51 protein-coding genes (2 of these 51 cut by a window edge) are annotated in these 57,671 nt (G+C 58.6%); 24 read left to right on the top strand and 27 right to left on the bottom strand.

The genetic code is table 11. From position 1 onward, the window contains the following. The 3 genes in view from WCX49_RS07025 to gatC are tightly spaced (each overlapping or abutting the next) and all read right to left on the bottom strand, a layout consistent with a single transcriptional unit that may run on beyond the window. On the bottom strand, positions 1-316 hold the beginning of the coding sequence (locus WCX49_RS07025; protein ID WP_345984385.1) for a type IV pilus twitching motility protein PilT. 761 nt of this gene lie to the left of the window's left edge; the window shows 316 of its 1,077 coding nt (coding positions 1-316); its start codon is at positions 314-316; its stop codon lies off the left edge, out of view. After that, the gene (locus WCX49_RS07020; protein ID WP_345984384.1) at positions 313-660 is read right to left on the bottom strand and encodes a Spx/MgsR family RNA polymerase-binding regulatory protein; all 348 of its coding nucleotides are present in this window, start codon (positions 658-660) and stop codon (positions 313-315) included. The genes WCX49_RS07025 and WCX49_RS07020 overlap by 4 nt, the downstream gene beginning before the upstream one ends. Further along, positions 657-947: an Asp-tRNA(Asn)/Glu-tRNA(Gln) amidotransferase subunit GatC gene (gene gatC / locus WCX49_RS07015; RefSeq protein ID WP_345984383.1), complete on the bottom strand. Its 291-nt coding sequence runs from the start codon at positions 945-947 to the stop codon at positions 657-659. The genes WCX49_RS07020 and gatC overlap by 4 nt, the downstream gene beginning before the upstream one ends. Before the next feature lie 181 nt (positions 948-1,128). Between gatC and WCX49_RS07010 the strand changes: the two genes are divergently transcribed. From WCX49_RS07010 to WCX49_RS06965, 10 genes are all read left to right on the top strand, one after another. Further along, positions 1,129-1,410, top strand: a complete 282-nt coding sequence (locus WCX49_RS07010) for a hypothetical protein (RefSeq protein ID WP_345984382.1) — start codon at positions 1,129-1,131, stop codon at positions 1,408-1,410. Positions 1,411-1,500: 90 nt separating this feature from the next. Further along, on the top strand, positions 1,501-4,008 hold the full coding sequence (locus WCX49_RS07005) for a sugar phosphate nucleotidyltransferase (RefSeq protein WP_345984381.1): 2,508 nt from the start codon (positions 1,501-1,503) through the stop codon (positions 4,006-4,008). After that, the gene (locus tag WCX49_RS07000; protein ID WP_345984380.1) at positions 3,993-6,041 is read left to right on the top strand and encodes a glycoside hydrolase family 57 protein; all 2,049 of its coding nucleotides are present in this window, start codon (positions 3,993-3,995) and stop codon (positions 6,039-6,041) included. Before WCX49_RS07005 ends, WCX49_RS07000 begins: the two co-directional genes overlap by 16 nt. 44 nt (positions 6,042-6,085) lie before the next feature. After that, positions 6,086-7,111 carry a UTP--glucose-1-phosphate uridylyltransferase gene (locus WCX49_RS06995; protein WP_345984379.1) on the top strand — a complete coding sequence of 342 codons (1,026 nt, stop codon included), beginning with the start codon at positions 6,086-6,088 and terminating at the stop codon, positions 7,109-7,111. Next, the gene (locus WCX49_RS06990) at positions 7,104-8,537 is read left to right on the top strand and encodes a glycogen/starch synthase (RefSeq protein ID WP_345984378.1); all 1,434 of its coding nucleotides are present in this window, start codon (positions 7,104-7,106) and stop codon (positions 8,535-8,537) included. Before WCX49_RS06995 ends, WCX49_RS06990 begins: the two co-directional genes overlap by 8 nt. Positions 8,538-8,586: 49 nt before the next feature. Continuing rightward, the gene (glgA, locus tag WCX49_RS06985) at positions 8,587-10,074 is read left to right on the top strand and encodes a glycogen synthase GlgA (protein ID WP_345984377.1); all 1,488 of its coding nucleotides are present in this window, start codon (positions 8,587-8,589) and stop codon (positions 10,072-10,074) included. Between the two features lie 11 nt (positions 10,075-10,085). After that, on the top strand, positions 10,086-12,008 hold the full coding sequence (gene glgB, locus WCX49_RS06980) for a 1,4-alpha-glucan branching protein GlgB (protein WP_345984376.1): 1,923 nt from the start codon (positions 10,086-10,088) through the stop codon (positions 12,006-12,008). Positions 12,009-12,080: 72 nt separating this feature from the next. Next, positions 12,081-13,346 carry a glucose-6-phosphate isomerase gene (locus tag WCX49_RS06975; protein ID WP_345984375.1) on the top strand — a complete coding sequence of 422 codons (1,266 nt, stop codon included), beginning with the start codon at positions 12,081-12,083 and terminating at the stop codon, positions 13,344-13,346. A gap of 5 nt (positions 13,347-13,351) precedes the next feature. Then, complete coding sequence (gene glgP / locus WCX49_RS06970; RefSeq protein WP_345984374.1) at positions 13,352-14,989, top strand: alpha-glucan family phosphorylase; 1,638 nt, start codon at positions 13,352-13,354, stop codon at positions 14,987-14,989. 6 nt (positions 14,990-14,995) lie between these two features. Then, positions 14,996-15,376 (top strand): YbgC/FadM family acyl-CoA thioesterase, encoded by a 381-nt coding sequence (locus WCX49_RS06965; RefSeq protein ID WP_345984373.1) that lies wholly within the window; start codon positions 14,996-14,998, stop codon positions 15,374-15,376. Here WCX49_RS06965 and WCX49_RS06960 read toward each other — a convergent pair. The 5 genes from WCX49_RS06960 to WCX49_RS06940 all read right to left on the bottom strand — a co-directional run bounded on the left by WCX49_RS06960 (position 15,365) and on the right by WCX49_RS06940 (position 19,788). Continuing rightward, entirely contained in the window at positions 15,365-16,642 is a 1,278-nt protein-coding gene (locus WCX49_RS06960) for a hypothetical protein (protein ID WP_345984372.1), read from the bottom strand. The genes WCX49_RS06965 and WCX49_RS06960 overlap by 12 nt on opposite strands. Then, a complete protein-coding gene (locus tag WCX49_RS06955) occupies positions 16,639-17,301 on the bottom strand; it encodes a uracil-DNA glycosylase (RefSeq protein ID WP_345984371.1) in 663 nt (220 codons plus the stop codon). The genes WCX49_RS06960 and WCX49_RS06955 overlap by 4 nt, the downstream gene beginning before the upstream one ends. A gap of 77 nt (positions 17,302-17,378) precedes the next feature. Continuing rightward, a complete protein-coding gene (locus WCX49_RS06950; RefSeq protein WP_345984370.1) occupies positions 17,379-17,768 on the bottom strand; it encodes a class II SORL domain-containing protein in 390 nt (129 codons plus the stop codon). Positions 17,769-17,886: 118 nt separating this feature from the next. Continuing rightward, on the bottom strand, positions 17,887-19,275 hold the full coding sequence (locus WCX49_RS06945; protein WP_345984369.1) for a phospholipase D-like domain-containing protein: 1,389 nt from the start codon (positions 19,273-19,275) through the stop codon (positions 17,887-17,889). A 36-nt stretch (positions 19,276-19,311) separates the two neighbouring features. Then, positions 19,312-19,788, bottom strand: coding sequence for a pyridoxamine 5'-phosphate oxidase family protein (locus tag WCX49_RS06940; RefSeq protein ID WP_345984368.1), 477 nt, complete (start codon positions 19,786-19,788; stop codon positions 19,312-19,314). A gap of 174 nt (positions 19,789-19,962) precedes the next feature. Here WCX49_RS06940 and glyS point away from each other — a divergent pair, with 174 nt between their 5' ends. Next, positions 19,963-22,011, top strand: coding sequence for a glycine--tRNA ligase subunit beta (gene glyS / locus WCX49_RS06935; RefSeq protein ID WP_345984367.1), 2,049 nt, complete (start codon positions 19,963-19,965; stop codon positions 22,009-22,011). Here glyS and WCX49_RS06930 read toward each other — a convergent pair. The 10 genes from WCX49_RS06930 to WCX49_RS06885 all read right to left on the bottom strand — a co-directional run bounded on the left by WCX49_RS06930 (position 22,008) and on the right by WCX49_RS06885 (position 32,080). Further along, positions 22,008-22,487 (bottom strand): DUF4188 domain-containing protein, encoded by a 480-nt coding sequence (locus WCX49_RS06930; protein ID WP_345984366.1) that lies wholly within the window; start codon positions 22,485-22,487, stop codon positions 22,008-22,010. The genes glyS and WCX49_RS06930 overlap by 4 nt on opposite strands. An 88-nt stretch (positions 22,488-22,575) precedes the next feature. Continuing rightward, a complete protein-coding gene (locus tag WCX49_RS06925; RefSeq protein ID WP_345984365.1) occupies positions 22,576-23,292 on the bottom strand; it encodes a hypothetical protein in 717 nt (238 codons plus the stop codon). 152 nt (positions 23,293-23,444) lie between these two features. Next, a complete protein-coding gene (locus tag WCX49_RS06920; RefSeq protein WP_345984364.1) occupies positions 23,445-23,825 on the bottom strand; it encodes a hypothetical protein in 381 nt (126 codons plus the stop codon). Positions 23,826-24,012: 187 nt separating this feature from the next. Next, positions 24,013-25,533 (bottom strand): sensor domain-containing diguanylate cyclase, encoded by a 1,521-nt coding sequence (locus WCX49_RS06915; RefSeq protein WP_345984363.1) that lies wholly within the window; start codon positions 25,531-25,533, stop codon positions 24,013-24,015. A 364-nt stretch (positions 25,534-25,897) separates the two neighbouring features. Beyond that, positions 25,898-26,428: a J domain-containing protein gene (locus WCX49_RS06910; RefSeq protein ID WP_345984362.1), complete on the bottom strand. Its 531-nt coding sequence runs from the start codon at positions 26,426-26,428 to the stop codon at positions 25,898-25,900. 69 nt (positions 26,429-26,497) lie between these two features. Then, the gene (locus tag WCX49_RS06905) at positions 26,498-26,953 is read right to left on the bottom strand and encodes a GNAT family N-acetyltransferase (protein WP_345984361.1); all 456 of its coding nucleotides are present in this window, start codon (positions 26,951-26,953) and stop codon (positions 26,498-26,500) included. 105 nt (positions 26,954-27,058) lie between these two features. Further along, positions 27,059-27,520: a hypothetical protein gene (locus tag WCX49_RS06900; protein ID WP_345984360.1), complete on the bottom strand. Its 462-nt coding sequence runs from the start codon at positions 27,518-27,520 to the stop codon at positions 27,059-27,061. A gap of 97 nt (positions 27,521-27,617) precedes the next feature. Further along, entirely contained in the window at positions 27,618-28,847 is a 1,230-nt protein-coding gene (locus WCX49_RS06895) for a multidrug effflux MFS transporter (RefSeq protein ID WP_345984359.1), read from the bottom strand. Positions 28,848-28,915: 68 nt separating this feature from the next. Further along, positions 28,916-29,584, bottom strand: a complete 669-nt coding sequence (locus tag WCX49_RS06890) for a nitroreductase (protein ID WP_345984358.1) — start codon at positions 29,582-29,584, stop codon at positions 28,916-28,918. Between the two features lie 102 nt (positions 29,585-29,686). Further along, positions 29,687-32,080, bottom strand: coding sequence for a hemopexin repeat-containing protein (locus WCX49_RS06885; protein ID WP_345984357.1), 2,394 nt, complete (start codon positions 32,078-32,080; stop codon positions 29,687-29,689). Between the two features lie 192 nt (positions 32,081-32,272). On the opposite strand from WCX49_RS06885, the gene WCX49_RS06880 reads away from it, so the two are divergent. The 4 genes from WCX49_RS06880 to hemH are packed head-to-tail and all read left to right on the top strand — an operon-like array spanning position 32,273 to position 36,172. Next, positions 32,273-33,397 carry an FAD-dependent oxidoreductase gene (locus WCX49_RS06880; RefSeq protein ID WP_345984356.1) on the top strand — a complete coding sequence of 375 codons (1,125 nt, stop codon included), beginning with the start codon at positions 32,273-32,275 and terminating at the stop codon, positions 33,395-33,397. A 17-nt stretch (positions 33,398-33,414) separates the two neighbouring features. Beyond that, on the top strand, positions 33,415-34,452 hold the full coding sequence (locus tag WCX49_RS06875; protein WP_345984355.1) for a hypothetical protein: 1,038 nt from the start codon (positions 33,415-33,417) through the stop codon (positions 34,450-34,452). After that, a complete protein-coding gene (locus WCX49_RS06870; RefSeq protein ID WP_345984354.1) occupies positions 34,449-35,219 on the top strand; it encodes an alpha/beta fold hydrolase in 771 nt (256 codons plus the stop codon). The genes WCX49_RS06875 and WCX49_RS06870 overlap by 4 nt, the downstream gene beginning before the upstream one ends. Beyond that, positions 35,219-36,172, top strand: a complete 954-nt coding sequence (gene hemH / locus WCX49_RS06865; protein ID WP_345984353.1) for a ferrochelatase — start codon at positions 35,219-35,221, stop codon at positions 36,170-36,172. Before WCX49_RS06870 ends, hemH begins: the two co-directional genes overlap by 1 nt. A 66-nt stretch (positions 36,173-36,238) precedes the next feature. On the opposite strand, the gene WCX49_RS06860 is transcribed toward hemH, so the two are convergent. The 4 genes from WCX49_RS06860 to WCX49_RS06845 all read right to left on the bottom strand — a co-directional run bounded on the left by WCX49_RS06860 (position 36,239) and on the right by WCX49_RS06845 (position 42,031). Continuing rightward, positions 36,239-38,056: a response regulator gene (locus tag WCX49_RS06860; RefSeq protein WP_345984352.1), complete on the bottom strand. Its 1,818-nt coding sequence runs from the start codon at positions 38,054-38,056 to the stop codon at positions 36,239-36,241. Positions 38,057-38,126: 70 nt separating this feature from the next. Then, positions 38,127-40,634 carry an MMPL family transporter gene (locus WCX49_RS06855; RefSeq protein WP_345984351.1) on the bottom strand — a complete coding sequence of 836 codons (2,508 nt, stop codon included), beginning with the start codon at positions 40,632-40,634 and terminating at the stop codon, positions 38,127-38,129. Beyond that, entirely contained in the window at positions 40,627-41,211 is a 585-nt protein-coding gene (locus WCX49_RS06850) for an ABC transporter substrate-binding protein (protein WP_345984350.1), read from the bottom strand. Before WCX49_RS06850 ends, WCX49_RS06855 begins: the two co-directional genes overlap by 8 nt. A 4-nt stretch (positions 41,212-41,215) precedes the next feature. Further along, the gene (locus WCX49_RS06845; protein ID WP_345984349.1) at positions 41,216-42,031 is read right to left on the bottom strand and encodes a VacJ family lipoprotein; all 816 of its coding nucleotides are present in this window, start codon (positions 42,029-42,031) and stop codon (positions 41,216-41,218) included. A 126-nt stretch (positions 42,032-42,157) separates the two neighbouring features. On the opposite strand from WCX49_RS06845, the gene WCX49_RS06840 reads away from it, so the two are divergent. The 3 genes from WCX49_RS06840 to WCX49_RS06830 are packed head-to-tail and all read left to right on the top strand — an operon-like array spanning position 42,158 to position 44,208. After that, positions 42,158-42,784: an HAD family hydrolase gene (locus tag WCX49_RS06840; RefSeq protein WP_345984348.1), complete on the top strand. Its 627-nt coding sequence runs from the start codon at positions 42,158-42,160 to the stop codon at positions 42,782-42,784. A 1-nt stretch (position 42,785) separates the two neighbouring features. Further along, entirely contained in the window at positions 42,786-43,721 is a 936-nt protein-coding gene (locus WCX49_RS06835; protein ID WP_345984347.1) for an FAD:protein FMN transferase, read from the top strand. Next, the gene (locus tag WCX49_RS06830) at positions 43,708-44,208 is read left to right on the top strand and encodes a hypothetical protein (RefSeq protein WP_345984346.1); all 501 of its coding nucleotides are present in this window, start codon (positions 43,708-43,710) and stop codon (positions 44,206-44,208) included. The genes WCX49_RS06835 and WCX49_RS06830 overlap by 14 nt, the downstream gene beginning before the upstream one ends. On the opposite strand, the gene WCX49_RS06825 is transcribed toward WCX49_RS06830, so the two are convergent. The 5 genes from WCX49_RS06825 to WCX49_RS06805 all read right to left on the bottom strand — a co-directional run bounded on the left by WCX49_RS06825 (position 44,144) and on the right by WCX49_RS06805 (position 50,408). Beyond that, positions 44,144-44,611 (bottom strand): hypothetical protein, encoded by a 468-nt coding sequence (locus WCX49_RS06825; RefSeq protein WP_345984345.1) that lies wholly within the window; start codon positions 44,609-44,611, stop codon positions 44,144-44,146. The genes WCX49_RS06830 and WCX49_RS06825 overlap by 65 nt on opposite strands. After that, positions 44,611-45,093 carry a hypothetical protein gene (locus WCX49_RS06820; RefSeq protein WP_345984344.1) on the bottom strand — a complete coding sequence of 161 codons (483 nt, stop codon included), beginning with the start codon at positions 45,091-45,093 and terminating at the stop codon, positions 44,611-44,613. The genes WCX49_RS06825 and WCX49_RS06820 overlap by 1 nt, the downstream gene beginning before the upstream one ends. Next, entirely contained in the window at positions 45,093-45,602 is a 510-nt protein-coding gene (locus tag WCX49_RS06815) for an FMN-binding protein (RefSeq protein ID WP_345984343.1), read from the bottom strand. Before WCX49_RS06815 ends, WCX49_RS06820 begins: the two co-directional genes overlap by 1 nt. A 168-nt stretch (positions 45,603-45,770) precedes the next feature. Further along, complete coding sequence (locus WCX49_RS06810) at positions 45,771-47,015, bottom strand: porin (RefSeq protein ID WP_345984342.1); 1,245 nt, start codon at positions 47,013-47,015, stop codon at positions 45,771-45,773. Between the two features lie 174 nt (positions 47,016-47,189). Then, positions 47,190-50,408, bottom strand: coding sequence for an AsmA-like C-terminal domain-containing protein (locus tag WCX49_RS06805; RefSeq protein WP_345984341.1), 3,219 nt, complete (start codon positions 50,406-50,408; stop codon positions 47,190-47,192). Here WCX49_RS06805 and mltG point away from each other — a divergent pair. The 6 genes from mltG to sucD form a co-directional block, all read left to right on the top strand. Further along, positions 50,368-51,324, top strand: a complete 957-nt coding sequence (mltG, locus tag WCX49_RS06800; RefSeq protein WP_345984340.1) for an endolytic transglycosylase MltG — start codon at positions 50,368-50,370, stop codon at positions 51,322-51,324. The genes WCX49_RS06805 and mltG overlap by 41 nt on opposite strands. Before the next feature lie 145 nt (positions 51,325-51,469). Beyond that, positions 51,470-53,644, top strand: a complete 2,175-nt coding sequence (locus tag WCX49_RS06795; RefSeq protein ID WP_345984339.1) for an NADP-dependent isocitrate dehydrogenase — start codon at positions 51,470-51,472, stop codon at positions 53,642-53,644. 207 nt (positions 53,645-53,851) lie between these two features. Continuing rightward, entirely contained in the window at positions 53,852-54,808 is a 957-nt protein-coding gene (gene mdh, locus WCX49_RS06790) for a malate dehydrogenase (RefSeq protein WP_345984338.1), read from the top strand. 1 nt (position 54,809) lies between these two features. Next, positions 54,810-56,201: a class II fumarate hydratase gene (gene fumC / locus WCX49_RS06785; RefSeq protein ID WP_345984337.1), complete on the top strand. Its 1,392-nt coding sequence runs from the start codon at positions 54,810-54,812 to the stop codon at positions 56,199-56,201. Between the two features lie 24 nt (positions 56,202-56,225). Then, positions 56,226-57,395, top strand: a complete 1,170-nt coding sequence (gene sucC / locus WCX49_RS06780; RefSeq protein ID WP_345984336.1) for an ADP-forming succinate--CoA ligase subunit beta — start codon at positions 56,226-56,228, stop codon at positions 57,393-57,395. Positions 57,396-57,398: 3 nt separating this feature from the next. Further along, positions 57,399-57,671: the beginning of a succinate--CoA ligase subunit alpha gene (gene sucD / locus WCX49_RS06775; protein ID WP_345984335.1), read on the top strand. Its footprint extends 600 nt past the window's final position; 273 of the gene's 873 nt are visible here — the first part of the coding sequence; the start codon lies at positions 57,399-57,401; its stop codon lies off the right edge, out of view.

The raw sequence follows: 57,671 nt of genomic DNA, 5'->3' as shown, positions 1-57,671 counted from the left end.
CGATCGGAATGATACGGAAGGCGCAGGCGATGTCGCCCATCGTCTTATAGTAGTTCGCACGGAAACGGCCGACTTCGGGGAGCAGGATCGCGAAGTCGAGTTCGTTATGCTCCTCGAACTCTTTTTTCTGTTTCTCGGTCAGCAGGGAGTAGGACATATCCTCGATCGTTTTGCCGTCGAGGACGGGAAGGTTCAGCGCCACCAGACGGCCGTCGATACGGATCTGCGGTTCGGAACGGGAAACGAGGTGAAGGTCCGACGCATTGTAGGCGACGACGCTTTTTAACAGTTTACGGATATCCAGGGTCTGACTCATGAGAGAAGTTCTCCTTCATAGAGGGGTTCATTGAAACCGATTATAACATGATTTCCGGTTTCCACAACAGGGCGTTTTATTAACAGGTTTTCCTTGGCAAGCCAGGTCCGTTTACCGCCGTCATCGAGGTTGAGTTCTTTGAGTTTGAGGGTACGGTAGGTCGTTCCCCGCGTATTGAAAAGCTGTTGCATCTCGGCACCCATTGCAAGCCAGCGGTCGACTTCCGCTTCGCCGACGGGATCCGTTTTGAAATCCACGAAGGTGTAGGCGATGTCGTGCTTTTTGAAAAAAGCGAGGGCTTTTTTCACGCTGTCGCAGTTTTTGATGCCGTAGACAGTGATCATTCGATAATCTTCGGGACGATAAAGAAATGCTCGTCGCTGTGAGGAGCATGTTCAAGGATGTCGTCGTTGACGGCGGTGTTGCAGTTGGGAACATCTTCGCGCAATTGCGTCGCATTTGCGGTCATGGCAAAGGTGTCGGGGACATCGGTTGTATCCAGTGCGCTAAGATTGTCGACAAAGGCGACGATCTCGCTGAGCTGACCGATCACCTCTTCGCGGTGGGCGTCGTCAATCTTGAGCATTGAGAGTTTTTCCAGACGGCTTAGCAGGGCGTCATCGATTTGCATAAAATACCTTTACGTTGGCGTAATCGTATTAATTGTAGCAAAAAGATACTTAGAGGCAGAGTGCCCGTATCGGCCGCCTGCAGGAGTATATTGATTAATTTGCAATCAACTCGTAATCTGTTTTGCATACTATTTTGTAGTAGAATCCTAAAAGCACATTTCAAAACATAAGAGGTGGGTAATGATCAGAAAAAAACAGAACGGGAAAAAAGTCTGGGTAACGTTTACGGTTCTCCCCGAAACCGGAATGGAAGACGTCGTCTTGTGCGGTGCCTGGAACGACTGGTCGGATGAACCGATGAAGCAGAAAAAGAACGGCGAGTTTTATCTGACGAAGGTATTGCCCGCCGGCAGTACGTTTGAATTCGGCTACAAAAGCGGCGACGGTGCCTGGATGGCGGAGGGGGACTGTGCAACGGTCCCTTCGCCGTTCGGCAGCCACAACGCTCTGCTGGAGCTGTGAATGCCGTATGAACTGTAAAAGATCAGGGACGACGTAACTGCCTTACCGGTCGTTAAACGGAGGGGTTGATTTATATTGTGAGGAGAGTGTATGAAAGCCGTTGTTATGGCAGGTGGGTTTGGAACGAGGATCCAACCGTTAACCCATTCGCGTCCGAAGCCGATGCTGCCGATTGTGAACCGTCCGATGATGGAGCACACGATGATGACCCTGAAGGAGCTCGGGATCACCGAGTTTATTGTGCTGCTCTATTTCAAGCCCGACATTATCAAGGAACACTTTAAAGACGGCAGCCACCTGGGGATCAACATCACTTACGTCCTGCCCGATGACGATTACGGCACGGCAGGGGCGGTCAAGCTGGCCGAGGAGTATATCGGCGACGACAACTTCATTATCATCAGCGGCGACCTGGTGACGGATTTCGATTTCAAGAAGATCTTCGATTACCACAAACAGAAAGACTCCAAGCTGACGATCACGCTCACCTCGGTCGAGAACCCTCTCGAGTTCGGCGTCGTCATCGCCAACGAAGAGGGGCGGATCGAGAAGTTCCTCGAAAAGCCGAGCTGGGGCGAGGTCTTCAGCGACACGATCAATACGGGGATCTACGTCATCGAACCGGAGATCCTCTCCTACATCCCCAAAAACGAGAATTTCGACTTCGCCAAAGACCTCTTCCCGCTGCTGATGCGCGAAGGGGTGCCCCTCATGGCCGGTAACGCCGAAGGGTACTGGCGCGATGTCGGCAACCCGGAGAGCTACCGCGACGTCTACGAGGATATCCTCGGCGGCAGCGTCAAGGTGATGATGCCGCCGGTCCGCCAGGCCTACCCCGACGGGACACTCTACAGCGACGAACCCTATAAACTCGACGACAGTGTCGAGATCATCGGGACGGTCGTCCTGGGCAGGAACGTCACCGTCGGCAAAGGCACGAAGCTCAACAACGTCGTCGTCGGCGACGACTGTACGATCGGCAAAGAGAGCAAAGTGCGCAACAGCGTCCTGTGGGAACGCGTCACGGTGGACAAGCGTGCACTGCTCGACGGTTGTGTCATCTGTAACGACAACCAGATCGGCAAAAACGTCACGGCAAAGGCGGGACTTATCCTGGCCGAAGAGTGCGAGATCGGCCAGCTGGTCACCGTCGAGAAGGACGTCACGATCTGGCCGCACAAAGTGATCGAGGATGCGGCCATCGTCAGCCGCAGCGTGATTCTCGGGAGCCGCTACAAGAACTCCATTTTCGAGAACGGGTATGTTGTCGGGAAATCCAACGTCGAGCTCTCCTGCGAAATGGCGACGAAGCTCGCCGAGGCGTTCGGTGCCCAGCTGCCGATCGGTTCGACGGTCGTCATGGCCCGCGACTATAACAAAGGCTCGCGGATGCTCAAACGCGCCTTCGTCGGCGGGCTGCTCTCCTCGGGTGTCAATGTCAAGGACTATAACGGCATTCCCTCCTCGGTCCTGCGCTGCAGCCTCTCCATGGACAGCAAGGTCGTCGCGGGGGTCTACTTCCGTCAGCAGATCGACGACCCCACCAGCACGGTCATCACCTTCTACAACAGTGAAGCGCTGCGGATCAACAACGAGGTGGCGAAGAAGGTTGAGAAGGCCTTTTTCAAAGAGACCTTCCGCCGGGTCGACTTTTCCCAGATCGGCCAGATCTTCGAATCGGATCATGCCAGAGAGTACTCCGCCTACCAGAAGCAGATGGAGCACCTCTTCGACCCGCATTTCTTCAAACGCAGCGGGTGCCGGATCGCCGTAGACGTGATGCACGGGATGGGCTATGAGGTCTACCCGGAAATCCTGCGCGACATGGAGGTGGACAATATCATCTTCAACGCTTATGCGGATGAGAAACGCCTGGCGAACATCAACTCCCTGGTGAAGCGCTCCGTCGGCGACATGAGTGCTGTCATGACTTCCATGGGGCTGGATGCCGGTTTCATGTTCTACCCCTACGGCCAGCGCCTGGATATCATGTGCGACGAGGGGAAGGTGCTCGAAAAGCAGACGGCGCTCTACGTCGTGCTTACGCTGCTGAACATGGAAGCGCGCGAACGCGGCGAGAAGATGAAGGTCTTCCTGCCGACCTGGGCGGCGGACATCGTCTTCTTCGACTCCCTCGAGATCGAGCGCGGACAGTACGCCAACTTCAAAGCGGAGCAGATGCGCCAGTACGACCTCGTGGCGACAGGGGAGGGGAACTTTGCCTTCACCGCCTTCGCGACGCACCGCGACAGCATGTTCGCGACCCTGAAGATCCTGGAGATGCTGATCAAGTTCGAGGTCAAGCTATCCGAGCTGATCGCGTCGCTGCCGAAGTTCTACTACCGTACGGCCCAGGCGGCATGTAGCCAGTCGCTCAAGGGCAAGATGATGCGCCGTTTCCTCGAGGATGCGAAGGGCAAAGACGCCTCGACCCTCGACGGCGTGAAGATCTGGCTCGACAAGAATGACTGGGTCCTGATGATTCCGGACCAGTACAGCGACCATCTCAACCTCTACATCCAGGCGGAGACGAGCGAGCGCGGCGAGGCGATTCTCGCCGAATACACGACCAAGGTTGCGGAGTGGGCCAGAGCGTGATGGAAACGGCACCGTTGAACCTGGCGTTTATCTGGCATATGCACCAGCCCGACTACCGGGACAGCAGCGGTGTCATGACGATGCCATGGGTCTTTCTGCACGCCATCAAGGACTATTACGAGATGCCGTGGCTCCTGACCCGGTTCCCGGGACTCAAAGCCACGTTCAACGTGACGCCGCCGCTGATCGAGCAGCTGAACCTCTACCGCGATCCGCTGGTCAACGACGCCTTTTTGGCCCTGTGGATCAAACCGGTGGAAAAGCTGGAAGAGAATGAGCGCGCCTGGATGGTCAAGATGTGCAAATCGACGCAGTTCGAGACCATGGTACGGCCGCTGCCGCGCTACGCGGCGCTCTTCCACCGCGACGACTACAGTCCTGAGCAGCTGCTGGAGCTGCAGGTGCTCTTTATGCTGGCATGGTGCGGCAACTATCTGCGCCACAACAGCAGCGTGGTCAAGAAGCTTCTGGCGCAGCGCGACGCCTATTCCCAGCGGGACAAGCACGCACTGCTCGAGGAGCTCACGGCCTTTGTGGCGACGATCCTGCCGTTTTACGCAAAACTGCAGAAAGCGGGCCGTATCGCCGTGTCGACGACGCCGTACAACCACCCCATCCTGCCGCTGCTGCTCGATATGGAAAATGCCAAACGGGCCAACCCCCATACGACACTGCCGGCAAACCCCCTCTCCCTGGAATCGGATGCGGCAGAACAGGTCAGCCGTGCGGTCGCCCTGTACAAAAAGACGTTCGGCACGGACCCGGTCGGGTTCTGGCCGGCGGAAGGGGCGGTGGACGAGCGCAGCGTCGGGATCTACCGGAACCACGCTCTGAAGTGGATCGCGACGGACGAGGAGATTCTTTTCCGTTCGCTCAGGAGTGACGCGCGCGACAACCTCTACAGCCCCTACCGTTTCGACGGGGTGACGATGGGCTTCCGCGACCACGGCCTCAGCGACCTCATCGGTTTCACCTACCGGTTCAAACCCGCCGACGAAGCGGCCGATCACTTTGTCCGTGCCCTCGGCGGCATCGGCGCAAAGCAGCACGGGCGGACCGTTTTTGTCATCCTCGACGGTGAGAACGCCTGGGAGTTCTTCGAGAACAACGCCTATGACTTCTTCATGGCGCTCTATGCCCGCCTGGAACGCACCGGCGGGATCGAGACGGTCACGATGAACGAGGTCGCGCTCCAGCCGGACCAGCCGACACTCTCCCGTCTGGCGCCGGGAAGCTGGATCTACGGGAATTTCGATACCTGGAGCGGGCACGCCGAAAAGAACAGAGCCTGGGAACTGATCTATCAGACGCGCCGTGATGCCGATCACCACGAGGGCAGGGTCGATCCGGAAACGGCGGAAAAGATCCGGTTTCATTTCCTGGCCGCCGAATGTAGCGACTGGTTCTGGTGGTACGGCGATGACCATGCGACGGATTTCGCCGAGGAGTTCGACGCGCTTTTCCGCGACCATCTCATCGCCATCTACCGCCTGCTGGAGATGCAGCCCCCTGCCGACCTTTTCGAGCCGATCATCTCCCAGAAGGGCCGCGACGCCTTCCTGACCTACCCGCAGAGCCCTGTTTCGCCCATCATCGACGGGAAAGAGTCGAGCTTTTTCGAGTGGCTCGGCAGCGGTACGGTCGACGAGCGCAAGGGGTATTCGACGATGGACCGCGTCCGCGGTCCGGTCGAGAAGATCCACTACGGGCATGACGAAGAGCGGGTCTACCTTGCGTTTGAAGGGGATACCGACAGGCTGCGCGCCCAGGGGTGTACCCTGATTATCACGGTTGAGGAGAACGGCAGGAAAGTCGTTCTCCCGATGACGAAACCCCTGCAGGACGAGCGCGTCGATTTCGCCTTCGACGAACGTCCGGAACTGTCGCTTTCGCGCGGGGGCTTCATCGGCCTGGATGTCTTCCATCTGCGCTTTGAGATCACGCGCGGGGAGGAGATCGTCCAGACCCTGCCGGGGTACGGGTCGCTGCATATCGATATGAATGAAACTTACGCGGAGCACTGGTTTGTCTAGGAAAAGAGCACAAATGGCACATGATCTGATGCAAAGGGGCAGCCATGTCTGAGATCCGTTACGACAAGCTGCACGACGTGCATGTGCTCATTGCGCCCGAACGGCTCCACCGCCCCGACTGCATCCCCAAACGCCTTAAGGCGTATCGCCATGTCGCCAAATGCCCCTTCTGCGAGGGGAACGAAGCGCTCACACCGCCGGAGATTTTCGCTATCCGCAGCGCGGGGAGCTTCGCAAACGAGCCGGGTTGGAAGACCCGCGTCGTCCCCAATCTCTACAAGGCTGTGCAGATCGAAACGCCCGATAAGCATCACTACGGGATCTTCGAATACCATGAGGGGTTCGGCGCCCACGAGGTGATCATCGACACGCCGGAACACCATACCTCCATGACGCAGTGGAGCGAAAGCGAGGTCGTCAACTGGCTGACGACGCTCGGCGCACGGGTGGCCGACCTGCGGCGCGACATGCGGATCGGCTATATCTCGCTGTTCAAAAACGAGGGGACCGATGCGGGGGCGACCCAGCCCCATTCGCATACCCAGCTCATCGGCCTGCCGATCCTGCCCAATACGCAGCGGGCCTATTACGAGCGGAGCGCGCGCTATTACCGCGAACACGGCAGGGCGCTGGTCGCGGCGGTCGTCGATCACGAGCGCCAGGCGGAGGAGCGCATTATCGCCGAGCAGGGAGGCTTTACGGCCTTCTGCCCCTTTGCGAGCGCCTACCCGTTCGAGGTGATTATCGCTTCGGAAACACGGCGCGGCCAGATCGACACCCTCGCCCCGGAGGCATTCGAAGCCCTGGCGCCGCTGCTGCTGGACGTGCTTTTGAAACTGGAACGGCAGCTGGGATGCCTGGCCTTCAATCTCGAGATCGCCACGCCCCCTTTTGCGGCACCGGAGGAGGCCCCGGCGCATACGACGGCGGACGATATGTTCCGTTTTATGCTCCGTATCCAGCCGCGTCTCTACCGGCACGGGGGCTTCGAACTCTCGACACAGATGATGATCAACCCCGTTGCCCCCGAAACGGCAGCCAGACTGCTGCGGGGTGAGCCTGATGCGTAAGCCGAAGGTACTCTTCGCGGCCAGCGAGGTGTACCCGTTTGCCAAGACCGGCGGTCTGGCAGACGTCGGTTACAGCCTGCCCAAGGCGCTCTCAGACGATTTTGACGTGACCGTGGTGATGCCGCTCTATCTGACGGTGGACCGCCGCAAATTTGCCATTGAAGGTCCGACGGACTACTTTGACGTGATGCTGGGATCGGAGCGCCGTACCGTCTCCGTGTATGAAAGCCGCTACGAGGGACGGCACTACCTCTTCGTCTATGAACCGCAGCTCTGTGACCGCGATTACCTCTACGGAGCGCCGGGGGAGGGGTACGACGACAACGCGCAGCGTTTCGGCCTCTTCAGCTATGCGGTGACGGAACTGGCCCGGCGTATGCAGAGCGACATCGTCCATCTCAACGACTGGCAGACCGCCCTGGCGGCGCTGATCATCGCCGAAGACGAGACGATCAGGGCGCGGACCGTCTATACGATCCACAACCTCGCTTACCAGGGTGACTTCCCGAAAGGGGCCCTTACCGAGCTGGGGATCGACAAGCGCCATTTCACCCTCGAAGGGGTCGAGTTCTATGACCGGGTCAACCTGATGAAGGCGGGCATCGGCTTTGCGGATGCCGTGACGACGGTGAGCCCCACGTACGCGGAGGAGATCCTTACCCACCGGTTCGGCTGCGGGCTGGAAGGGTACCTGGAGAAACACCGCACCCGCCTGAGCGGCATTGCCAACGGCATCGACACGGAGCACTTTTCACCGCAGACGGACGAGAGTCTTCTGCGCCCCTACAAGACGCCGCGGGGGAAACTGTCGAACAAGAAGCGCTACCTGGCGGAAGCGGGGCTGGAAGATGCGGGGCTGCCGCTCTTTATCTTCATCGGGCGATTCACCTGGCAGAAGGGGATCGACATCCTCCTCGAAGCGCTCCCGCAGATGGCGTTGATGCCCTGCAACATCGCCATCCTGGGCGAAGGCGAACCCCAGTACCACCCACGCTTCGAAGCGGTGGCGGCGGCCCATCCGAACGTCCACCTCTTTTTCGGTTACGACGAGGGGGTGGCCCACCGGATGTACGCGGCGGCGGATTTCCTGCTGATGCCCTCCCTGTTCGAGCCCTGCGGTCTCAACCAGATGATCGCGGCGCACTACGGCGCCGTGCCGATCGTCCACGCCGTCGGGGGGCTTGCCGATACCGTTGCACCGATCGCACGGTTGCAGGAGTCACCTGCGCCCTGCGGGATCCCGTTCGACGACGCGACGCCGGAAGCCCTGATGGCGGCCGTTGAAACGGCCCTGGAACTCCATCACGACACGAAGGCGTGGTCAAGGGCCGCAACCCACAATATGAACGCGGACGTCTCCTGGGGCCAAAGTGCCGCAGCCTACGCCGCTTTGTACCGGAAAATCAGCGGGGGCGCGGTAAAATGACTCCCTTTATCGCATCCGGGACCATCCGTATTTCAACACGAGGCATTGCATGACATCATTCAATATTCTGCTGGCGGCATCCGAAGTCGTCCCTTTCGCCAAAAGCGGCGGTCTCGCCGATGTAGCGGGTGCGCTTCCCAAGGCGCTGCGGGCCCAGGGCCACGACGTGCGCGTCGTCATGCCGCGCTACTATATCGTCGACGTCGAGAAGTACAAGCTCAAGAAGCTTGATGGCTCCCTGGGCGTGCCGATGGGCAGCATGGGCGAAGCGTGGGCGGCGATCTACGAAGGGGTCCTCCCCGGCAGTGACGTCCCCGTCTACTTTATCGACCACGAGGGCTTTTTCGGGCGCAAAGGGCTCTACGACGAGGACGGCCAGGCGTACGGCGACAACGACAACCGTTTCATCTTCTTCTCCAAGGCTGTTCTGCAGCTGGCCAAGAAGCTGCGCTTCAAACCCGACGTCATCCATACCAACGACTGGCATACGGCGGCGATCCCGCTGCTGATCAACACGACCTACGCTTTCGACCCCGATTTCGAGAATACGGGGACGCTGCTGACGATCCACAACCTCCAGCACCAGGGCAAGTTCTATAAAGGCGCGATGGATGTGCTCGGGGTCGGCTGGGAACACTACAACGCCGACGAACTCGAGGAGTTCGGGGGGATCAACCTGCTCAAGGCCGGGATCGTCCACGCCGACGCCGTCAATGCCGTCAGCCGCAAGTACGCCAGCGAGATCCGTACGGCGGAGTTCGGCTGGGGGCTGGAAGGGCTTATCGATGCCAATGCCAACAAGCTCTACGGCATCCTCAACGGTGTCGATTACGACGAATGGAGCCCGGCGGTCGATCCCTTTATCGCCAAGCATTTCGATGCCGACAACCTTGCCGGGAAAGCGCTCTGCAAACAGGATTTACAGCGTAAATTCAACCTGCCGGAGCGTGCGGATGTTCCGTTGATCGGCCTCGTCGGCCGCCTCGCGGATCAGAAGGGGATCGGGCTGCTGGCAGGGGCCATCTGGAACCTGATGGAGCTGGATATCCAGATCGTGCTGCTGGGCACCGGCGAGAAGTGGGCGGAACACTTCTTCAGCGACGTGGCCGCCAAATACCCCGACAAATTCGCCTGCTACATCGGCTACCGCAACGACCTGGCGCACCGCATCGAGGCAGGCAGCGACATGTTCCTGATGCCCTCGCTCTTCGAACCCTGCGGGCTCAACCAGATCTACAGCCTCCGCTACGGTACGCTGCCCATCGTGCGCGCCACCGGCGGCCTGGACGATACGATCGTGAACTACGGCAACGATCAGCAGAGCGGCACCGGCTTCAAGTTCGATTTCGCGACGCCGGATGCACTCTCCAATACCGTCAAGTGGGCGGTGGAGACGTGGTACGAGGACCCGGATGCCATCGACCAGATGCGTCTCAACGCGATGGAACAGCGTTTCGACTGGGAAGTCGCGGCCGAGGCCTACAGCGACATCTACTGCCATATCATCGGCGGACGCCGCAGCAGCCGCCACCAATAAACGGAGCCACCATGACGATCCATTACGATATCTCCCGCTTTTCCGAACTCGACATCTACCTTTTCAAAGAGGGGACCCACACCAGACTGTTTGACAAGATGGGGTCGCACTTCATGGAGCGTGAGGGTGTCCGCGGCGTCTATTTCGCCGTCTGGGCACCCAATGCGGAGCGTGTCAGTGTCCGCGGGGATTTCAACGACTACGATACCGGGCGCCACCCGCTGCGGTTGCGCGGGGACGGTTCGGGCATCTGGGAAGGGTTCATCGAGGGGGTCGAAGCGGGCCTGACCTACAAGTACCATATCGTCTCGAAGTTCCATAACATCGTGCATGACAAAGCCGACCCGTTCGCCTTCTTCGCGGAGGTGCCCTCCAACTCCGCATCGCGGATCTGGGAGCTCGACACCTACACCTGGAACGATGCGGAGTGGCTGGGAACGCGCGCCGCGCACAACGCTCACGACGCCCCCGTCAGCGTCTACGAGATGCACCTTGGCTCCTGGCGGCGCAAAGTCGAGGAGAGTGACCGTTACCTGACCTACCTCGAGCTGGCGGATGAACTGGTCGCCTATCTCAAGGAGATGAACTATACCCACGTCGAGTTCATGCCGCTGACCGAGTACCCCTACTACGGTTCCTGGGGCTACCAGGTGACGGGCTACTACAGCGCGACGTCACGCTACGGGGAGCCGCATGAGCTCATGTTCCTTATCGACGCCCTGCACCAAAACGGCATCGGCGTCATCATGGACTGGGTGCCGTCGCACTTCGCCGTCGACATGCACGGGCTGATCAACTTCGACGGCACCGCACTGTACGAGCACGAGGACCCGCGGCAGGGGTACCACCCGGAGTGGGGGAGCATCATCTTCAACTACGGCCGCAACGAAGTCCGGGCTTTCCTGATCAGTTCCGCGCTCTTCTGGCTGGAGAAGTACCACATCGACGGGATCCGGGTCGACGCCGTCGCCTCGATGCTCTACCTCAACTATGCCCGGGAAGAGGGCGAATGGGTCCCGAACGAGCACGGCGGCAACGAGAACCTCGAAGCGGTGGCCTTCCTGCGCCAGCTCAACACCTCCGCCTACGCGGCCTTCCCGGACATCATGATGATCGCGGAGGAGTCGACCGCCTGGCCGATGGTGACACGCCCGACCGACGTCGGCGGGCTCGGGTTCGGCTTCAAATGGAACATGGGGTGGATGCACGATACGCTGGCCTACATGCACCGCGACCCGGTCTACCGCCAGCACCACCACGACCAGCTCACTTTCAGCATGTGGTACGCCTTTGACGAGAACTTCATGCTGCCGTTGAGCCATGACGAGGTCGTCCATATGAAAGGCTCCCTCATCAACAAGATGCCCGGGGACACGAACCAGAAGTTCGCGAACCTCCGCGCGCTCTACGGCTACATGATGGCCCACCCGGGCAAGAAGCTGCTCTTCATGGGCGGCGAGTTCGCCCAGTACGCCGAGTGGGCGTACAAGCACAGCCTGGAGTGGCACCTGCTGGAATTCCCGCTGCACCAGGGGCTGCAGGCGATGATGGCGGAGCTCAACCGGCTCTACCGCAGCGAACCGGCACTCTACCTGCACGACGTGGAACGCAAGGGGTTCGAATGGATCGATGACGCCGACTACACCCACAACTGCATCAGCTTCATGCGCAAAAGCGACAACCCCGACGAGACGGTTTATGTCGTCTGCAACTTTGCCGACGAGACGCGCGAGGGGTACCGCCTGGCACTGCCGGACGGCGGCGAATACGTGGAAATCTTCAACTCGCAGGCCAAGGCATACGAAGGGTGGGAGATCGGCAACGACGGCGTGATTTACGCCGAGGAGACGCCGATGTACGGCCGTCCCTTCTCGCTCGCGATGACGCTGCCGCCGATGGCCGTCGTCTATCTGAAAAAACGGAGTGCCCAATAGTCGCGCAGCGCCGCGGTGCTGATTCGGCCGGAACAGGGCTATACTGATATTAACAATTATGAGGGGATGACAATGTTACGTTTTGATCGCGATTTTACGTTTGAGGGTACCGAGGCACAGCACCGTGTCATGGAGGAGGCGTTTGCCGTCGTGACCGAAGAGCACAAAGGGCGCATCGGTTATTATGACCTGCCCGAAGGTTCTCAGGCGCTGGTGGAAGCGGCCAAAGCGCTGGAGACGCAGAACAGCCTGCTGGCATCGGGGGCGGTCACGGACATCGCCGTTATCGGCATCGGCGGCTCTTCGCTGGGGATCAAGGCGGTGGATTCGCTGCTGGCGTCCCGGGGTGGCAACACCCGTGTACTCCACTTTTTCGAGAACTCCGACCCCATTGACATCACCCGAACGATGGCGAAGCTGACGAAGGAGAAGACCCTCTTCATCGTCATCTCCAAGTCCGGCGGCACGATCGAGACGACCTCCATCTTCAAGACGCTCATCGCGCACTTCGGCCTGGAGCTTGAGGGTGTGGACCGTGAGCGTGTCATCGTCATCACGGACAAAGGCTCCAGCCTGTCGCAGTTTGGCGACGCCTACGGCCTGGGCCAGTACAACATCCCCGACAACGTCGGCGGGCGCTTCTCCGTCCTCAGCGCGGTCGGCATCATCCCGCTGACCCTGGCCGGTTACAACACGGCTGCACTGCTGGAGGGGGCGGGCAGTTTTCTCGGCTCCTTCTTCGAGGGCAAAGAGCAGCATCTGCTGGAGAAGGCGTGCTTCATCTACGAGCATGACCGGGAGCACTCCGTCAACGTCCTCTTCTCCTATGCCAACGACCTGGAGAACTTCACCAAGTGGTACGTGCAGCTCTGGGGCGAATCCCTGGGCAAGATCGATGCAATGGGATCGCACGTCGGCATGACGCCGGTGGGGCTGATCGGTTCGGTGGACCAGCACTCCTTCTTACAGCTGCTGATCGAAGGGCCGAAGGACAAGACGGTCACCTTTATCAGCATCGAGGATTTCGGCGCGCCGCTGACGATCCCGGAGATTTCGCTCAAACATATCGAAAAGACCGACTTCATCAACGGCAAGAGCTTCAGCACCCTTATCAACGCCCAGTGCGCCGCCACCCGCGAAAGCCTTGTACGCAGCGGCGTACCGACGGACGGTATCGTCATTGAACAGATCGATGCCGCGAGCATCGGCGCCATGATCATCTACTATGAGCTGCTGACGTCGCTCGTCGGCGCGATGCTGCTGGTCAACACCTATGACCAGCCGGGCGTCGAGCTCGGCAAGGTGATCCTCTACGAAACATTTACAGACAAAGGCTGATCGCTATGATCCTGCATGATTACGACTTCGACCCAAAGTACGCCAAACCCGTTGCCTACTTCTCCATGGAGTTTGCCATCCACCAGGCCCTCAAAATCTATTCGGGCGGCCTGGGGTTCCTCGCGGGTTCCCACATGCGCAGCGCCTACGACCTGCGCCAGAACATGGTCGGTGTGGGCATTCTGTGGAGCTACGGCTACTATGACCAGGGGCGGCACGAGGACCGCAGCCTCAAGATCAACTTTATCCGCAAGCACTACTACTTCCTCAAAGACCTCGGCATCTGCGCCACGGTGAAGATCCACGGGCAGGACGTCCATATCAAGGCGTACTACCTCCCGCCGGACATCTTCTCGTCGGCCCCGGTAGTCCTGCTTTCGACGGACATCCCGGAAAACGACTTCCTTGCGCGCACCATCACCCACAAGCTCTACGACGCCAACGAGGAGACGCGCATCTCCCAGGAGATCGTGTTGGGAATCGGCGGCGTCAAAGTCCTGGAGTCCCTCAAACACAGTGTGGATATCTACCACCTCAACGAGGGGCACGCCCTCCCGCTGGCATATGAACTCTACAAGCGCTACGGAACGCTCGACGAGCTGAAGCAGCACGTCGCCTTTACGACGCACACACCCGAAGCCGCCGGCAACGAGGAGCACAATATCCACCTGCTGCACCGCTTCGGCTTCTTTAACGGGCTGTCGCTCGAAGAGGTCCGTCAGGTCACGGGAGAACAGGGGGAGAACTTCAACCTGACCGTGGGCGCCCTGCGCGCAGCGAAGATCACCAACGCCGTCTCCAAGTTCCACGGGGAAGTGGCGAACCGCATGTGGGCGCACTGCGAGGGGCGTTCGGAGATTATCTCCATTACCAACGCCCAGAACCGCCGCTACTGGACGGACAAAGGGATGCAGGCCGCCCTGGACAGCCACGAGGATTACGAACTGCTGGCCCGCAAAAAGCACCTCAAGCGCCAGCTCTTCAACATTGTCGCCGACCAGACCGGCAAGATGTTCGACCCGGACGTGCTCACCATCGTCTGGGCCCGCCGTTTCGCAGAGTATAAACGCCCGGGGCTCCTCAAGCTGGACTTCGAACGTTTCAAAGCGCTGATCGAACGGACGGAACACCCCATCCAGGTCATCTGGGCCGGGAAACCGTACCCCTTCGACACCAGTGCGGTCAACCTCTTCAACGAGCTGATCCACATCAGCCACCAGTTCAAGCGTATGGCGGTTCTGGCGGGGTACGAACTGGAACTCTCCGCGATCCTCAAAAAGGGGAGCGATATCTGGCTGAACACGCCGCGCGTCTCGCGCGAAGCGAGCGGTACGAGCGGGATGAGCGCGAGCATGAACGGCACGCTGCACCTCTCCACGGACGACGGGTGGCACCCCGAGTTCGCCATCAACGGGATGAACGCCTTTACCATCCCGCCGATCGACCACAGCACCCCGACGGAGGAGCAGGACCGAGAGGATAACAAGAACCTCATGGATATGCTCGAAGACCAGATCATCCCGCTCTATTACGACCGCCCCGAACAGTGGACGCACATGATGAAGCGCGCGATGGCGGACGTCATTCCGAAGTTCGACTCGGGCCGGATGGCACACGAATACTACGAACTGATGTACAAGTAAGTGCCGATGACGATTCGCGTCTATTACGAAGACACGGACACGGGCGGCGTCGTCTATTACGCCAACTACCTGAAATTCTGCGAACGCGCCCGCAGCGAGCTCTTCTTCAGTAAGGGGGAGTCACCGCTGTTTGAAGGAGGGCACTTTGTCGTGCGCCATCTCGAAGCGGACTACCTCGGTTCGGCGGTACTGGGGGATCTGCTTGAGGTCTCTGCGGAGGTCGTGTCTGTCAGGGGCACGGGGCTGCAGATGCATCAGAAGGTGCGGCGCGGTGGCGAACTGCTTTTTACCCTCGACGTGCAGCTCGTCTACCTCATGACCGACGGGCGTATCGGCCGGCTCGATGCGGCCAAGAAAGAAAAACTGAAGGCGCTGCTAGAAGAGTGAGTCGAACGGAGACTCCTTCTCCTCTTCAAGCGCTGAAAAGCGCGAAATCCCCGCACGGTAGATCGTGACGGGATAGGCCACCTGGTTATCCTCGATAGGCACCGTGTACTCACGCGGCGATCCCGCGGCCAGCGAGTAGAAATAATCAATTCCCAGCGTCGTTGCATAGTTGATCCAGTCGTACTCGATATCGTTCTGCAGCAGTTTGTTGCTCTCGACGAGCACCCCGTTCTGCGCCCCGATGGAGTTGGCGACGAGCATGTTTTCGCGGTCCTGCGGCTGGGTGATGTCGAAGAGCATGGAGTTGTAGCCGATCTGCGTTGCAAGCACCTGCGTGGCGTTGGCATCGTAGAGGGTCAGCTGGGACATGATCATCGCGCTTTTGACCAGCGGCGTGTTGAGCAGGAACGTACCGTGCTGGAGTTTTTCATTCTGATCGAGAATGTGTTTCAGGTTGGTCGTCCGCTTGTCGATGGGGTAGGCGTAGATGGTACGGCCGGCCGCATCGAAACTGCGGGGGTCTTCGTCTGCAAAACGCTCGAGGTAGGCGCTTTCGGCCGCGCTTTTGAGCTCTTCGCCCAGGGCGGACTGATCATAGAAGATGACCAGCGGCGGCGTGGCGTTCTCCAGCAGTTTCCCGATCTGCTCTTTGTAGTTGATCCCGCCGAAGTAGAAGCGCCCGCCGCTCTCTTCGAGCTCAGTGGCGTTCACGTCGGCGATGTTGACAGTCGGCACGTAGACGCTGCAGCGCGGGCGCATCTGCACCAGCGTATCGGCACCCTGTTTGGTAAAGGGGGCGATCACGTAGTGAAAATGCTCCTGGGAGACATCGGAGAGCCCGGCGCGGATCTCCTCGGGGCTTTCGCCGCCGATGTTGAAGGTCTTGAGCTCGAAATCACGGTTCTTGCCCAGCAGGTAGGCGAGCACGCTGTTCGTCGTCGATGCGGCGTAGCGGCCAATGACCCGCTCGGGCAGCAGCAGCGCAAAACGCACCCCGGTCCCGATAACGGCGCCGTCGATGTTGAAAAGGGCGACGTAGATCAGGCGCTGTTCGTTCAGGGCCTCATCCTCGACCGGCTCGGGCATCTGCGCGAGCAGGGAGAAGAACTGTTCGTGTTCGACGAGATCCTCGAGGCAGTCGGTGTCGCATTCATAAGGATCGAGGTTGAGCACGTAGGTCTTGGGCAGGGGAATGCCGGAGACGACACCGCTGCGGGCGAAAAGCAGCGCGGGAAGCAGTAAAAGAGCAATCAGAAGGGTTCTCACAGGGCAGCCTTAATGTTTTGGAGGTCAAAGAACGTCACTTTCTTGAGCGACGGGTTGCGCAGCAGGTACTGCGGGTGGTACAGCGGCACGAGCAGGGTGCCTTTGTCATAGTCGATCTTGTGCCCGCGCACCTGCTCGAAAGGGGTGCTGTCGTCGGTGACGATGCTGTAGGCGTCGGGGCCGAGGGTGACGATGACTTTCGGGCGGACGAGTTCGATCTCTTTGCGCCAGTAGGGCTTGCAGCTGCTGCACTCCGACGCCGTCGGTTTCTGGGTCCCGGCCCCCTTGCACTTGACGGCATGGGTCAGGTAGACCGCGGCGGGGTCGAGCCCAAGGACATTGGTGATCATGCTCTCCAGCGACGCGCCGGAGCGGCCGGCGAAGTAGTCCCCGCTCTCGTCCTGGGCCATGGAGACGTAGGCGTCGATGATCATGAGGTCCGCATTGCCGCTGCCTGTTCCGGCCATGCTCTGGCGCCGGATCTTGGCCAGGTCGCAGAGGTGGCAGCTGCTGACGATACGCTGCAGGGCAGCCAGGTCGTTAGGCAGTTCGCCGGGGGCGCCGCGCGGGTTGACGATGACCGGGTCGCAGTAGTCGAATCCCAGGGCTTTGAGCCGGTAAAGGTTCTGCAGAAGCGCAGCGTTCTGGTACGATTTCATGAATCAGAGTATAGTGAATGCGGTGTTAAAAGAGGATTATAAAAAAACCGCCGCAAAGGCGCGGCGGGAGAGGGAAATCAGTCTTCGACTGTGACTTCGACCGGCTCGTTTTCCCAGAGACCGTGTTTTGTACAGTAAGCCTGCGCAACCAGCTTCATCTTTTTGCTCGGGATGATGTTGAAAGTCACTTCTGCGTGACCTTTCATATCCTGTCCGCCGAGCATACCGGAAGTGAAAGAAGCTTCACCGAGGAGCGTTTCGCCGTTGAAGAGGCGGATGCTTTCGATGAAGTGGTCCGGATCGTCCGGGTGCGTATATTCGTTACCCATTTTGACCGTTACCGGGAACTTTTCACCTTTTTTCGCCGTAGCATCACAGTGGATGAACGGAGAGTGGCGGTCGATGTAGTCTTTTTTTGCTTCGCGTTCGACAGTGTCGATGTCGACATAGCGGTTGATAGTTGGCATGGCATTTCCTTCTGTTTTTGATTTACGCGTGCATTGTACACCTGCAAAGATTTAATAAAACATAAATAAGAGAAATTATATCTGATTTAATAAATCCCTAAGGGCCCGGAAAATGGGGCTACAGCTGCGGTGCGATGAGGCGCATCAGGTTCTCGCCCAGCCGCCGAAACCGTCCGGCGGGACGGATGCTGACGGTCGAACGTTTCAGCAGCGTTGCCATCCACGATTCCGTCTCGCTGATGATGCGTTCGGAGTAGGCGAAACTGACGACTTCGTAATTGAGCAGCAGGCTGCGGTTGTCGATGTTGACCGATCCCAGCATGGCGCCGAGATCGTCGAAAAGGATCGCCTTCGCGTGGAGCATCGTGCCTTCGTAGAGGGCGACATGGATACCGGCTTCTTCGAGCTCGCGCATGTAGCTGCTGCGGGCGAGATCGGCGAGGAGGTGGTTGGACTCGCGCGGGGTGATGAGCTTGACGTCGACGCCCTTGGTGTTGGCGATGGTCAGCGCCTGCATCAGCGAGGCGTCGGGGACGAAATAGGGCGTGACGATCCAGATGCGTTCGCGGGCGGCGTAGACGGCACTGAGGAGCGCTTCAAAAAGGGCGTCGCCCGGGACGTCGGGACCGGAAGGGACGACCTGCACGTACGCGTCGCCGTCGGTGCGTACGGGGGTGCCCGGCGCGGGTGCCGCAGCTTCGGAGGCATAGGCCCAGTCGGCGGCGAAGATCTCCGCGTAGTGGTAGGCCGCCGGCCCCTCGATGCGAAAGAGCAGGTCCTCCCACCGTTTGGCGTCGGGCAGCGGCCCCATGTACTCGCCGGAGAGGTTCATCCCGCCGGTTAGCACCATCGTGCGGTCAAACAGGTAGATCTTACGGTGGTTGCGGAGGTTGATGTAGTTGCGAAAGGGCATCCGCAGGATCGGCATGAAGAAGCAGACCTCCACCCCGGCTTTGCGCAGCGCGCCGAGGGGAAACTGCCAGAAGTAGAGCGGCCAGGAACCCAGGGCGTCGACGAGAAGCTTCACCTCGACCCCTTCGCGCCGTTTGGCGATGAGCGCTTCGGTCAGTGCAGCGGTCACCGCGTCGTGTTTGAAGACGTAGGTGCTCAGCCAGATGCTCTCCCGGGCCGCACGGATCTGCTCCAGGAGGGCACTGTAGGCTTCGGTCCCCTCGAAGAGCATGGTGAAACGGTTGCCGGAGGTCGCCCCGGGGATGCCGTTGTTGCGCAGGATGCCGTCGATGGGGTTGGCCTGGGTGACGGCGGCCTCGGTCTCGCGCATGTCGAAGGCCGTCTTGAGGTAGCGTGAGCGGCGTTTGCGCGATCCCAGGACAAAGTAGAGGGGAACGGCGAGGTAGGGCAGCAGCACGATGGCGAGCATCCAGGCCATCATGCTCGACGGGGTGCGCCGCTGGTAGATCATGTGCAGCAGCGAGGCGATGACCATCAGTTCGCCGAGGATGACGAAGGTGTGAAAGAACAGCAGGTGCAGCCAGTCGAAATTCATCCTACCCCTTTGCGTTTACTGACAGCATAGCGTGATTCACCCCTTTTTATGCCCGCCGCCGCGGCGCGGAAGCAGGGTCTCCATGTGCTCCCCGCCGAGGGTATAGGCTTCGCCGAAACCGAAGACCGCCTCCCCGCCGACGGAGGTGAACTCGTGGAGGTGGAAATCCTGCATCTGCATCAAACCCGAGATCATCCCGGGGCTGAAGGTCTCCTTGAAACGGGACATGATGGCATCGAAGCGCTCGTCTTCGCGGGGGACGATGCGCGTTTCGCACTGCAGCGAGACCCGTTTGCGTGCAAAGAGGTTTTCGGCGTTGCACTCATCCTCTATAAAGAAGAGCGATGCGCGCCCCTCCCGGCGTAGGTTGGCCGCATGGCGTGCGATGTCGCTGATAAAGACGTAGTAGCGGTGATCGTCGCGGACAAAAGGGGCGTAGGAGGCGAAGGGGAAACCGTCGGCGTCAGTCGTTCCGATAACAGTGCTGCGGAACGCGGAGAGAAAATCGAGCATGGGTCCAGGCCTTTAAAGCGGGGCGAAATATGGTGCTATTATAGGGTACCTGCGTAAAAATTCGGAGGGGGCGTGCCGATTTAAGCGGCAATGGCCCCCGGGGGCGGGCGCTATCATCCGCTTTTAACCTGCCACGCGCTAAAATCGCGATACTTTTTATTCGACGGGATAGATATGCTGAAGACACTATTGATCGAAATCGGGGTAGAGGAGCTGCCGGCGGTACCGCTGCTGGGCGAGCTTGCAAACATCGAGAAGAAGTGGGCGAAAGTGCTCGAGGACAATGCGCTGATGTGCGAGTTCGAGTTCTACTACACGCCGCGCCGCCTCGTGCTGTGGCACCGCGAGTTCAAGAGCGCCCAGGACGACACGACCGAGGAGCTTTTCGGAGCGCCTATTGCCATTGCCTACAAAGACGGCAAAGCGACGCCGGCGGCGGAAGGGTTCGCACGCAAATGCGGCGTCTCGCTGGACGAGGTCGGCCGCGCGGAGAAGGGCGGCAAAGAGGTCCTCTACTATAAAAACGAGATCAAGGGCCAGCCCTCAAAGGCACTGCTCGAGGGGATGCTTTCCCAGTGGCTGAAAAGTCTCGGCTTCGGCAAGTCCATGCGCTGGGGCGCGCTCGAAGAGAGCTTCATCCGCCCGATCCGCTGGGTCAACGTCATGATGGAGGGCGAGAGCGTCGACATGACCCTCTTCAACGTCAAGAGTGCCCCGGTCACCTACGTGCACCGCATGCACAGCTTCGAGCCGCAGATGGTCGCGGACGAAAAACAGTACTTCGAACTGCTCGAAACGGGTGCGGTAACGCTCTTCGCCGACGACCGCCGCAAGACGATCCTCGACGCTTTCGAAGCGCTTGAAAAAGCGCACGGCATCGCCATCGAGGTAGATGCCGACCTGCTCGACGAGGTCATCGCCATCACGGAGCACCCGACGCCGCTGCTGGGAAGCTTTGACGACACTTTCCTGCGCCTGCCGCCGGAGGTCATCATCACCTCCATGAAGGAGCACCAGCGCTACTTCCCGGTTTTCAAGGACGGCAAGCTCGTCAACCAGTTCGTCGTCGTCTCCAACGCTTTGACAGAAGACTTCAGCAAGGTCGTCGAAGGCAACGAGCGGGTCCTGCGCCCGCGCCTCGCCGATGCGCTTTTCTTCTACGACAACGACCTGAACAAGGGGCTCAGCACCGAGGGGCTGGAGAAGGTCGTCTTTATGGACGGTCTGGGAACGCTCCGCGACAAGATCGACCGCGAGCACGACATCGCCGACGCCCTCTTTGAGCGCTACGGCGACCTCGTGACGGCGGAGAATAGCCTTTCTTACGAGATGAACCAGGAGCTGCTGCAGCGCGCCGTCGAACTGGCCAAGGCCGACCTGATGAGCGAAATGGTCTACGAGTTTACCGAGCTACAGGGCCTGATGGGTTACTACTACGCGAAGGCGTTGGGCGAAGCGGACGAAGTCGCCCTTGCCATCAAAGAGCAGTACCTCCCCGAAGGCGAGGACTCCCCGGTACCGTCGACACGCTTCAGCGCCCTCGTGGCCCTCGCGATCAAGCTCGACACGCTCCTGGGGCTCTTCAGCGTCGACCAGATCCCGACCGGTTCACGCGACCCATTCGGTCTGCGCCGCGCTGTCAACGGGATCGTACGTATCGCGCTGGCTCACAGCCTGCCCTTTGACATCGCCGCGACCCTGCGCGAACTCGGTGCCAAATACAAGGGGATCGACTTCGAAAAGCTCGAATCCTTCTTTATCGAGCGGGTCAACCAGTACTACAAGGTTAACCCTTCCATCGTTGCGGCGGTCCTCGCCTCCGGCGAACGGGAGATCCTCTCCCTCGATGCGAAGATCAAGGCTGTCGCAAGCTTCGTGGAATCCGAAAGCTTCTCGACGATGTTCTCGACCTTCAAACGCGTCGCGAACATCACCAAGGACTTCGATGTCAACGGCCCGCTCAATATCGATGTGAGCCGTTTCGAGGCGGTGGAAGAGGGCGCGCTCTATAAAGCATTCAAAGCCGTCGTCGACGCCGAGTACGACAGTTACGAAGCGGAACTCGACGCGCTCTTCGGACTGAAGCCGGAGCTCGACGCTTTCTTTGACAACGTTATGGTCAATGCCGAGGACGAAGCCGTCCGCTACAACCGCAAAGCCCTCGTCGCCTCCGTCTACAAGACGCTGCTGGGCATCGCGGACATCAAAGAGATCTCGATCTAACCCCGCCCGCCCTCCAGGCGCCCCCTGGCCGTCGTATGGCGGCCCTCCGCTTCGACAAAACCGAACGCCTTCGCCAGCCCGAACTGCGGCATATTGTGATAGATGTTTTCATACTGCCCCGGCCGCACGACATAGGTTTCATGCCAGATGCCGACGTCGCCGCTTGAACCCACGCGCTTGTTGAACTGCGCCCATGCCGGCGGGTGTTCCCCGTCTTTGAGCCCCGCGAACTGCTCCAGGTGCTCGAACGACTTCCAGTACTGCACCAGGATGATCGTCCGCCCGAACCACTGCTCGTAGTGCAGCAGCCCCAGCTCCGGGTCAGCCTGCAGCTCCTTGAGCATCCGCGGCATCGCCAGCGCGACCGGCAGCCACTTGTGGACCTTCCACGGTTTGTTGATGCGCATCCCGATCAGGAAGACGACGAATTCCCCTTCGGGTCTGGCGGTCATTCGCTTTTCGTGGATTGTTGGCATGATGTCTCCTATTTCTTGATGATGAGTCAAGTTGAAATGAGCAAGAAAAAAAGCCGCTTACAGGTGTTTTTATTGTCTCCTCTGATTGTTAGGTTGTCTCTAGCCAACCAGACTGGTCAATACAAGAAGCCCCACTTTTTTTACAAGCTTTTCCTAATTCAAATAAATATTTTTCTGTTAGCTCAAAATAATAATCAATGTCTTCTTTTCTAATCATAGAAGCTATTGATTCATGAACAATAGCATTACGCTTATCTAAAATGTCTGATTGGATACTATCAATCAGCTGTTGATCAATTTGATATTTTGTAATTTTAAATATTCTCTCATTGATTTTTCTCAAAGAACCATTAAGTATATTTTTTTTGGCAATAGTTATAAGATTGTTTATTATTTCTTCTTTTGAATCTGCATCAAAAATAAAATTTAGTTTAATATATCCATTGTGATCATTATTAGTAGAAGCATAGTCATAAATCAACATATTATTGTTAGAAAATAGACTTTGAAAGAACTCAGAATGTATTGTTTCAATGTATGTGGCTAGTATCACAATCATTTGATTAGAATAGTTTTGGATAGCATGTTCAATACCATCTTGAATTTCCCTAGTGAAATATTCTTTATGCACAGAATCTATTACTTCAATTAACCCAATATGTTCGGGTGAACTTCTGTAAATACTTTTCTTTCTTGTGTAGGTACTAAATGCATCCTCATCAAAAACGAATTCTAATAAATCAAAATATGATCGAGATGTATTTATTAATTTCACTACCCATTTTCCAATATCAAAACTGTTCATTTTATAGAGCCCTTTATAGCAATATCATCTTTACTAAAATTTATTAAATAACCTAACTACTGATTAGCATGCATTCTAGCAGACTATTGTCGCTATTTACATTGTTTTAAACGGAGTTAAATGTTTTGTATTTTTCGTATCGCAATGATGTATCAGTCTAGAACCTTGACTACATCCCACTTGTCGCCGCGAATCGAGATGGAACCACCGTACTCGTTTTCGCCGATCCACTGGTAGAGTGAGCAGTACATACGGTTCCCCGTCGTCTCTTTCCCGTCTTTGGTTTGGATGTTGAACCCGGCTTCTGACTGGCCCATTGTCAGCGAAGTGACCGATTTGAACGGTAACTGGATCTGGGCGCCGCCCTGGAAGAAAAGGAGGTTGCTGCCGATGTTCTGCCCATCGCAGATCATGGAGGCGTTGATGATATGAAAGGTCTCTTTTGCTTCAAGGGTGGTGATCTGCAGGTCGACGGCGTGCAGCGCGCCTGTGCTACAGAGGGCAACGGTACCGAGCAAAATGGTTCTGAGCATAGAGGAGTCCTTCTTCAGGGGGTCGAAAAACTGTTGATTTTTGTATATTTTATCAGAATAGTGTCTCATTAGTATTAACAAAAAGACATATAGATGTAAAGTATTTCTATAGTGCAATTCTTTTTCTTCCGGGAATCACGGCGACAGGAGGGAAGAAAAAATAGTTTTTACAGGCTACTGGCGGCGGTCAATTGCCTTCGCCCTGCATGCCTGGCGCGTAGGTGACGACGCTGTTGCGGCCTCCGGCTTTGGCATTGTACATGGCGATGTCCGCCCGTTTGAGAAGATCCTCCTCTTTTTGGGCATGGTTGGGGTAGACGGCAATCCCGATGCTCGAGGATATCTCGAGCGTGAGCCCTTCGATCTCGAACGGCATCTCCAGCACATGCCGGATCTTTTCCCCGATGACCGTGGCGGTATTTTCGCTACCGACCCCCGAAAGCATGACCACGAACTCGTCACCGCCGATGCGTGCGGCCATGTCGGACTGGCGCAGGCATCCGACGATGCGGTCGGCGACGGCCTTGAGCAGCAGGTCGCCGATGTCGTGCCCGAAACGATCGTTGACGGGTTTGAATTTGTCCAGATCGATAAACATCAACGAGAGGCTGGTCTGTTTCCGCTCTGCGTTGGAAATCGCCTTGTGCAGCCGGTTGTGCAGCTGCAGACGGTTCGGCAGGCCGGTCAGCATGTCGTGGAAGGCCTCGTGTTCGACCTCATCCTCAACCAGTTTGCGGTCGGTGATGTCGTAAAACCATCCCAGTACTGCCGGTTTGCCATGGTACTCTATCGGAAAGTAAGAGGCCAGGACCCATTTGATCCATTGGGACGAGCCGGGCGAGCGGATCTCGATGAGTTTGTCGACAACCTTTTCACCTTTGGAGACGCTCTTGACGATCTCGGTGAACTCCTTCGGGTGGGCATAATAGTTTGAGGGGTGTACCCCGATGATTTTGTGGGCCGGCAGTTCGATCAGGTCGTTATAGCAGCTGTTGGCAAAGACGACTTTGTTGGTGGCGAGGTCCGCGATGCGCGTCGCAATAGGGCTGCTCTCGAGCATCTGCAAAAGCCGGGCTTCGTTCTGCATCGCTTTGACGCGCAGGTTGAAGTTCTCTTCGAGCCGGAGCCCAGTCTGGCGGGCACTGAGCAGCAAAAAGAGCAGGAAAAGCGAAAGCATCGCCGCCATCCCCTGGGAGACCGGATCGTCCATGGCGGCCAGCGGCAGGATCTGCGACAATAAAACGGGAAAGATGAATCCGATCACCGATTTGCGGTCGATCGCGAGGATCGTTGCACTTCCCGCACTTATGCCGGCAAGGGTGAAGGCGACATAAAGCGTATGGTCGATATCCCCGGCAGGGACCAGCAGGATACCGCCGATCCCCCAGAAGACGCCCGTCAGTACAAGTGCGAGGCGGAAAAACAGCAGCCAGCGTTCGGCATCGGCCGGGGTATGTATCTTGGCTGTGCGCCGCCAGGCGATCAGCATGATGGTCCGGCCCAGCAGCACGGAAAAGAGGAGGGCAAGCCATCCGTACCGCACGTCGGCATCGATGACCGGCGCCTGAATCACCACCAGTATGACGGCGAGGATGGCGCTCATGGCCAGCGAAGAGGGCAGATGGGAATAGAGCACCCGTGCCTGCTCCATTTGCAAAGTGTCGTCGCCGTAATCGTTCATGCTATCGGCCGGCTGCTGTTCTTTCATTCGGTCCCCGTCCCGTCATCTGTTCGGTGATTCATGTTTCGAATCTCCCGACTCCAGTCTGCTGCTTTCTTGAGAAGGTTGTGGCGCAAACGCGACGTTACCGCTCATGCAGCGAATGCAATCTTACTGAATGGTATTAGGTTTATTTATAAAATACCCAGAAGATCGAATTCTATTTATGCAGATTGATAACAATATAGCATAAATTATCCCCTAAATATTGCCAAAGGGGAACATAAAGGGAATGATGACCGTTTGGTTCTGACAGTGTAATGTTCGGTGGACTAATGACCGTATTCCGGCTGACCATGCATTTCGGTAAGGGGCATTGGGATAATCTCTAATTGCGCCAGGCGCGCTAGCTTTAAGCTATGAGTTCCAGCAGGAGGTCGCGCGCTTCCGTGATCTGTACGAAGAGCTCGTGGCTGCCGCCGACGTCGGGGTGCGCCTCTTTGGCGCGGCGGCGGTAGGCGGCTTTGATCTGGGTGACTTCGAGTTCCCCGTCGACAGGGAGCTCCAGGAGTTCGCGCATCTCACGCTCATTGATCTGCCGGAAGGGGCTGCCGTGGCGCCGTTTATGACGGTTGCGGCGTGCCAGGTCCTCGAACACCTTCTCCTGGGTTTTACGGCGGCGTTCCATGGACTCCTGCAGCAGCTGCGTGCGCTCTGTGTTCCATTTATGGCGTGACATGACGACACAGGCGGCAAAACTGATGCAGCCCGTGGAGAGGAACTCGTCAAAGTCAAAGGGGCCGACCATCTCGTAGGGCTCTTCCAGCCAGGCGACCCGGCTCCCTTCATCGCCTTCGACGCGGTCGATCATGACGAAGTCGCGGAGACCAAGCGCACTGTTCCAGATGATGAATTGCTCCTCTTCCCACGAACGCTCTTGCATGACCTGTCTCCTTGCGTATTTGGCAGGACATGCAATATATGTGCTAATAGGAGGAAAAGAGTCCGTATTCTAGGGTCCCCGCAGCATTTCTACGTGGGGAATGCCGTCTTCGTCGTAGGGGGCTGAAACCGTTTCGAAACCGAACCCGGCATAAAAGGGCTCCATGCGCTGCTGCGCGGAGATCCTTATGGATGCCTGCCGGTAGAGCGAGGGGATCCTCTTTATCGCTTCGTGCATCAGCGCTTTGCCCAGACCCCTGCCGCGCAGCGCTATCGGCGTGATGACGCGCCCGATGGAGGGTTCCTCGAACTTATTGCCGGGGGAGACGACGCGCAGATAGGCGACGAGCCGTTTGCCGTGGGCATCTTCTTCCCACCCCGTGAGGTGCCACGAAAGCGGATCAAGATCGTCCGCATCCTGATAGGCGCACTCCTGCTCCACGACAAAAACGGCCTGCCGGAGCTTCATGATCTCCAGGATCTCCATGGGGGAGAGCCGATCGTACAATGACCATTGCCACCGCATCGGTCTAATTCTTGTGGTTGGTAGTTGGTGTTTTCATGACGCGGCAGTTTGCAAAAAAGATGCCAGGTGGCGTCGTGTCCGGTTGTCGTCCGGACTTTTGCCGCTTTACGCCTCCGGGCGGTAGGGACTTTCGTGGCGTGAGGCCTGCAGGCCGTACTGTACGAACATCTGCAGGGTCTCGTCGTGGCGGTGGATAATATCGACGACAGCGGGATCGTCCGAAGTGAGGGTGACCTTGATGCCGTCTGCGAGCATCTCCCACGCCAGCGTCATGGCGTCGCGGTTGTCGAAGAGCTCGACGAAAAGGGGGTCCCAGGAGCGTACGGCCCGGCCGCCGTCGTAGCGCTTCTTCATGCCGACGACATGTTCGTGCAGGACGCTGACGAGCTTGGTGTCCCCGGAGGTGACGCGGGTGACCGTTTCGATCCCCGCCGCCGTTTTCTGCGTCGTGCGTTCAAGCTCGCCGTGGCGGACGAGCAGCTCGTGGTAAAGTGCCTCGTCGGCCTGGTGTGCCGCGTCGCTTCCCCCGCGGCCTCGGAGGAAGACTCTGTCCTTGTGCGTTTCCATGGGACTCCTTTTGCCGTATTGTGCCGCACCAATGCAAAAAAAGCTCCCGAAAGGGCACGGACTATATAGTATATTAATTAATATGTAACTGCCGGCTTCAGTCGTCGGTTGGGACGGGGACGCGCTGCATCTCCTCGTGGCCGGTGCGGCGTACGACGGCAAGCCCGGCGGCGCCGAGGAGGGCGAAGCCCCCGACGAGGGCGAGGATGCCGCCGTCGTAGAGGCGGCCTATGGTCACGCCGATAGGCAGGGCGATGAAGGTCGAGAGCGAACCGACGACCGCGGCCCCGATGCCGGCAATGTGCCCCAGCGGCTCCATCGCCATGGCATTGAGGTTGCCAAAGAGCAGGCCGAAGCAGAAGAAGGTAACGAGGCCGTAGAGCATGAAGGTCCCAAACGGCGGCACCCCGTCATGGGCATAGGCATAGGCGAAATAGAGGAGCGAGACGAGGGTGAGGGCCGCGAGCGCCGAGGAGCTGAGCGGCCGCATGCCGTAGCGCATCACCAGCCGCGCATTGAGGTAGGAGGCGAGGCCGATGGAGAGGGCGAAGATGCCGAAGTAGAGGGCAAAGAGCTCGCCGGTGCCGTAGGTGTCGCGGAAGATCTGTTCGGCAGAGCTGAGATAGCCCATGAAGACGCTGAACACCAGCCCCATGGCGACGGTATAGCCCAGGGCGGTGCGGTTCCTGCAGGTCTCTACAATGCCGGTAAGGATACGTGCGGGCGAGAGGGGGATGCGTCGCTCTAATGGCAGCGTCTCGGGCTGGCGCAGGATGAACCAGACCAGCGTCACTGCGGCGACGGCAATGAAGAGCCCGAAGATCGCCTGCCATCCCCAGAGGTAGAGCAGGCCTTCGCCCAGCGCCGGGGCGACGGCGGGTACGAAGATGAAGATGCTCATGACAAAAGACATCACCCGTGCCATCATACGCCCTTCGTAGAGATCGCGGATGAGGGCCACGGAGACGATGCGCGGCCCGGCGGCACCTAGCCCCTGCAAAAAGCGGCCGAAGAGCATGACGGTCAGGTTCGGACTGAGCAGGGCGATAAGGGACCCAGCGATGTAGAGGCCGAACCCGACGTAGATGGCACGCTTCCGCCCGAAGCTGTCGCTGAGCGGCCCGTAGAGCAGCTGCCCCAGGGCCATCCCCGCAAAGAGCAGGGAGATGATGAGCTGGCGGTCGTTGTCGGTCTGCACCTGCAGGGCCATGCCGATGGTGCTGAGCGCAGGCATGACGGCATCGATAGCCAGGGCCGCCGCGGCGGTCATCAGGCTCATCAGAAGGACAAACTCTTTAAAGGAGGGGCGGGGTGTCTGCGGTTTCATTCTAACTTTTTACCACGGATCGGCTTCAGGCCCGGACGGTGCGACACACCGGAACGATACTTTCAGCTTCAGACATCGTAGAACGCGGCGAACGCGTCGAGGGGGACTCGTGGCGTCCGGTAGCCGTTGATCGGGGCCGTCTTATCCTCGTAGCCCAGGGCCATGCCGCACAGCAGGGTCTTGTCGCTTCCAATGCCCAGTTCTTCGCGGACGATATCGGGGTATTCGGCCAGGGCGGCCTGCGGGCAGCTTCCCAGCCCGAGGGATGTCGCCGCGAGCATGAGGGACTGCAGGAACATGCCGTAATCGAGCCAGGAGCCCTTTTCCAGGGCGGCATCGATAAAAAAGTAGAGCACGACCGGGGCGTCGAAGGCCCTGTAGTTGGCTTTCCACTGTTCGGCCTGCGCCGCTCTGTCCTCTTTGGCAATGCCCAGCGTCCGGTACATCAGCAGGCCCGTCTCTTTGCGCCGGCTCCGGTAGGGCTCCTCCCACTGTTGCGGGTAGTAGCTATAGTCCATGCGGGCTTTTTCACCCGCCTCGAAGGCCTTAATAATCCTTGTTTCAATAAGCTTTTTCATGCTGCCGCCGACGACACAGACGCTCCACGGCTGCATGTTGACACCGGAGGGGGCATGACTTGCATGTTCAAGGAGCGTTTCAATGGTCTCTCTGTCCACCGCCTTGTCCAGGAACGCCCGCACCGATCTGCGTTCGAGGAGTGCATCCAATGTATCCATTTCCGTCCTTTGGCATCTTAAGAGCAAAGCATAGCGTTTAAAAGGCAATTAACAAGAAGGGCGCAGGTGTCTGCAGGTAACCTGCGCCATTGAAGAAGGCGGCTAGGGCAGGACGCTGCAGCCCAGACGGTAGAGGCGGTAGCCCTTGGCGTGCAGCGTGTCGTGGCGGCTCTCGAAGTCCCAGCGTACCCACTCCCACAGGGCCTTTCTGCTGCTGCCCCCGGATTTGACCCAGAGGGCGTTGTAGCGCAGTTCGCCGTCGGCGCCGAGAAAAGTGTTGAGGCGTTCCGGACGGTACCCTTTCGTGTCATACTCGGTGTACAGCTTGTCGAAGTCGGCCCGCTTCCAGGCCCAGACGGCGGGCCTGTCGTCGTCCGATTTGATCCAGACGGCGTTGTAGCGCTCCTCTCCGCCCGGGTAGACGAACGTATTGAGATCGATCAGGCGGAACCCTTTCTCATGGTACTCGGCGTAGAGCTTATCGAAATCGGCACGTTTCCAGGCCCAGACCGCAGGGCGGTCTTCGTGCGATTTGATCCAGATGGCGTTGAAGCGCTCAATGCCGTCGGAGAGCATGAAGGCGTTGAGCGACGCCAACCGGTACCCCTTTGCGTAGTACTCGGTGTACAGTTTGTCGAAGTCGGCGCGTTTCCATGCCCAGACGGCGGGCCGATCCTCGTGCGATTTGATCCAGACGGCGTTGTAGCGCACCTCGCCGCCGGGCAGGACAAAGGCGTTGAGCTCATCCAGGCGGAACCCTTTTGCATCATACTCTTTTTTCAGCTTGTCGAAGTCGGCCCGTTTCCAGGCCCAGACGACGGGACGGTCCTCGTTCGACTTGATCCAGACGGCGTTGTAGCGGTCATGGCCCGCCGGCAGCTGCTGCAGGTTTTTGCGCCAGGTTTTCAGCGACGCGTGGATGATGGCCCGCTGCTGCGGCGTAATCCGTGCCCGCGTCTGCCCGGTGGTGTTGCCGGGGAGATAGGGGCATTGCGCCGTGTAGCTCATCACGTTGTCGCGCGGCGGTGTCGCGGTAAAATCCCTGCCGCAGTAGTCCGAGTGGACGGTGAACTCGCCCGCGCCGATACAGGGATTGGCGGTGGCGGATGGCAGGTCTGTACCGAAGAGCGCCTGCATGTACAGTGTGGCGCCCGGATCGCCTGAGGTATCCGTCAGGGTGTCCATATCCCAAACGAGGTCCGCGATGTTTTCGGGGACGTTTTTGGGGTCGGGATAGTGCTGCCGGCAGTAGTCGTCGAGCTGCTGCATCGCGACGGCCATTGTTTCGGGGGAGTCGTTGCGCATGGTATGGGTCAGGTCGAAATAGTGGCCGAGCTCATGGGCCAGGAAGACGTGGGGCGCCTGGGCGGGGGTGGGGCCGCCGGCGTAGACCATGACGCCCAGCGTACCCGTCGCCGCCCATGGGCTCAGTGCGACAAAATTCATATCTTTGTGCGAGAAACCGCCGCCGCCTTCGTCGACGATGTCGCACGCCTTCGAGTACCGGACATACTCGCCGTTTTTGAAGAGGTAGGTACAGCCGTTGCTCTCCCGCCAGAGGGCCGCCTGGATACCCTGCTCAAATACCTCCGGGAGACCGCGCCAGTTGTTTTTGATGGCCTGCGGGTAGCCGGCGTCCACGCCTGCACTGACGCTGGAGAAGCGGACGTATTCGTCATTTTTGAAAAAATAGATCTGTCCGGTGGGTTTGTAGTAGAGCGCGGCATCGATCTCCTGCCGGAAGGCGGGCGGAAGGCCCGGCCAGTGGTCGGCAATCTTTTTCGGGTATCCCGGGTCGACGCCGGCACTGACGTTTGTGAAACGGACGTATTCGCTCCCTTTGAAGAGGTACACGCAGCTGTTACTCTCCCGCCACAGCGCGGCATCGATGCCCTGTTGAAAGGAAGCCGGGAGGCCCGGCCAGTGGTTGGCGATGGGCTTGGGGTAGCCCGGATCGACGCCGGCGCCGACGCTGGAAAACCGGACGTATTCGCTTCCTTTGAAGAGGTAGATCTTGCCGTTGTCCTGCCGAAGCAGGGCGGCGTCGATCCCCTGCTTGAACGCGGCGGGGAGTCCGGGCCAGTTCCCGTCAAGTGGTTTGGGGTAACCCGAATCGACGAGTACCCTGACGGCGGTCCGGCGGCGGACGTAAATGACGATCTTGTCGGGGTAGTGTTTGGCCGCATAGCTGTAGGCCGCATGCTGCGAAGGGCTCAGGCGGTAACCGGCGAAAGCAGGGTCAGGGTGCGGGATCGTCGCCTCCGCATCGGGGCACTCCATGCTCCAGTCCGCCACACGGTTGATCAGCGTGTTGTTGAGGGTGCTGATCTTCTGCAAAATCAGCCGGATCCCCACATCGGGTTCGTAGATGGCATTGGTGTCCTCGATCAGCGCCCTGACCGTGTCGTCTGAAAATGCGTCGCCTGCATAGTGCGAGCCGTCGTCATCGGCGACCTTGATGACGACGACGGGCAGTCTGATCAGCTCCGTGCTCATTGTTTTGTTCCTCCTCCTGTTTCTGTCCGACCGGCGAGGGTGGACATCTGCATTTAACTATAGGACTTTATTAATTAAAAGATACTGCGAAATAATATTTCTAATTGGTATTTTTGATCTTTAGATAGTGTGATACCTATGCCTGGTTTGAACGGAGTTTTGTTACACTATGGCAAAAGAAAAAGGACCTGTTTGACCTACGACACGGCCATTATCGGCGCCGGTATCAACGGCTGCGCCACGGCGTATTTTTTGACCAAGGGGGGCGAGAAAGTCGCCCTCATCGACCGCGAAGGGATCGCCGCGGGCGGCAGCGGGGCAGCAGGGGCTTTCGTTTCGCCCAAGTTCTCCAAGGGCGGCCCGCTCAAGGCGCTGATGGAGGAGAGTTACCTTTTCTCGCTCGACTTTTACGAGTGCTATTTCCCCGAGCTTATCCGCATTGCACCCCTGATCCATTTTGCCAAGTACGAGGACGAGAACGAAAAGGTGAGGGCGTTCAAAGAGACGACAGCGTTGCCGATGCTCGCTTCGATGCCGGAGGTGCCGTTGACGGAGGAGGCGGAGGCGTTCGAACACGTTGTCCTGGCCCGCAGCGGTCTGGTCAATGCGCAGGCGGTCTGCACACGGCTGGCGGAGGGTTCCGACTTTATATTGGATGATATTAATATTATAAAATATAGTGAAGGGTTATGGTCGGTCGGAAGGATCCGCGCGAAGAAGGTCGTCCTGGCAACGGGGGCTTATAGGCCCGTCGTTTCGATGCCGCATATCGCGCTGCGTGCCGTTTGGGGGCACCGTGTTGATATCAGGACGTCAACCCCGCTGCCGTGCCACCTGCACCAGTACGTCTCCATTGCCGCGACGGGTGCGAACGGGGAGGGTGCCATCGGTGCGACACACGACGTGCACTACGATCCGCAGACGGTAACGGAGCCCTATGACGTCGCGCAGGGGCGGGCGGAATTGCTGCAGAAGGCGGCCAAAACAGTCATGCTCGAACATGTCGAAGTCCTCAAAGACTACACCGGGCTGCGTTCGGGTTCCAACGACTACTACCCGCTGGTCGGAAGGGTCGCTGACGCCGAGGCGTCGCTGCTGGCGGTCCCCGGGCTCTCAAAGGGCGTCAAGACCGACGCGGCATCGCTTGTCTACCACCCCGGACTCTACATGATCAACGGTACGGGCGGCTACGGTTTCGTCATGGGCCCGCTGCTCGCCCGCTCCCTTGCCGAGTCGCTGCTGGAAGGGAAACCGCTCCCCGAGGCGCTGGACCCGACCCGTTTCCTCTACCGCTGGGCGAAACGCGCCGGAAAGTGATTTGCTACAATAGGGCTATGAAAACGTTCCTTCCGTTTATCGCGGCGGCGGCATTGATGCAGGGGTGCGGGAGCAGCAGCTCCGCGGACGCTTTCCATCAGCCCTCCGCCGCGCTTTGCGACGCCGCCAAGAGCCTCGACGACGGGACACTGTTTTGTGCCGTGCGCCCCTCGCGTCTCGATCCTGCCGCCCGCGACCAGTTCGGGACGGCGACGCTGTTGGACCAGCGGCTGGGATTCGGATACCACAGCGCCGTTTTTCCGCCGGAGGGGAGCAGCGTCAAAGGGCTCTACGTGCATATGGTCGGGACCTTCGGCCGTCCCTATAACCAGGAGAACGGAGCCTTCTCTTCCGAGACCTTTATGCATGAAGCGGCGCAGAACGGATTCGTCGTGCTGAACGTCGCCTACCACAACCGCTACCTTGTCAACGGCTCGTCCGAGTGCGGCGGCCACCCCGAGGTCAACAACTGTGCGGGGAAGGTGAGAGAGGAGAAGCTGACCGGCGAGGACCTCTCGACCGTTGTTGACGTGCCCGCAGCCGACGCCATCATCCCGCGCCTGCAGCGCCTCGTCGCGTATTTCGAGGCCAACGGGTTTCATTTTCCCGTGACGGTCGTCGGCACCGGCGGCGTGGCGTGGGAAAACCTTTACGCCGGCGGCCATTCACAGGGGGCGGGGCAGGCGCTCTACCTCTCCAAGGTCTTCGGCGCAGGGCATGTATGCATGCTCGCAGGCATTTACGACGTCCCCGACGATGTGCCCGCTGCGGGGACCGTCGCCGACTGGATCACCGACACGCCGCCCTTTGCCGACTCCGCCCGCATCCGCGCTATCACGGCCACGGACGACCCCTCCTACGGCGATTTCGTCTATACGTACGGCCAGCTCGGCCTGCAGGAGGGTGTGCAGTGGCAATCCTTCTATGCCGCAACATACCACGATGCCGATGGTGTTGCGATCGGCGCCCACGAGGCGGCGGTGGATGACCCGGTTTACGCCCCGCTGCGACAGCGGGCCTGCTTCGAGACCGGCAGTTTCGAGGACCTTCCGTGACGGTTGTTCTGACGGTCATCGGCGTGATCGTGCTGCTTTGGGGTGTGCTTTTTCTTGTGTGGCCGCGGCTGGTCTTCGCCCCCGTCTATTACCCCAAACGTGATGCGTTCCACCTGCACCCGGAGCGCTTCCGGGGGCTCGAACAGGTGTGCGGCGGTAACGTCGTGCTGGAAGGCATCGTGTACGAGCCGGAGTCGCCCCGATGCACCGTTTTTTACTTCGGCGGAAAGGAGCAGGACAGCGTGGCACTGGTCGGCAAGCTCAGCGAGCGTTTCCCCGACTGGCGCATCATCGCGTTCAACTACCGCGGCTACGGCTGCAGCGGCGGAAGGCCCGGCGAACGCGTTCTGCTGGAGGATGCCGTTGCGCTGGTGACCTATGCCAAAGAGCGCTTCGGCCCGCTGATGCTGATGGGCTACAGCCTCGGCGGCAGCGTGGCAGCCTATGCCGCTTCGCGCACCGACGTGACACAGCTGATCCTTGTCGCACCCTTTTACGACATACCTTCCCTCGCGCGCCGCAAGGTGCCCTTCTTCCCCGGGTGGCTGATGCGCTGCCGATTTGAGACGGCTCGCTATCTCGGCGGCGTCAGCGCACCGGTGAGCATCTTCGCCAGCCGGGACGACGAGATCGTGCCGCTTGAGCAGAGCCTTGCGCTGAAGGAGAAGGCGCCGTCGTTAGCTGTCCATAAAGTATACAGCGGGTACAATCATGCAGAAATACTCGGCAGCGAACGTTTTATCGCCGACGTCTCAAAGGTGTGCTGATGGCCAAGAATGCAGTCATATTGCTTAATATGGGAGGCCCGAACGACCTCTACGAGGTTCAGACCTTCCTGCATAACATGTTCAACGACCCCAACATTCTGACGATGAAGAGCGGCCTGCTGCGCCGCTTCATCGCCAGCGTCATTACCTCCAACCGCACGAAGAGCGCGCAGGAGGTCTACCAGAAGCTCGGCGGCAAATCGCCGATTGTCGGCATTACGAAGAAGCTCGTCGCGGCGCTGCAGGCGAAACTGGGCGAAGACGTTATCGTCGACTTCGCCATGCGCTATACGCCGCCTTTTGCGGACGTTTCCATCGAACGTCTGAAGGCGGAAGGGGTGACGCACGTCTACCTGATCCCGCTCTACCCGCAGTACTCGACGACGACGACGAAGTCCTCCCTGGAGGATTACGAAGCGCGGATGCACGCCCTGGGGCTCAAGGCGCTTGTGACGGAGATCAAGCACTTCTACAGCAGTGCGACGTACAATGCGGTCATTATCGACCGCATCCGTGAGGCGATGGCCGGGGCGGACGCGGGGGCATTTGAGCTGATCTTCTCCGCGCACGGGCTGCCGCAGAAGATTGTCGACAAGGGCGACCCCTACGAACATCATGTCAAGGAACATGTCGCGCTGCTGAAGCCGATGCTCGAGGCGGCGGGACTCACCTTCGCCGACATTCACATTGCCTACCAGTCGAAGGTCGGCCCGCTGAAATGGCTGGAGCCCTCCCTGGAGCAGAAGCTCGAAAGCCTGGAACGCAAAAAGGTGCTCGTCTTCCCGATCGCGTTTACGATCGACAACTCCGAGACCCTCTATGAGCTCGATATGGAGTACCGCGAAGTCGCGGAGGAGCTTGGATACGAGGATTACCGCGTCGCCGCCTGTCCCAACGACCACCCGCTCTTTGTCGAGGCGCTGGCGTCGCTCTATGCGAAAATGCGCTCCTGAAAACTCCAGAGTACTAAAATCAGAATGATGTGACCTGCAGCGCGCACAAGCGCGCAGGGAAGAAGATCAGAGGGTTGCTTTGAAGCTGTCGATGGCTGCCATCGTTTTGTGCAGCGTTGTGGCAAAGGCGTCTGCGAGGGTGTTGTACTCCTCGACCCGGTTGATAAGCACGGCTTCGCGAAGCGTTTCCGCCGCCTCGGCAAGGGCATCGGCACCGATATTGGACGCGACGCCCTTGACATCGAGCATGAAGGCGACGAGCTTGGTATCGTCATTGGCCCGGATGTAGGTGTGCACGAGGTTGTCCGCCTGGTTATAGGAGGTGACGAATTCATCGAGGATCTCGGCGTACATCACTTTGTCGCCGGCACAGATATCCAGCCCGACTGCGGCATTGAGCGCCGTATCCGCCCCGTGGGTTTTCAGTTCCGGAAGCATCTCCTCTTCCGCTTCTTCAACCGCTTCCGACGCAAGGTTCAGGTACTGGTACATCACCGCATAGAGGGCATCGACACGCAGCGGCTTGGCCAGCTGCTCCTCCATGCCCGCTTCGCGCATCTTGCGGATATCGTCGGCCCCGACGTCCCCGCTCAGGGCAACGACGGCAATGGCGTCAAAACGCGGGTCCTGACGAATGGCTTGTGTCGCTTCGAAGCCGTCCATGACCGGCATGTGAGCATCCATCAGGACCATGTTGTAGTTGGGGTTCTCATTGAGCATGTCCAGCGCTTCCTGACCGTTATTGGCAATGACGATGTCCATACCGCTCCCCTCGAGCAGGCGCGAGATCACCTTCTGGTTGATCAGGTTGTCTTCAGCGATCAAAAGACGGTTGCCGGCGAATTCCGCCAGCCGCTCTTTGGTGACGGCACCCAGTTCGGCCGGGAGGTCACGCTTTTTGCGCGTAGCCGCTGCAGCCGGGACGGCTTCCTGCACTTCCGGAACTTCCACAGGTGCTTCTGTTTCGACGGCTTCGGTGTAGCTCTCTTCCGGTTCGGGGGCGGGGGCTTCGTAGAAGGTTGTCTCTTCGACCTCCATCGGCTCCGGTTCATAGAGCGTTTCTATCGGCTGTTCCGTTTCCGGTTCAGGTTCATAGGTCTCCTCGGGGACGACAGGCGCTTCCGGAGCATGCGCTGCCGCTGCCGTTTCGGCGAAATCCTCTGCGAGTGTTTCAAGGTCCGCCTTCTCATGCGGAGGGAAAAGCTCGGAGGAACGGCGTTTGCGGCGGGCGATATAGAGCAGGATCAACAGGGCGACGAGCGCCAGGATAATGCTGTAAAGCAGCATGGAAGAGGTGCCGTCCAGAGGCGGTTCGGGCAGATCGCTGCTGGCAGTGACTTCCGTGGAAGCGACAGGGGCGGGTACCGTATCGACAATCGCGGTGGCCGGGCCCTTTGGTTCCGGTGTCACGGTTACGGGTGCCGTTGCTGCGGGAACCGGTTCGGGGGTTTCGACGGCCGGAACCTCCTCGATGACATTGGTTTCATCAACGACGAAGATGCCTTCCTCCTCCTGGACAGGGACCGGTGCCGCGGCAGGGGCAGCAGGTGTCACGGCGGTGGCAGCGCGCGTAACATAGTATGCGTCGGGCACGACACCCTTGACAGACGACATCACGACGGGAAGGTCTGCTTCGTCCGTAAACCCGGTCAGTTCGGAGCGGTAGAGCCCTTTGACCTGTTCGACGGTAAAGCTGAAGTGCTTTTCATTGAGAAGCGCAGCGACGGCCTCGTCCTGCATCAGGTGGTTCTTTACCTCGGTAATGCGGGCCTGGGCGGCATCGGCGCTGCTGAACGCACCGACGGAAATGGCCTGGTTGAGTGCGGCAAATGCCCCGGCAGCCAGGAGCAAAACGGCAACAAGAAGACGACGTAACTGTAACATAATCCCATCCTTCTGACACGGGGAGCGGGAGCTCTCCGGTAGATATTGTTACTATTGTAGCGTGTTAATTTTAATTGGCAACTTTTTTCGTCAATTGCCCGAAAGGACGCAGTAGAAGGATGAGTTTTGGTAGCAGCAGGAGGTCGGCGACGATCGCCATGAACATGACGAGCACGGTCAGAAGGCCGAAGTAGATCGTCGGGATGAAGACCGAGAGCACGAGGATGACGAAACCGATCATGATGGCAGCGGAGGTGTAGCTCATCGCATAGCCGATACTTTCGTGGGAGCGGTGCATCGCGGCCACGTAGTCGCCGTCTTTGGCGAGCTCGATCCGGAAGCGGTGGATATAGTGGATAGTGTCGTCGACCGCGATCCCGATACTGATGGCGGCGATGGTGATGGTCATCATATCGAGCGGGATGTCCGACCACCCCATGACCCCGAAAACCGTCCCGACCGGCACAAGGTTGGCGATGATGGCAACGACGGCCGTCATGAAGGAGCGGAAGAGCGCCCAGAACATCAGGAACAGCAGGACGGCCATCACCCCGAGCGTGGCGATCTGCGAATTAAAGAGGCTCTGGAGCATATTGTTGTAAAGCACCATCAGGCCGGAGATATGCAGATGTTCCGGGGGGATGCCGACCTCGTTGATCAGGCCGTCGTGAAGCTCCCTGAGCAGGTCGGCACGGCGCAGGTCGGCATCGGAGTCGACGATACGCAGGGCGAAACGGGCCTGGTCGTGTTCGATGCTCACATAGGGCTTGAGAATGATGTCGGCGAATTTCGCGGGCATTTCGTTATAGAGGAGGGCCAGTTCGAAGTTGTCGAGTTCGCGGCCGTCGTTGAGGGTGCGCCCCACTTCGAGCATGGTGCCGAGGGAGAGGACCTTTCCGACGTGCGGAACGTTCTCCAGCCATTCGTGTACCCGGCGCACGACCTGCATCCGGCTGTCGGTGAACCAGTACTGGGCGCCCTGCGCCTCGGCATTGAACTCTTCGGCAAATTCGTCGAACTCGTCAAAACCGTCGGAGCTGCCGGCACTCTCGGTCACCGTCTCGGCCGCGGCGGGCTGGGGCAGGTCGATGGTGATATCCAGCGGTGTCGTCCCGCCGAGCTGCCGGTCGATGACGGACATCCCCTGGAAGATCTCCGTGGTGGGCTTGAAGTAGTTGATAAAGCTGTTCTCGACGACGAGCCGCTGCGCCCCGGTGAGGGAGAAGGCGATCAGCGCTACGGAGGCAATGAGCGTCAGGGCGCCGTGGCGTTCGGTGAAGTTCGCCAGGATCTTGGTGACGGAGAACTCTTTGTCAAAGGTCGTCTTGGGCTGTTTGCGCTTGAGCAGGACGTTGACGGCCGGGAAGAGCAGGTAAGTGATGATCAGGGAGACGCTGATCCCGATACTCATCATCCAGCCCAGTGCGATGATCGGTTTGATCCCCGAGAGCATCAGGGAGGCGAAACCGGCAATCGTCGTGATGATGGCGAAGAAAGTCGGTTTGGACATGGAGAGGGTACTCTGGAGTACCAGCTCTTTTTCGGTGGCCGAAGGTTTGGCGAGGGCGAGTTCGCGGTAGCGTACGATCAGGTGAATGATGATGGAGATCGTAATGATGAGTTGCAGGGAGATGAAGTTTGACGAGATGACGGTGATCTCGAACCCGAGCATCCCCAGCAGCCCGACCGTGATCCCGATGGAGAGGGCGGAGATCAGCACCGGCAGGGCGACCCACCGTTTCTGGCGGAAGACCGTCCAAAGCACGAGGATCAGCAGCGCCAGGACCGCCACGCCGTAGGTCTTGAGGTCGCGCTTGACGAAGGTGACCATGTCGTCGGCGATCATCGTCACACCGCCGAGGAAGAGCTCCCCGGCGGTATCGTGCGTGCGCAGGGTGTCGCGGACGGCCAGGATCATCCGGTGATCGCGTTCGCGGGCGATATCGCGGTAATCCTTGAAGGCGGCGGTCGCATCCGCAAGCTGGGTTTCGCCCTCCGCGGTAAGGCTGCCGTTGTCATCGGCCGCGCGCAGGGCGTTGAGGTGGTCGAGCAGCTCGTAGTAGCGGTCGTCGCGGACGAGGTTGACCTGCAGGGCCGTTGTCTTGAGATCCGGGCTGACGAGGTTCGAGACGTAGAGCGGATTATGCTTGAACTCCTCGCGGGCCAGCGTCAGGTTTGCATCGCCCGCCTCGATCGAGGGGATCTTCTCCAGCAGCTCTTTGACAGGTTTCGGGGGACTCTCCAGGAGCGGCACGTTCAAAATGGAGTTGACAGAGTCGACCCCTTCGATTTTCAGGAGCGCCGCAGCGAGGGTCCGTATGTCTTCGAGGGTCCGCGGGGCGAGCAGGTCGGCTTCGGGCGTGTAGGTGATAACAAGGAAGTCCTGGCCGCGGTAGCGTTTGGCAACAAGGCGGGAGTAGGCGAGGTCCTTGTCGTTTTCGAGCAGGAGGGTTTCGGCCGAGGCGTCAACACTGAGTTTGACGGCCTGCATCCCCATTACTGCCGCCGTCAGCAGCACGATGGCGATAACGAGCCACGGGTGGCGGAAAACGAAGCCGGTATAGAAGCGTTTAAGCATCAGGCTGTGGCTGGCGCAGCTTGATGAGGAGCTGCTCTATCGAACCGTTCTCGAGTTCGCCGGCGAACTGGCTGCGGTAGGACTGGATGATGCTGACGCCCAGGACGTCGACGTCGTAGATGAGCCACCCCTCTTTGGCATGGTAGAACTTGTAAAGTACCTCTTTCTTCTCGCCCTTTTCGATGATATAGCTGTTGAGATAGATGCGGTTCTTGACCTCCTGCGGTGCTTCCAGGGTGATGACCTCGTCCTTGTAGAGGTCGAGCTTGCTCATATAGAAGTCTTTGATGCGGCGTTCGAAGAGCACGACATACTCTTTGCGCTGTGCGGGGGTCGCCGCCTGCCAGCCGCTTTTGCCGAGGCTGAGTTTCGCCATCAGGAGAAAATCGAAATAGGGGTCCATCTCGGTTTCGATGGCCGTATTGCGTTCGGTTTTGCTCAGATTGTGGTCGTTGAGGATCGTCAGGACGACATCCACTTTCTGGCGCATGACGCTTCCGATCTCGTTTGCCTCCATGGCGGCTGCGGAGAGTGGCAGCAGCAGGGAGATGAGGGCAAGATAGAACAGTTTTTTCATAAGGTTACTCCGATATCAGTTTGTTGCGGTTCTGCTCGTAGGCATCGCGCATAAAGGGGTAGAAATCCAGGGCTTCCCTTCGGATCTGCAGGTACTCCTGCTTGTAGAGGGAGAACTTGTTGAAACGCTTGGCGCCGACCAGGCCCCAACCCTCGTACGTATTGCGGGGGATATTATACTTTCTCGGCTCCACGTAATAGACAGGGTTGACGTAGAAATCGAGCAGGTCACCCGTAATGTCACGCAGGTTGCTCGGACCGAAGAAGGGGAGGACGATCGGCATGCCGTTGCCGACGCCGTAATGGCCGAGGGTCTGGCCGAAGTCCTCGACATGGGGCTCCACGCCGATCTGCATGGCCGTATCGAACATCCCCGCAAAACCGAAGGTGGAGTTGATGATGAAACGTCCCGTCTCGCTCAGCGCATGGTCGAATTTAAGCTGCAGCAGGTTGTTGACCAGGCTGACGGGGTAGTAGAGGTTGTTGAAGATATTGTTGACGGAGACCCGGATCGGTTCGGGCAGGATGAAGTTGTAGGTACTGATGACCGGATCGAGGAGGTAGTCGAAAAGGACGTTGTTAAACCCGGTCATCCAGCGGTTGTACCCTTCGAGCGGGTCATAGACCGGCTCGGCGGCAACGTCGGTGAACTCCTCTTCGAAGCCCCCGATGTCAAAGCCGTCGTCGAAGACCTCGTCTTCGGGACCGGAGAGGTGTGCAAGGGGGCCGATCTGCTCCAAGGGGGCGGGTACAGCTGATCCTCCCTCCTGGGAATATAGCAGCGAAAACCCCAATATCATCGTTAAAAACAGTCTTTTCATAAATTTCACGATTGTACCTAAAATGTTTAAATATGTCACTGCAATTTGATACAGAAACGTCACGTAATACGCCCCGGAAAACAGCTTCGCTATAATAGCGCGAAATCACCGGTAGGGAAGCAAAATATGCGTATTGTGATCTTTGACATGGACGGAACGCTGATCGACTCTCAGCATGACATCACCTGCTCCATCAACCATGTCCGCGCCGTGAACCATGCGCTGCCGCCGGTAGAGAGCTGCACGGTCGTCGAGTGGATCAACCGCCCCCTGCGCAACCTCCCCAAGCTCTTTTATGGGACGGAGACCTACGAGGCACGCGACCGGGAGCTTTTCGAGGCCCACTACCACGAGCAGTGCATCCGGAACCCCGTCCTCTACCCTGGAATCAGGGAAACGGTAGAGACGCTGCACGCGGGCGGAGTACGGCTTGCCGTGGCGACAAATGCCCCGAGCAGCTTCGCGACGCGGATGATCACGCATCTCGGCCTTGCGGGGTACTTCGACCATATCGTCGGCCCGGACATCGCCGGGGCTTCGAAACCCGACCCGGCCATGCTGCGCCTGATCCTCGATGCGCTCGGATTCCGCTCAGGAGAGCACCGGGCCTGGATGGTGGGCGACAACAGCAAAGACATCGATGCGGCGCGCCGGGCCGGCATCACCGGCATCTTTTCCACCTGGGGCTTCAGCGCGGAGGGCGAGGGCGACCTCGTCATCGAATACCCTGCCGCGCTGCTTGACATCGTCTGAAATGAAGCCGTTCGTTCTGCTGCTGCTTCTGCTCGCGTCGCTGCAGGCGGCGGAGCGCACCCGTGTCATGATGGGCACCTTCGCCACCGTCTCCGTGCCGGATGACGGGGCCGGATGCATCGACAGGGCCTTCTCGGCGATGACCTTCGTTGAGAAGGCGCTCTCATCCTACGACCCGGCCGCGGAGGTTTACCGTCTTAACCGCGACAAAACGCTGGCGATCTCGCCCGCGCTCTACGACGCGCTGCAGAGCGCGGTGCGCTACTACGTTCAGAGCAGCGGTTATTTCGATATCACCATCGGGGCGCTTAGCCGCGGGGCCTACCGCTTCGGCGAGGAGGAGCGGCTGCCCGGCAGGGCGGAAGTCGCCGGCCTTCCGATCGGACTGGAACTGCTGGAGTTCAATGCGACGACCGCGATGCTCGCCCCAGGTGCGATGCTCGATTTCGGCGGTTTCGGCAAGGGGGTGGGAGTCGATGCCGCTGTCGCGTCGCTGCGGCAGTGCGGGGTGCGAGAGGGCACCGTGGCGCTCAGCGGGGATATCCGCTGCATCGGCCGCTGCCTCCTGGCGATCCAGGACCCCTTTTCAGAAAAGGTGCTGATGACCTTCGAGAGCGTGGCCCCGGAAACGGGAATGAGTACGAGCGGCGATTACCGGCGCTTTATCGGGGACAAAAGCCATAACCACCTGATCGACCCCAAAACGCGCACTCCCGAGCGCAGCTTCGCCTCGATCACCCTTGTCGGTACCGTCCGAAGCGGGGACCTCGACGCCTGGACGACTGCGGCGGCCGTGATGCCGGCGGAGAAGACCGTCGCCTTTTTACGGACGCTGCCCGTGGGCTATGTCCTGATCTACAATGACGGTACAATGGTCAAAAGCGACAACCTGTCGCACTACCTCAGGGCACTGGAGGCGGAGCATGAAGACGATTGAGAAGATGCTGCATCCGGATGAGGATATCCTGGTGGCCGCGGAGATTTCAAAGACCTTTTATAACGGCATCCTCTCCCTGTACGGGCTGGGGGCGCTGCTGCTGTTCATCGGCTACGAGTACGAGATCGGGGTGATCGGGCTGGTGCTGATCCTCCGCACGTTTTACATGCACCTGCAGGAGATCCGGGAAAAGAAACACTATCACTGCGTCCTGACCCCCAAACGTCTTATCATTCACAAGGGGTTCAAAAACCGTGAGATCATCCCGATCAACCTCGAAGAGATCCGGACCATCTATATCAAACCCTACAACGAACGGTTCAAAAACCGCATCGACGTGGGAACGCTGGAGGTGCTGACGACCTCGGGCGGCCGCTACGTCATCAGCCATATCAAAGCCCCTTTTGCCTACCACCGCGCCATTATCGGGGATGTCGTCGCGGCGACAAGCTATGCCAAAAAGCGTAGTACAGCAGCTGAAGCATGAGCAGGGTGCCCAGCAGGCTGAGGGTGATGTAGGCGGCGAACTTCACCCAGACCAATGAGACAGCGCCCGAGGCAATAAAGTAGCCGCCGGCGATGTCGAGCAGGGCGGCGGCGAAAAGGGCGAGTGCAAGGTAAAGGGTGCGCCGTTTGGCCCGCGCGGGCGCAAAGAGCATAAAATGCGCACCCACCATGATGAAAAGCCCCATTGCGCCCAGGTGCGGGACGGCACTCTCCAGGAGGCCGTAGGGGCTTTTGCCCGGGACCGTTTCACTGCCCAGGTAGTAAAGCTCGATCCCCTGCAGGGAGAAGCCGATCTTGCTGGCAAAGAGCGCAGCGGCGGACGCCAGCAGCAGCAGGCCGAAGAGGGCGAAATAGGCGATGGCGAATCGGTAGGCGCGCTGCATCAGGGCTTCTTGAGGACGTTCAGGTAGAGCAACGAGGCGAAGGCCATGAAAAGCGCCGCGCCGTGCCAGGTCCAGAAAGCCCCCAGCCACGGCAGCAGGTAGGCGTCCCCCCTGTAATAGGCCAGTGCGAACAAAACGACGTCCGCAAGGGCGGCGACCATCGCAAGGTTGATCACGACCGCGGCGATGCGTTTGAGCGGGCAGAGGCGCGCATAGACGGCGGAGAGGGTCAGCAGGGTCATCATCATAAAGAAGATGTCGCTGTGCAGGAGCTCGAGCACGAAGTGTTCGCTGACGGGGTCGATGAACTCCGCTTCGTTACCGTAAAGGGTGTTAGAGAGGCGCTCGCGGTCGAGGCCGATATGGTCGCGTTTGAGAAAGGCGTCGGCGACGAGGAAGCTCCCCGCAAAGAGGAGCAGGCCGTTGAGCAGCGGACGCATCAGCGCATCGCTGCGCAGGTCCTTGACGAGGGTGAAGCGCATCAGTGCTTCCTGATGACGGTTTCAAAGAGTGCGAGCGCAAGGCGGGCGCCGTCGGTGACGTTGCGTGCGCTCAGCGTCGCGCCGCTGACGGTCGGGATGTCTTTGCCGACGCGCAGCGTCGCATTGGCGTCCTTGCCTTTGAACTGCTCGAGGTAGGTGTGCTGCGGCATGTACTCCGGCGGTTCGTTAAAGGCGACGATTTCAATGGCGCGGATCGTGCCTTCGGGGGCGATCATGTAGAGCACCGTGGCATCTTTCTGGCGGACCTGGCGTGTGATAAGCACCCCGTACCCCACGTCCTTGCCGTCGATTGCTGCGGTATAAAAACGGTAGATCTTCGTCTCGAGCTTGAGTTTGGCAAGCTTGGTGACGGCGGCGGCCTGTCCGCTGTTGATCAGTTTGTTTTTCTTCGTCACTTCACTCTGGGCTCCGAAGGCGTGCTGCATCGCTTCGATGGGTGAAATAAGCGGCGCGGCTTCTGCAGCGGCACCGAGTAAAAAGACGGTCATTATCAGATTTTTCAGCATGGATCTCTCTTGTAAACGGATTATCAAACCCCTGGGGTCAGGGGGCTTGATGATCGGTTCGGCAAAAAATTATAACACACGACGGCAACGGCGGGCCCGGGATGCAGGAGGGGGAAAACCTGCATGCCGGGCTGTTCCGCCAAAGCCGTTTTAGAAAACAAAGCCCATCGCGACACTGATGACATTGTAGTCCTCAAGGGCGCTGTCGTGGTAGTCGGTCATGGCGTAGTCGGCTTTCAGGACGACCTGCTCGTGTGGGAAGAAGTTCAGGCCGACGGTCGTGTTGGTCTGCTCGAGGTCGGGGCGTGTGCCGCCGGCGACGGAGGAGACGGGGTCGTAGTTCTCATACTGGACAAAGACCGGAAGGCGGTAGCGCGTGGAAAGCGTCGCGAGCACGTCGTATTCCGCATTGACATAGTACCCTTCCGCACCGTCCGCCGCTTCGGCCCAGATCTTCTCCGCATCGGAGACGCTGGTGGCGGTGTAGAGCCCCTTGAGCTTGAAGCCCGCCTTTTCATACTGGCCGTAGACGTCGTACATAAAGGCGTTTACACCGCTGGGGCGCCCCTGTGTCGCGGCACCGTAATAGGCGGAGGTCCCCAGGAGCAGGCCGCTGATGCCGCTGTAGTCCACGCGGCCGACGAAGGCGACGCGCTGCATCGGGCCGTTCTCCTCCGAACCGATACGGCCGCTGCGGATCCACTTTTTATTGACGGAACCGGGCATATTGTTATCGTTGTTCAGCGCCAGGGCATTGATGATCCCGGCCGTGTAGCTCAGACCGATGTCGCTGAAGCTGCCGTAGGCGAGGATACCGGTCTCATGCCAGGTGGACGGGATCAGGTATTTTTCGACATCCGGGCGCTGCACCGTATTGAAGAGCGTCGGTTCATGACGCTGGTTGATGAGCCCCATCGGTACCAGCAAGTTACCGACCTGGATGTTGAACGCCTCATAAAGCAGGAAGTCGAGGTACATGAACTCGATCGCGACCTCTTCGCCGCCGTGTTCGAACTCGAGTTCGGTGTTGAGGACGATATTGTCGCTGAACTTGTACCCGATGTAGGGAACGAAGCGGTAGACGTCCGTATAGGCGTCACCGGCCGCACCGTCATTGTCCGGGGAGGACCAGAACATTTCGCCGTACCCGCCGATGGAGAGCGGAGACTTGGAGTAGTAGACCTTGGAGGCCGCCGGCCCCATGCCGTTGACGGAGGTGTTGGTGTCGACCGTCGTATAGTTGAACCCGGTCTTCAGATTCGACGTCTCGTCGATCAGGGCATCCGTCTTTTCCTGAAGTTCGGCGATCTGTGCTTTGAGATCGTCGAGTTCGTTTGCATAGAGTGCCGTGCCTGCCAGGAGGGCGGCTGCCAGTGAGAGTGCAATGTGCTTCATCAAGTTATCCTTATGAGGTGGTGATTGATTCCATGATTTCAAGAATCATTCCCAAAATTATGGGTGAAGTATAGGCGATTTTTCCTCTAAATGTCAATAGATATGACAATCATTATCAAAAATGAAGGACGAAAAACATTTTTGTCACGTTTGGTAACTTTTTGAGAGTGAGTCTCAATTAATGGGAGGAATGCCCGAAGTGATTGGCTGGGTCTCGGTTGTCTTTTCGGCCTCGTCGTCAGTGCCGCTGTCAAGCTTTTTGAGGTAGTGGACCGGGAAATCGAGGGTGCGCTTGAGGATGTTGAACGGGCTGACGATGATATCCTTGGCGATCGTATTTTCCACCTTCGGGTCACTCAGCGGGCCCGAGACGTTCAGCGTCGTCAGGACGGATTGGTCGTCACCGACAAGGATGTAGCCGACCAGCGGGATCTTCCGGATGTTTTCCGCGGCCCGCGTTTTGACGGAGAGCTGCATCTTGATGCGCTCCGTATTGTAGTCGATGGTGCCCTGGCCGGCGAAATCGAGCTCTTTGCTGTCGATCTTGATGTTTGAGATCGAGAGCACTTTCTCATGGAACGCGAGTTCGGTATAGGCGGAGCGCACCTTGATCCCGTTGGTCTCATAGGACGGGAGCGAGAAGGTGACCAGGGCGGGGACGGTATTGATAAAGGCGAAGAGATTGTTGAAAAGCACGTAGTCGCGTACGGTCGTATCGTTGATCTTGGCCAGACCCTTGAAATCATCCTTTTCCCCTATGAGGTAAAAGTCCAGTGTGCCGCCTTTGACTTTGGTGAGGTTGAAAAAATGGTTCATGAAGTCGTCGTCGAGCCGGTACCCGAAGAGGTAGAACGTTTCGCCCTTTACCTCGAGCTTGGCGCCCCCGTCGGCTTTGTAGAGCTGCCCCTGGATATGGTTGTTGCTGTAGTCGATGGTGATGCGGTCGGCTTTGGCCCTGCGGTCGCCCGGGAAGAGGATCGCCGTATTGTTGGCGTCGATGTGGATCGTGGTGTTCGATTCGCTGGTATTCTCGTCGCTGCTGAAATGGTGCTCGCGGTAGAAACGGGTCAGTTCGGGCTGGCTAAAAGCGACGCCGTTCGAGCGGATGCGGATCGTATCGCTGCGCTCCACCGTGATGCGGTCGTTGATCGTCGATGCAAGCGAACCGTTCTGCTCGATCTGACCTTTGAAACTGTAGATGTTGACCGGTTTGCCGTCGAAAGCCGTCAGGGCGTAGGGGTAGTCGACGGTGCCTTCGAAGCTGACGGGATAGCCGCCGCTCTCTGACCAGGCGGAGATGGTACTGTCGGTCAGATTGTAGTCGCGCAGCAGCGGGGAGTGGCGCGTGAATGCATCGAGGGAGAAAAAGTGCAGGCGCCATCCGTGCCCGAGCGTGGAGTAGACCATATTGATCGATGGGATGACGATGTCGTACTCATCATCGATGGGGACGATATAGACGCTGAACTGCTCCATCCCCTGCAGCAGTCTGCCGAGTCCTTCGTCTTCCAGCCGGAATTTCGACACGTTGAGTTCGGTCGCCATGGTAGCCGGCTCGAAAATCCCTTCCACGGAACCGGTCAGCTGGTGTTCGATCGAGACGACGGCCGGTGAGAGCCTGAAGATCCCGTGCTGGCGCGACAGGGTAAAGGGGGAGATGGAAACCGGCGTTTCATCCAGCGTCCAGTGTGTTTCTGCGCTGCTCGTCACCGTGATGTTCTGGTCGGCGCGGATATGAAAGCGGGCGTGTGCCTGCGTGGCCTTCAGTGTCCCGGCCCGGAGCGACAGCAGGTCCACGAGCAGAGACGCCGAGGGATCGGCAAGGGAGATCTCGCCTTCGACGGTCGCCCGTGCTGCCTTGTCGACAGCGACGGCCGTCTTGGGAAGGGTCATCAGGAGCTTTTTCAGATCGAACGGTGCGGTAAAGGCATCGGCGGAGAGATTGTGCTCCATATAGTGCCAGCGGGAGGCGTCGAACCGGATGGTGTCGCCCTTGGGGTCGAAGCGGTATTCGAAATGCAGCGGCACGGTGGCCGGGTCGAGGGTAATGGGGGCGGCGCCGACCGGGTAACGTACTTCGCCGATATTGAACCGCAGGGCACCGTTGTGTTTTGCCGGGTTGAAGGTACCGCTGACGCGCCCCGTCACGTTGTCCTCAAAAAGCGCCGCCTCGACGGAGCGCAGGGTGACCTCGGAGCCTTTGAGATCGACCGCGGCACGGGAAACGGCAATGGGGAGACCGGAGAGATCGATGCGGCTTTTGGCCGTGTTGAACTGCGCCTGCGCCGTGGTGTGGGAATCGCCGAGGTTGACGGTCAGGGTCAGGTTCGTATCGGTGAGCCCTTCGGTCTGGGTAAAGGGGAGGTCGATGCCGTACGAAGCGGTCAGGCGCTGCAGCGGGGGGATGAACTGCGCCGTAGTGAGGATAGAGAGCCGCAGCTGCGGCGCATGGGCGCCGAAATCGATGTCGATACGGGTATCGCCGCCGGGCTGGCCGTAGAAGGTGGCATGCTCCGGACGGATCTCCAGGGTTTTGCGCTCGAAACGGACGGTCACGTTCGGGGCGAGGGCGGGTTCAAAATCCTCCGGGACATTGGCAAACCGGTAACGGGCATTCTGAAACGTCAGGTGGCCAAACAGATTGTCGAAGGCTTTGGCCGGTTCGGCATAGGGGAGGGTCGTCTGCAGGGTGTGCAGCATCACCGGTCCGCCCTGGGCCCGCGCGACGATCCAGGATTCGATTTTGTCGGAGAGGTGAAGCGGTTTGACGATCGGCGCGACGCTCGCAAACGGTTCGGTCGAGAAGGTGTTCAGTGTCAGGGCATCCCGCGTCGCGTGCAGCCCCAGGCGGAGGTGGATGTCCGCAGCGATATCGACGGCGCCGCCCAGGTAGAACTCGCTCTGTTCCGGCTGCAGGACCCCCTCGAGCCGGAACGTCCCGTTGAAATCGTGCGTATCCCCGTAGCACGTTACCTTATAGGCATCCGAAAACCGGACGGGGGAGAGGGTCAGCGCCAGGTGCCCCCGCTGCGGCGAGGCCAGGAGGAGCTGGCTGCGGCGGCGCGGATCGAAGAGGACCGATCCGTTCATGTCGTTGCCGATCCGGATACGGTCGATACGCAGGCTGCCGATCCAGAGATCATCCATGTGGCGCAGGGCGGCGGCAACGCGCCGCTGAAGGTCCAGAAGGCTTGTGGGTTCCTCCGGAGCATCGGAAGGGGCGAGGGCGATCGTCCCGATCTCGACGCGAAGGGCATTGTCCCACTTGAGGTATAATTGCTCCGCATAAAGGCGGCCGAGTTTCAGCTTGCCCAGATGGATTCCGCTTGAGAGGGTGAGGTAGAGAACGGTAATGACGACCAGACAGAAGGCAATGACGGAGATGATCGTCAAATGGGTTTGTGCAATCGCTCTGCTGATGGCGTTGTCGTTCATCTATTACCTGAATATGGGGCTCACGACATCGAAGGTGCTCTATATTCCCCAGGGATCAATTCGCAAGATTATAACACACCTCGAAACCGCCAACCCGCAGCTCAACCGTCTGGACGCCTTTTTGATGCGTTTCATCGGGCGACCGCAGCACGGCTGGATCGACCTTGGCAGTACGGCGATGACCCACGGCGACTTCCTTTACCGCATCACGACCTCCAAGGCGGCGATGAAGCCGGTCACCCTCGTTCCCGGGGAGACGACCCATGTCTTTTTTACACAGCTCGCCGAGAGCCACGGGCTTGATCCGCAGCGGCTGATGGCAGCGTTCCGGGAGCAGAGCCCCTATCATGAGGGTGCGCTGGTTCCCGATACCTACCAGCTCCCCATCGGCATTACCGAATCCGACGCGGTCCGCCTGCTGCTGCACTACGCCGAGACGAAACAGCGCGCCTGGTCGGAGAAGATCTTCGGCCTCTACAATGAACGCAAATGGTACCACTATATTGTTATTGCCTCCGTCATCCAGAAAGAGGCGGCAGACAACGCGGAGATGCCGCTGGTCTCCTCTGTGATCGCCAACCGTCTGGCCAAGGGGATGAAGCTGCAGATGGACGGTACGCTCAATTACGGCCGTTACTCCCACGAGCGGATCACCGCCGCCCGGATCCGCACGGACAAAAGCGAATACAACACCTATCTGCACAACGGACTGCCCGCCGCACCGGTCTGCAACGTGGGCTTTGAAGCGATCAGGGCGGCGATCTTCCCGGCCAAAACGGAGTACCTCTATTTTACGAAAGGTGCGGACGGTAAGCACCGCTTTACACGTTACTATTCTACACACTTACGTAATATTAACCGTGTTACTAAATGATACAGTAATCCAAATATTCCTCCCCGTTCATTCTTGATTTGGCATGAAACACGATTGAAGTGATATGATGACCCTGTAATTTTCAATCGGCGGTTCTAAATTATATTTAGTAATGCCGATCAACTTCACACTTCGAGGATATAGAATGTCTAAAATCATTTGGTCGAAAATTGACGAAGCTCCGGCTTTGGCTACATACTCGTTCTTTCCGATTGCTTCCAAATTCTGCGCTGAGGGCGGCGTTGAACTGGAACAAAGCGATATCTCACTTGCAGGTCGTGTCCTTGCCGCGATGGGTAAAGGTGAAGATGAACTGTCAAAACTGGGCGAGCTTGTCCTGAAGCCTGAAGGTAACATCATCAAGCTGCCGAACATCTCTGCATCCGTCGGTCAGCTCAAAGACTGTATTGCCGAACTTCAGAGCCAGGGTTACGATATCCCGAACTACCCTGAAAATCCGGCGAACGATGAAGAAAAAGCGCTCCAGGCAACGTACAGCACCTGCCTCGGTTCTGCGGTCAACCCGGTTCTCCGCGAAGGAAACTCCGACCGCCGTGCAGCGAAAGCGGTCAAGAACTATGCGCAGAAAAACCCGCACCGCCTCAAAGCGTACTCTGACAACTCCAAAGCGTATGTAGCGCACATGGCCGGTAACGGCGACTTCTACGGCAACGAGAAGTCCGTCACGATGGACAAAGCACAGAAAGTGACGATCGCACTCAACGGCAATACGCTCAAGACAATCGACGCCCTCGAGGGTGAAGTTCTTGACGGTACGTTTATGTCTGTCAGCGCGCTGCGTGCTTTCTACAAACAGACGATCGAAGACGCGAAAGCGAAAGGCGTCATCTGGTCGGTCCACCTCAAAGCGACGATGATGAAGATCTCCGACCCGATCATGTTCGGTCACGGTTTCGAAATCTTCTTCGAAGACGTCTTCGCGAAATATGCGGATACCTTCAAAGAGGTCGGTGTCAACCCGAACCTCGGTATGTCCGATCTCGAGAAGAAGATCAAAGGGCATGCGAAAGAGGCCGAGATCAAAGCGGCTTTCAAAGCAGTCGTCGATTCCGACAGCCCGAAAATCGCGATGGTCGACTCTGACAAAGGGACGACAAACTTCAATGCACCGAACGACATCATCATCGATGCTTCCATGCCGGTCGTCGTCCGCGAAGGCGGTAAGCAGTGGGATCGCAACGGTGACGCGCTCGAGTGTGTCGCGGTCATCCCGGACTCTACTTACGGTCTGTTCCACGAAGAGATGGTCGCCGACTGTGTGAAAAACGGTCAGTTCGACGTCACGACAATGGGGACGATGCAGAACATCGGTCTCATGGCGCAGAAAGCGGAAGAGTACGGCTCCCACCCGACGACATTCGAACTCGCCGAAGCGGGTACCGTAACGGTCACGGCAGAAGACGGTACGGTTCTGATGAGCTTCGAGTGTGAAGCGGGTGATATCTGGCGTATGTCACGTGCGAAAGATATCCCGATCAAAGACTGGATCCGCCTCGCATTCGAACGCGGCCAGATCGAGCAGATCCCGGTTGTCTTCTGGCTGGACGAAAACCGTGCACACGATGCGCAGATGATCGCGAAGGTCAAAAAATACATGCCGGAGTTCAATACGGACGGTCTGGAGATCCACTTTATGGACATCACGGCTGCGACGCGCTTCACGAACGAGCGCATCCGTGCCGGAAAAGACACGATCGCTGTTACCGGTAACGTACTGCGTGACCACCTCACCGACATGTACCCGATCCTCGAGCTCGGCACATCGGCAAAAATGCTCTCCATCGTTCCGCTGCTCGCGGGCGGCGGCCTGTTTGAGACGGGTGCCGGCGGTTCCGCGCCGAAGCACGTCGACCAGTTCCTGGCAGAGGGTCACCTCCGCTGGGACTCCCTGGGTGAATTCCTCGCCCTGGCGGAGTCACTGCGCATGATCGAGCAGAAGAACCCGAACGCGAAGCTGGCGGCCGTGACCGCTGCGCTTGACGTGGCGAACCAGGAGTACCTTGACAACAACAAGGCACCGGGCCGCAAAGCGGGCGAGCCGGACAACAAAGCGTCCCACTTCTACGTGGCACAGTACTGGGCAACGGCACTGGCTGACTCTCTGGATGCTGAACTGCAGGCGAAGTTTACGCCGGTAGCGAAAGCGCTCAAAGAGAACGAAGCGAAGATCATGGAAGAGCTGATGGCTGCCGAAGGCAAAGCGCAGGATATCGGCGGTTACTACCACCCCGATGATGCGAAAGCGGAAGCGGCAATGCGCCCGTCTGCAACGCTCAACGCGATTATCGACGCTCTCTAAGCGGAAAACATGTGTTCCGATTCGGAACACGGTAGAAGGGTAGGTGTTACCTTTCTACCATTCTAACGGGTTCACTCAGTGGACTTAATCTTATTTTACTTATAATGTACAATCTTCTGCCATGTATGCATAATGGTGTGTGTTCGCACATATTGCTTATGTGTATAGCGGTGCAGAAGAGCCAATTAATCGAAAAGGACTTCAACAATGAATCAGGGTAAACGTGTTGGAATCGTCGGCGCCGGAAACGTAGGTGCCACCGTCGCATACTCACTGGCGATGCTCGGTTCGTGCCATGAAATCATTCTGCGCGACAACAAGATCGAAGTTGCGAAAGGGAAGGCACTCGATATGTCACAGGCAGCGGCAGCGGTCCGCAGCCACACGGTTGTCAGCGTCGCCGAGAGCATGGAAGAGCTCACGGACTGTGACGTCGTCGTTGTGACGGCGGGCAGCCCGCGTCTGCCGGGTATGAGCCGCGACGACCTGCTGATGATCAACGCCAACATCACCAAAGAGGTTGTAAGCGGCATCGCGAAATACTCTCCGAACGCGATCATCATCATGGTCTCAAACCCGCTTGACGCGATGACCTATGTCGCCCTCAAAGAGAGCGGGTTCGACCGCAGCCGCGTCCTGGGTATGGCCGGTATCCTCGACAGCTCCCGTATGGCGGCATTCATCCAGGAAAAACTGGGCTACGGCGGCGGACAGATCCGCGCTTCCGTCATGGGCGGCCACGGGGATGACATGGTACCGCTTCCGCGCTACTCCACCGTTGCGGGCGTTCCGCTCTTCGACCTCCTCACCGAGGATGAGATCGACGAGATCGTCGACCGCACGCGCCACGGCGGTGCCGAGATTGTCGGCTACCTCAAGACCGGTTCGGCGTATTACGCCCCGGCGAAATCCACGGCGATCATGGTCGAAGCGATTCTGAAAGACACGAAGCAGATCCACCCGTGTGCCGTCTACCTCGAGGGCGAGTACGGCTACGACGACGTTGTTTCCGGCGTCCCGGTCATGATCGGTGCCAACGGGGCGGAGAAGATCATCGAAGTAACACTCAATGAAAAAGAGAAAGAGATGTTCGCCCGCTCGTGCAGCTCGGTCCAGACCCTGATCGACACGCTGAACGAAAATAAATTCTTTGAGGAGGCCTAATTTGGACTACAGAATCGAAAAGGATACGATGGGGGAGATGCAGGTCCCCAAAGATGCGTACTGGGGTGCCCAGACGCAGCGTTCGATCCAGAACTTCCGTATCGGTGAAGAGACGATGCCGTACGAGATTACCCGTGCGTTTTCCTATCTGAAAAAAGCCGTTGCCCTGGTCAATATGGACCTGGGCAAGCTTGATGCAAAAAAAGCGGAGGCGATTGCCCAGGCGGCGGACGAGATGCTCGCGGGCAAACTCGACGGCAACTACCCGCTCGTCGTATGGCAGACCGGTTCCGGTACGCAGTCGAACATGAACAACAACGAGGTCCTCGCCAACCGCGCGACGGAGATCCTCGGCGGTGACTTCCGCACAGAGAAGCTTGTGCACCCGAACGACGACGTCAACAAGTCCCAAAGCTCCAATGACACCTACCCGACGGCCCTGCACGTCGCGTCCGTCATCGCGGTCGAAGAGCGTCTGCTCCCGGCGATCGCCAAGCTCAAAGCGACGCTCCAGGCGAAAAGCGAAGAGTTTGCGCACCTGGTCAAGATCGGCCGTACGCACCTTCAGGATGCGACACCGCTGACCCTCGGTCAGGAGATCAGCGGCTGGGTCGAGATGCTCGCCAAGTCCGAAAAGATGGCAAAAGACTCCCTGGAAGCGGTGCGCGAACTCGCCCTCGGCGGTACGGCGGTCGGTACGGGCCTCAACGCCCACCCGGAACTGGGCGAACGCGTCGCGGCGAAACTGTCCGAACTGACAGGCCACGATTTCGTTACGGCACCGAACAAGTTCCACGCCCTGACGTCCCACGACGCGCTTGTCTTCGCCCACGGCGCCCTCAAGGCGCTGGCAGCCGATATGATGAAAATCGCCAACGACGTCCGCTGGCTTGCATCCGGCCCGCGCTGCGGGATCGGCGAGATCTCCATCCCGGAAAACGAGCCGGGTTCCTCCATCATGCCGGGCAAGGTCAACCCGACGCAGAGCGAAGCGGTCACGATGGTCGCCTGCCAGGTCATGGGGAACGACGCGACGATCGGTTTTGCGGCATCTCAGGGGAACTTCGAGCTGAACGTTTTCAAGCCGGTGATCGCCTACAACTTCCTGCAGTCCGTCCGCCTGCTCGCCGACAGCATCGTCTCTTTCAACGACAATGCCGCCGTCGGCATCAAGGCAAACGTTGAGAACATCGAACACTTCCTCAACGACTCGCTGATGCTCGTCACGGCGCTCAACCCGCATATCGGTTACGAAAATGCGGCGAAGATCGCCAAAACAGCGCACAAAAACGGCACGACCCTCAAGGAAGAGGCGGTCAACCTCGGCCTGCTGAGTGCCGAAGAGTTCGATAAATATGTTGTTCCGGGTGACATGATCGCCCCGAAAGCGTAACCTAATAAAGGAGGAGAAGAGAATATGAATATCCATGAATATCAGGCGAAACAGATTTTTGCCAAATACGGTGTACCGACCCCGCGCGGCATCGTAGCCAATACGGCAGACCAGGCGGTGAGAAACGCCGCTGAACTGGGTGGCGACATCTGGGTTGTGAAAGCACAGATCCACGCAGGTGGACGCGGCCTCGGCGGCGGTGTCAAACTGGCACGTTCACTGGATGAAGTCGGTGAACTGGCAACGCAGATTCTCGGCATGAACCTGGTGACGCACCAGACCGGCCCGGAAGGGAAACTTGTCCAGAAGGTCTACATCGAAGAGGGTGCGGACATTAAAGACGAACTCTACCTCGGCGTTGTCCTCGACCGTGCGAAAGAGATGCCGGTTATCATGGCTTCTACCGAAGGCGGTATGGAGATCGAGAAGGTCGCTGAAGAGACTCCTGAGAAAATCATCAAGGTCGCCATCGACCCGACAATCGGTTTCCAGGGCTTCCACGGCCGCGAACTCGCTTTCGGCCTCGGTCTGGCGAAAGAGGAGCAGGGCAAATTTATCAAATTTGCCGCAGCCCTCTACAATGTTTACATGGAAAACGACGCGGAGATGATCGAGATCAACCCGCTGATCAAAACCGGTGCGGGCGACTTCCTTGCCCTCGACGGCAAAATGGGCTTTGACGACTCTGCACTGGGCCGCCACCCGGACATCGAAGACATGCGTGATATCTCCGAAGAGGATGCGGACGAGCGCGAAGCAAGCCGCTTCGGCCTCTCTTATGTCTCCCTCGACGGCGAGATCGGCTGTATGGTCAACGGTGCAGGCCTCGCGATGGGGACGATGGATACCATCAACTATATGGGCGGTACGCCGGCGAACTTCCTGGACGTCGGCGGTAAAGCAAATGCGGAAACCGTTGCAAAGGGCTTCGAGATCATCCTCAAGAACCCGAACGTCAAAGCGATTTTCGTCAACATCTTCGGCGGTATCGTCCGCTGCGACCGTATTGCCAACGGTATCCTTGAGGCAACGAAACTGGTCGACGTTCATGTTCCGGTCATCGTCCGCCTCGACGGTACGAACGCCCCGGAAGCGGCGGAGATCCTCAGAAACGCCAATATCGCGAATGTTATCGCGGCGGAAGACCTTGCAGACGGTGCAGCCAAAGCCGTCGCAGCAGCGAAAGGAGAGTAATTAATGTCAATTCTTGTAAACAAAGATACCAAAGTTATCGTTCAGGGTTTCACAGGGAAAGAGGGTACTTTCCATGCTGAGCAGTGTATCGCCTACGGCACACAGATCGTCGGCGGCGTTACCCCGAACAAAGGCGGCCAGGAGCACCTGGGCAAACCGGTTTTCAATACGGTTAAAGACGCGGTAGACACGACGGGTGCCACCGTCTCCATGATCTTCGTTCCGCCGGCATTCGTCGGTGACGCCGTCATGGAAGCGGCGGATGCCGGTATCGAA

The organism is Sulfurimonas sp. HSL-1656 (genome assembly GCF_039645585.1).
Lineage (GTDB): Bacteria > Campylobacterota > Campylobacteria > Campylobacterales > Sulfurimonadaceae > Thiomicrolovo > Thiomicrolovo subterrani.
The sequence above is the reverse complement of the archived record's forward strand: the minus strand, read 5'-3'. Positions and strand labels throughout refer to the sequence as shown.

What these genes read in the sequence shown, in the direction of transcription:
- WCX49_RS07020 (WP_345984384.1), bottom strand. Translation starts at nt 660, where the DNA reads ATGATCACTGTCTACGGCATCAAAAACTGCGACAGCGTGAAAAAAGCC.
- gatC (WP_345984383.1), bottom strand. Translation starts at nt 947, where the DNA reads ATGCAAATCGATGACGCCCTGCTAAGCCGTCTGGAAAAACTCTCAATG.
- WCX49_RS07010 (WP_345984382.1), top strand. Translation starts at nt 1,129, where the DNA reads ATGATCAGAAAAAAACAGAACGGGAAAAAAGTCTGGGTAACGTTTACG.
- WCX49_RS07005 (WP_345984381.1), top strand. Translation starts at nt 1,501, where the DNA reads ATGAAAGCCGTTGTTATGGCAGGTGGGTTTGGAACGAGGATCCAACCG.
- WCX49_RS06995 (WP_345984379.1), top strand. Translation starts at nt 6,086, where the DNA reads ATGTCTGAGATCCGTTACGACAAGCTGCACGACGTGCATGTGCTCATT.
- WCX49_RS06990 (WP_345984378.1), top strand. Translation starts at nt 7,104, where the DNA reads ATGCGTAAGCCGAAGGTACTCTTCGCGGCCAGCGAGGTGTACCCGTTT.
- glgA (WP_345984377.1), top strand. Translation starts at nt 8,587, where the DNA reads ATGACATCATTCAATATTCTGCTGGCGGCATCCGAAGTCGTCCCTTTC.
- glgB (WP_345984376.1), top strand. Translation starts at nt 10,086, where the DNA reads ATGACGATCCATTACGATATCTCCCGCTTTTCCGAACTCGACATCTAC.
- WCX49_RS06975 (WP_345984375.1), top strand. Translation starts at nt 12,081, where the DNA reads ATGTTACGTTTTGATCGCGATTTTACGTTTGAGGGTACCGAGGCACAG.
- glgP (WP_345984374.1), top strand. Translation starts at nt 13,352, where the DNA reads ATGATCCTGCATGATTACGACTTCGACCCAAAGTACGCCAAACCCGTT.
- WCX49_RS06965 (WP_345984373.1), top strand. Translation starts at nt 14,996, where the DNA reads ATGACGATTCGCGTCTATTACGAAGACACGGACACGGGCGGCGTCGTC.
- WCX49_RS06955 (WP_345984371.1), bottom strand. Translation starts at nt 17,301, where the DNA reads ATGAAATCGTACCAGAACGCTGCGCTTCTGCAGAACCTTTACCGGCTC.
- WCX49_RS06950 (WP_345984370.1), bottom strand. Translation starts at nt 17,768, where the DNA reads ATGCCAACTATCAACCGCTATGTCGACATCGACACTGTCGAACGCGAA.
- WCX49_RS06945 (WP_345984369.1), bottom strand. Translation starts at nt 19,275, where the DNA reads ATGAATTTCGACTGGCTGCACCTGCTGTTCTTTCACACCTTCGTCATC.
- WCX49_RS06940 (WP_345984368.1), bottom strand. Translation starts at nt 19,788, where the DNA reads ATGCTCGATTTTCTCTCCGCGTTCCGCAGCACTGTTATCGGAACGACT.
- glyS (WP_345984367.1), top strand. Translation starts at nt 19,963, where the DNA reads ATGCTGAAGACACTATTGATCGAAATCGGGGTAGAGGAGCTGCCGGCG.
- WCX49_RS06930 (WP_345984366.1), bottom strand. Translation starts at nt 22,487, where the DNA reads ATGCCAACAATCCACGAAAAGCGAATGACCGCCAGACCCGAAGGGGAA.
- WCX49_RS06925 (WP_345984365.1), bottom strand. Translation starts at nt 23,292, where the DNA reads ATGAACAGTTTTGATATTGGAAAATGGGTAGTGAAATTAATAAATACA.
- WCX49_RS06920 (WP_345984364.1), bottom strand. Translation starts at nt 23,825, where the DNA reads ATGCTCAGAACCATTTTGCTCGGTACCGTTGCCCTCTGTAGCACAGGC.
- WCX49_RS06915 (WP_345984363.1), bottom strand. Translation starts at nt 25,533, where the DNA reads ATGAAAGAACAGCAGCCGGCCGATAGCATGAACGATTACGGCGACGAC.
- WCX49_RS06910 (WP_345984362.1), bottom strand. Translation starts at nt 26,428, where the DNA reads ATGCAAGAGCGTTCGTGGGAAGAGGAGCAATTCATCATCTGGAACAGT.
- WCX49_RS06905 (WP_345984361.1), bottom strand. Translation starts at nt 26,953, where the DNA reads ATGCGGTGGCAATGGTCATTGTACGATCGGCTCTCCCCCATGGAGATC.
- WCX49_RS06900 (WP_345984360.1), bottom strand. Translation starts at nt 27,520, where the DNA reads ATGGAAACGCACAAGGACAGAGTCTTCCTCCGAGGCCGCGGGGGAAGC.
- WCX49_RS06895 (WP_345984359.1), bottom strand. Translation starts at nt 28,847, where the DNA reads ATGAAACCGCAGACACCCCGCCCCTCCTTTAAAGAGTTTGTCCTTCTG.
- WCX49_RS06890 (WP_345984358.1), bottom strand. Translation starts at nt 29,584, where the DNA reads ATGGATACATTGGATGCACTCCTCGAACGCAGATCGGTGCGGGCGTTC.
- WCX49_RS06885 (WP_345984357.1), bottom strand. Translation starts at nt 32,080, where the DNA reads ATGAGCACGGAGCTGATCAGACTGCCCGTCGTCGTCATCAAGGTCGCC.
- WCX49_RS06875 (WP_345984355.1), top strand. Translation starts at nt 33,415, where the DNA reads ATGAAAACGTTCCTTCCGTTTATCGCGGCGGCGGCATTGATGCAGGGG.
- hemH (WP_345984353.1), top strand. Translation starts at nt 35,219, where the DNA reads ATGGCCAAGAATGCAGTCATATTGCTTAATATGGGAGGCCCGAACGAC.
- WCX49_RS06860 (WP_345984352.1), bottom strand. Translation starts at nt 38,056, where the DNA reads ATGTTACAGTTACGTCGTCTTCTTGTTGCCGTTTTGCTCCTGGCTGCC.
- WCX49_RS06855 (WP_345984351.1), bottom strand. Translation starts at nt 40,634, where the DNA reads ATGCTTAAACGCTTCTATACCGGCTTCGTTTTCCGCCACCCGTGGCTC.
- WCX49_RS06850 (WP_345984350.1), bottom strand. Translation starts at nt 41,211, where the DNA reads ATGAAAAAACTGTTCTATCTTGCCCTCATCTCCCTGCTGCTGCCACTC.
- WCX49_RS06845 (WP_345984349.1), bottom strand. Translation starts at nt 42,031, where the DNA reads ATGAAAAGACTGTTTTTAACGATGATATTGGGGTTTTCGCTGCTATAT.
- WCX49_RS06840 (WP_345984348.1), top strand. Translation starts at nt 42,158, where the DNA reads ATGCGTATTGTGATCTTTGACATGGACGGAACGCTGATCGACTCTCAG.
- WCX49_RS06835 (WP_345984347.1), top strand. Translation starts at nt 42,786, where the DNA reads ATGAAGCCGTTCGTTCTGCTGCTGCTTCTGCTCGCGTCGCTGCAGGCG.
- WCX49_RS06830 (WP_345984346.1), top strand. Translation starts at nt 43,708, where the DNA reads ATGAAGACGATTGAGAAGATGCTGCATCCGGATGAGGATATCCTGGTG.
- WCX49_RS06825 (WP_345984345.1), bottom strand. Translation starts at nt 44,611, where the DNA reads ATGCAGCGCGCCTACCGATTCGCCATCGCCTATTTCGCCCTCTTCGGC.
- WCX49_RS06820 (WP_345984344.1), bottom strand. Translation starts at nt 45,093, where the DNA reads ATGCGCTTCACCCTCGTCAAGGACCTGCGCAGCGATGCGCTGATGCGT.
- WCX49_RS06815 (WP_345984343.1), bottom strand. Translation starts at nt 45,602, where the DNA reads ATGACCGTCTTTTTACTCGGTGCCGCTGCAGAAGCCGCGCCGCTTATT.
- WCX49_RS06810 (WP_345984342.1), bottom strand. Translation starts at nt 47,015, where the DNA reads ATGAAGCACATTGCACTCTCACTGGCAGCCGCCCTCCTGGCAGGCACG.
- mltG (WP_345984340.1), top strand. Translation starts at nt 50,368, where the DNA reads ATGACGACCAGACAGAAGGCAATGACGGAGATGATCGTCAAATGGGTT.
- WCX49_RS06795 (WP_345984339.1), top strand. Translation starts at nt 51,470, where the DNA reads ATGTCTAAAATCATTTGGTCGAAAATTGACGAAGCTCCGGCTTTGGCT.
- mdh (WP_345984338.1), top strand. Translation starts at nt 53,852, where the DNA reads ATGAATCAGGGTAAACGTGTTGGAATCGTCGGCGCCGGAAACGTAGGT.
- sucC (WP_345984336.1), top strand. Translation starts at nt 56,226, where the DNA reads ATGAATATCCATGAATATCAGGCGAAACAGATTTTTGCCAAATACGGT.